Here is a 47,539-nt window from a genome sequence, read left to right as displayed (position 1 = left end):
AAATACAAAACGCCCGATGCGGTGCATCGGGCGTCTCTGTTGCAATAAAACCTGTCAACCTATTTTAGGACTGGACAATTTTGTGGGACTCACTTTCTCTCCTCGACGTTTTCTGACGTAATGTTCGGTCATGGTAATGCTTGTGTGGCCAAGCTGCTTTTGTGCCTGTCGAATATCTCCAGAGCTATGGTCGCCAGCTCGATCACGCCTTGGCGTTCCGTACTTGCCGGTGGGTTCGTAAAATTGGCATCGCCGAACGAAAGAGACGTGGCGGAAATCGTCGTAAATACGGTATCGGCGGCCAGCAGCATCATCGACTGCGTGGACTTTTGCAGGATAGGATCCGGCTGGCTATAGACGCCCAGCAGCACGCCATTACTGAGCCAATAGCCAATACCGCGCACGGTATAGGTGCCGCTACCATCGTCGCGGATAGTGACGTGCATGGTATCGGGCACCACCACCTCGCCGGAAATGGTCGACAGGCGTTTGAACTCGCCAGGCAGCGCGGTCATGTCTTCATTGGCCGTAAAGACCGCTGCAGTGATGCCAACCTCGGCGATCTTGAGCGGCGCCGTGCCGTTGTGTTCGGCGTTGACTAGGGCGGCACGGCCCGCCTTGGTGGTGATGATTTGGAGTCCAGGCATAGGTCAGCTAGGTAATGGTTCGGTCAAATTGAGACGGGCATAGATCACAGGGCGCACGGCGGTCACGACAGCAATGGCCGCTTGCGTCTCGATCCCCTGGGTAAACGTAAAGTGGCTACGCACAGGCTTTGTCCTGGTGACCTCGGCAATCACATCGTCCACAAACTCGGCAGTGGCGGACTGACCGCCGGCGCCGGTCAGGGTCATGACCAGGTCAAACGTATGCGGCTCAAGTCAGGACAGCCGATGTTTATGGCTGCGATTACCGATTTCCGCCCGGGCTGCGAACCCCAAGTAGGTTCAGGCTTCGTAATTGTCACTGCCGCAGCGGAGGGCGGCCTGGTCAACAAAAGCCTCTTGGCTGCTCATCTGCCCCTTGACATTGAAGTTAGCTTTAAACTTATAGTTGATCGTGCTGTGTTTAGCGGACATGGCGGGCCATCGTCACTCGGATTATCAGTCTGCCTGGCTGACGATGGCAGATGGCCAAGTACGCTCAACCATTTGAAGGGTGATCCCATGTCTATTTTCAAGAAGCTTCTCCTTGCTATCATGCCGATACTGTTTGTGAAGATTGTTTCTGCTGAACCGGCGTCACAAATGCAAGATCCGTTCATTAGCACTAAAAAAGTGCTGGTGGTCATGACCAATCATTCCCAATATCCGACAAGAAGCGACCATACAGGGCTCTGGCTCACGGAACTGACGCACGTGTATGACGTGTTAAAGGAAGCCGGGTATGGTGTTGACTTCGTAAGCCCAAGCGGTGGGATAGTACCGCTAGATGAACGAAGCCAAGGATGGCTGTATGTTGATGACGCAGCAAAAAGCCACCTGAAAGATCCAGCTTTCATGGCATCTCTACAATCGACAAAAGCCGCTGCCGACATTGATCCTGCTGCCTATCGAGCTATTTTCTACACGGGTGGACATGGAACGATGTGGGATTTCAAGGGCAACAAAGACCTCAAACGAATTGCTGAGAGTATCTACCGCGACGGCGGCATCGTTTCTTCAGTTTGTCATGGCGCCGCTGGCCTACTGGATCTCCAAGACGATAACGGCAAGCCACTGATAGAAGGACGTCATATGACGGGGTTTTCCAATATGGAGGAATCGCTTTCTGGCGTTAAGGATCAAGTTCCTTACCTTCTGCAAAGTGAGGTAGAGAGCAAAGGGGCGCTCTACGAAAAAGGTTTTATCCCGTTTAGCAGCTTCGTTATTACAGATGGCCGCATCGTCACTGGTCAGAATCCCGGATCAAGCAAAGAAGTGGCACAAGCTCTTCTCAAGGCTCTCCAGAATAACAAGCCACAATAAATTAGGGACGAAAAACATCGCTCCAGCAATTCGATTTGCCACTTCAAGCGCCGAACTAAATGCGCCGTAGAATGCTTCCGTTTGCCCCTCCTCGATTGCGGCGCGCAAGGCAACACGGACAGCATCGCCATATCGCTCCATCTGCATAGATGTAAGGTGATCGTCGCTGTACCTGGGCCACGCTTGTAATGGTCGTATCGCGCTCCGCACAAAATCAGGATTGCCAAATGCTGTAGACATAAAATGCCTATCTCCACCTAGGCCAGAATAATCACCCTCCCTATGCAATATAGAATCTGCATCCGACATTGCCTGACGAATCAGTTCTTGTATAAGCGCATGGGCGCCCGACTCATAGAGTCGATGTTTTTGAACCTCTTCAAGAATTCGGATAAGCAAAAAGGATCAGTCTGTATGCTCAATGTCATTGACTTTGGACTCCACTAAATTATTTGCTGATGGTATGCGTATGCTGTCCAGGTGATAGCGAAAATAAGCAGAAGTGAAGCAACAAGTGCAACGGTTTTTGGTTTGCTACCCACATTGCTTGTAGGCCGTCCAAATGCCCAGACTGCGAACGCTCCCCAAAATATCGGTATCGCCAGATATGCGATCATAGACGCACCTCTAAACCAAGCTGGACAGGCTTCGCGGCAGAGGTAGACATTAAGAGATAACTCGGTCACGCGGGGAATCATGTCGATCAAAAAACCAAACAAGAAACCGGCAACGAAAACTAAAATTTTCCGGATCACTTCATCTCCCAAAATAAAATTTTCTTTGCTTTTCTCAGATCTGAATAGACTGGTATCCATGGCGCCTGGATGCCAAGCCGCCAGCGCATCACGTTTTCCATTGTCCCCATCGCGCCATTGTTCGTTAGCCGTGAACCGTTCCAAAGATCGATATGCCCTCCAGAGGCAGATTCTGCCGCTTCGCCATCTCTCGTCCAGTAGCCGCCGAAAAATATGATGCCGGTTTTCCCTTTGATTTTGTTTTCAAAATCGGATCCGGTAATGTCTTGAGGCTTGTCGGGCAGGCCGGCAAACGGTTTCATGCTCAGCCATCGCGCCAGCTCGTCAGCTCGGGTAGCTGTGGCCTTGCCGTCAAGCAGAATGCGACCGATGCTTTTTTTCCCAGCGTCTGGTTTAACAACATTCTGAGAAAATGATTTCATATCGATGCCGGCCTTGTGCAAGGTGGCGCTCATGCGGATTGCGCATTGATTTTCGTATTCCCTGTTTGGATCGTCATAAGGATTCCCCCTGATATAGTTATCCCACAACTGGGCAAACGTGATCGGCTGCACTTGAAGCTTGAGGACAGATCCTAGTGTATCGTTGGTCGGAACTTTATGTCGACCTGCTGCTGGATGCGTCATTACAAACCTCTCTCCAAGGCATCATCGCCCCAAAAAATTTCGTAGCTGCCAATACCGTCGGTTGCCGTGCGAGGCAGCTCACCGTTCGCGTTCATTGTCCCGCTGATGCGTCGTCCATCTTCGGTCTCGATCAAGAACGGCAAACCGGCCAGATCGATGGCATGACCTTCTTGCGAAACATGAACTGCTTCGTCAAAGCTGCCTGCGTCGTGAATTTTCTGGATTACAGCTATGTGCTGGTCCGCGATAGCGGCGCTTGAGACATTTCCCAATGATTCGGCTTGATCGTCATAGGTCATGGTTTGATGCAGTGTCGCAACAAGCTTCGGCGGGACGGGGCATTTACAGAGAACGATATCGTTTTCTAGGGCAACCTCGCCAATGAAATTCATACGACGCGGGCCGCCGGCTTTAGCAATAATTCCCGTGCCCTTACAGGCGAGGCATGACGCCTGGTCGCCAATAAGTGCGGCCTTGTGTGCGGCGTCGCCAACGCTAAACGTACTGTTCGCGTTTGGGAGAACTACCCCTGCGGTCGTTGTCTTATCGCCCACAACGATAATTTTCGTAATGCCATGCATGCCCCTGACAGTTGCGTTTAATCAATTCTACAGAGTATGGGCAAAACGGCAAGAAAGGAAGAGTAACCCGACGCGCAATGGGTAGATTTTCGAGCCTGGGGACAGATATCGGAGGGGAAAAATTGGGTCGACCGCAACTAAATTCATGTGCTACGAATTTGCTACAGCAAATAGGAGGAGGTAGATCCGGCGCGGGGTTTCAGTCTCATTCCACGCCGTGAACTAAGTGCGCATCGGTTAGAAGCCTTTCCTCGCATCCCTCTCGGAGGAAGGTTTTTTTACCGAAACATGGTCTGCGTGATTTGGCGATGACGAAGAACCTTCAACACCGCTTAATTCTTGGATTTCTTTGAGAAGTTGCCGACACACGCGCATTTGCGGCGAGCCCGTAAGCTTATTGGCAGCATTCAGTGATCGCTCAATTTCTATCATGCGCAACAGATTCTTGTTGACGCGGTTAAGAGCGTCATACGATTCTCTTGCTAACTCTTCAAGTTCAGCAGGACCACCGCCGCCGGTCTTGGCGTACAAATCACGGATAGTCCGCAGTCGCTGCTGAATGGATTTGAATATTTCGGGAATGATCGTTGTCATGCCAACGTGCCCCAAATAAAACATAATTCGCTATCGCGTCAGCGCGCTTGCAGCGTGCCCACGCATATGAGACCAATCTTCTGTCACGGTTTCCCACCCTACCTACGAGTCCCGTTTTAATTCAGCTAATGCTTTTTATCGATTTCCCCAGAGTAGGGAAATCGACTCCGGCGCTGTGCACCGGAGCCGGACAGTTGGCCATCTACCAGAAGTTAGTCGACTTTCACCTCGATCCGGCGCGGTTTTGCCTGTTCGAGTTTGGGTACATGCAACGTGAGTACACCGTCCTTGATGGAAGCCGCGATCTGTGCCACATCAAGCTCGCGACTCAAAGTGAACGTGCGCTTATATTGATCTGCGCGTACTTCCGCATAGACTGCTTTCAAACTCTGTGGTTCGCCCAGAACGACAGTCCCTTCAATGGTCAGCATATCGGAGTCTACTCGAATCGCGAGGTTCTCCTTGGTGACGCCCGGCAAATCTGCCGTCAGCGTAATGCCGTTGTTATCCTCTATCACGTCGACAGGTGGGAATAGCGTTGCCATCTCATTACCGCTTGCCTCGCGCCGGACAATTTCTTGCTTCGTATCCATGTTAAAACCTCCTTTCTTTCCAAGTATGAAAACCCATCTTAGTTAACGTTTTGCACTTCGATACGACGTGGTTTTGACGATTCCCGCTTGGGGATAACAACTCGCAATACACCATTTCGATAGGTGGCGTTCACTTGCGCGGCATCCAGGTCCTCGGGCAAACTCACGACGCGCTTGAATGATCCGCTGAAGCGTTCACGCGCGTAAACACTGAGCTTGTCGTGTTCTTCCGGAACGTCGCTTTTACGTTCACCTGTAATGGTTAACAATCCTTTGTCGACCGATACATCGAGCTCGGCGGGATTGATCCCGGGAGCGAGGGCGTAGATTTCAACGGCTTCATCGGTGGTCCCCATGTTGATCGCTGGAAAAGCGCCACGGCGAACTGCTCGAATGCTTGAAGGCGATCCGAGCGCCCCGAACAGCTGTTCGAATTGACGTTGCAGATCGCCAAAATCGGCAAATAAATCGCCAGGAAATCTCATAGAGGATGAGTACATGATTAACAAACTCCTTTCAATTTTGTTAGCACATGGTGCGAAAGATTTGCGTTTAGTTTAAACATTGCTCCCTTTCGCCCTCCTATGGGGGACAATCCCGAAGCTTCGGCCTAGGATAATTTCTTCCCCACTGCCCCTAATATAGTAACTAGTGAAAACGGCTTCAAGACCCTCAATATGAAAGTTTTTCAGTTGAATGAGATAGCACTCACAATCTTTTTTTGCCGTCGATATTCAGTCTCATTCCACGGCGTGAACTAACGAATAGCCGGCGTGTTTGCTCCGCAAATCAAAAGGCCACCGCGCCGGTGTTGGCTCTCCGGGACTGTCTTTATTGCTGATTGCGGTGCATTTAATAGCGTAACCCGTTGATTAGTTTGAAATTTGGCGCGGACTTGTAATCAGGGGGTGGCGGGTTCAAGTCCTGCAGCCAGCACCAATATCTAAAAGGCCCACCGTCCGGTGGGCCTTTTTCTTTTGTTCCGCAAAAAGTCATTTTGTAGGTTTGACTAGCCTGCCCCTGCAGTGTCGAACTTAGTGTTTAGTCATTGTCGCGGTTGCGTGGCCTTGCTGGTCCTGTGCGGCAGAAATGCCATCAATTTCCTTCTTGTCGGTCCCTGCTTTCGCCCGCAAATCACGGAATTGGAATTCCTTTATTCCGTTTGCAAGTTCGGGGTAGGCTTTGATGGCGCTATCTCGTGCACGCGTAAATAAGCTGCGCAATGTGTTCGCGTTCATTGGATAAGCGATCAAAAAAAAGAACAATATCGAAGTGGATATCGCGGATAGGAGATCGGTTATCGGATTTATATATCCGATTCTCTAAAAACTCGCCAAGTGGCATTTCATGAGGCTTAGCGGCCAATGCCGGGCGAACAAATTTTGACCAAAAACTGAAAATGCTGACAAATTTTGGTAGCGCTAACACCAATTGCTATCTTTGAATGAGCTATTCGTCATTGGCACAGTATTTGCAAAAAATGGATCGCATGATGGAGTGTCGTGCCGAACAATATTTCGACGTCATTGAAATCAAAACCGAACGTCTGGTTTGGCGTACCCGCATAGCCGCCTGGATATGACAGAAAACGAGCCGAGAAACTTCAGCAGATTGCATATCGCGGCCAGATAGACATTCAATTTCCAATGTGATTTCCAAGATATATGAAAAGGTCAGAGCGTGAATAAGCCAGGGATCTATGGCAGCGGCAAATTTCCACTAACACTTCTTGATACAAGCGACACCATTAACGATGAGTGGCATGCCAATGCCATGACGCGTCGCAATTTCAGGTCCAGCCTTGGCGCCTTGTGCCTGGCCGGCTGTGGCAGTGGCGATATGGCGTCCGCGAGCACCGGTGTTGATTCGCCAGCTGCTGCTGTCACTCCGGCGCCAAAATCAACGCCAGCATCAAGACTGCCAGAAACCACGCCACCGGAAACGGCAACTCCTTCCGCAAACAACACATTTGTTCATCCTGGTTTGCTGCACGCGCAAGCTGATTTTGACCGCAGCGCAGGTCGCGGCTTTGGTGTGAGGTTCCGACTGTCGTCAGGTTTCTTGCCAATACCTGGCGGCGGTCAACTGCCTATTGGAATTTTTCCTGCAGAAAATGCTTGCAGGAAAACCGCGACGATTGTTAGGGAATATGTTTCAGATATCAAGAATTAAAAAGTTCGCCGCGTGTTTGTTCGGGCTTCTATTGTTTTCGCATACAACTGCGGTGCGTTGTGACGATCGGTTTTATGTTATCTGGCGAGATTTTGGATTGTCTGATGCAGCACGTCTAGTCAGTCAATATTCAGGCCGTTCGATTCGTTTAGCTCCAGAAGTGCGAGGAGTAATCAATCTTGCTTCAACCGATCCGCTTTCACCAGATGAGATTTTTTTCCAGTTCCAAAAATCACTTCGGGAGCGAGGACTGAAATTGATACACCTTGATGGCAATGAATATCAAATAGAGACGACAAATTCAAGTGCAGCAAGCGATCAGGCCGCGATTCGGCATACCCCGGAAATTGTCGCATCAGAATCGGCGGGGACACCAGCTACGTTTGCAAAATCCACTTGCAGCCTGGAAGAGCCGGTCGGCAGGCGCCGATATGTAGGTGCTGTATTTGCGTTCGAGCAACGCGCGCAGAGAGTTGCCTCGCGGCTCTGTGCGGCTGGAGCCGAAGCTATCGTCCTTGCGTCGAACGATCCAACGGATATGGGCTTTTCAGTTGTATTGCTGTACCGGGACAGTAGAGAAGGCTATCAAGCAATGATTTCTGCGGTAGAGCGGGCAGGATTAAATGATCTGATTTCCACGCCGACGTTATCTGCCGAATTTTCCATGCAGGCAGGTAGCGCGGGTGAGGTCAAAGACAAATGAAGCTGCTGCTGCTTTCCCGTTGTCCGTGACAAAGCGTCATCCTCAAAGATCGGCGGGGGAGCATGTACATTTTCTATAACTGTTCAGAACATGGAGGGCACTTTACGTCACTTTCCAGGCTAAGCGGGTTATCTCGCTTTGCCGTAAAAGCAGGCATGGTTCCTGCGGTGTGCGTGGACGCTGATGGCGATCATGCCAAGCAATACGGCGACACGTTCTTAGCCGCAAATGCCGGCGGCGAAGCCTTGGGTAAAGCTGTTTTATCGGCTGCGGCATCGCGATGCGTCTCATGTCGAAGCTTGATCGGGATCGCTGACAGATCTCCGGTATCAGCTTAAGCGGCGCGCGCGGCGATTGGTTTTCCTTCAATTTCACGGAGTTTCAGATGATTAGATTTTCCCTTCGACATGCTGCGGCACTGCTGCTCGTATTCCTCCTTTTCGGTTGCGGTGGCGGAACCGATAGCGCTCAAGGCGGCACGTCAGGAAGCACGGGCGGCGGCACGTCAGGAAGCACGGGCGGCGGCACGTCAGGAAGCACGTCAGGAAGCACGGGCGGCAGCACGGGCGGCAGCACGTCAGGAGGCACGGGCGGCAGCACGCCGGGCGGCACTTCAAATGCCGCAGCGACTACCACTTTAGTGGCCAGGCTCGGCAAACCTTCTAGGGTGCTGGTCGGGCTTGGGGCTGGCAATTCATTGGCGGACATGCAAAGCCAGAGCGTTCGCCCGGATATTGTTGATAACTATCTGGTGGGTGTCGGTGCGGGCGCGTGGCCCACTTGGAACAGTCCCGATGGAGCGTACATTACATATACTGCGCAGGCCGTCCAGGCCTATGGCGCGACCCCGATGTTCACGCTCTACCAGATGGCGCAGAACGGCGATGGCAACTTGAGCGGCATCGCCAATGCGACGTTCATGAACAGCTACTGGGGACAGGTCCGGTTAATGTATCAACGCATTGCCGCGCTCAATGCGCCTGTACTGATCAATCTGGAGCCGGATTTCTGGGGCTATGTATGGGCGCAGGCGCCGGGGCATGATCCGGCCCAGATACCAGCCGTCGTCAGCAGCCAGGCCGAATGTAGCGGATTGCCGAATACAGCCGCCGGCATCGGCCAGTGCCTGGTGCAGATGGGCAGGAAGATCGCACCTAATGCGTTGCTCGGATTCCCGCCCTCGTTCTGGTCTGGCTCCCCGGCTGAGATTGGCGCCGAAATGAAAGCGGTTGGAGCACATCAGGCGGATTTCATCGTTGCCCAGACGAGCGATCGAGACGCCGGCTGCATGGAAGTCGCATCGCCTCCAGCGGAATGCGCAGGACGAACCGGGTCGTTCTATTGGGACGAAAACAATATCGCTACACCGAATTTCCACCAATCGCAGAGCGCGATCTCGGACTATCGCACTGCGCTGAGCAATGGACTCCCGATCCTGTGGTGGCAGACGCCGATGGGCGTACCGTCCTCTACGCCAGGCGGCACCAATCAGCACTATCGCGACAACCGCGTCGACTACATGCTGCGCAACACGCAGGAATATGGCGACATCCACACCTTCGCCATCGTCTTCAGTTCAGGAGGCACCTTCCAGACCACGATCAACACTGACGGTGGACAATTTGCTCGCCTCCTGGGCCAGTATCTGGCGCAAGGTGGCGCCGCTCTGCGGTAGCGATCGGCAGTCGCCGGCAGCGCTGCAGCCAGGCACTCGCCGGTACTGAAAAGCAAAAAGCTCGCGTAACCAACGCGAGCTTTTAAACTTCCGATAGCATCCCTGCCAGGGAGCGTCTGTGGACACGCCGGCCTTCTTCGCAGTCAAAGCGCCTGGCGCCAAATGCGGCGAGGCCATCCGGCCAGGCGCTATCCGAGGTACTTCACCGCAAAAACGTAAGCGCAGTTGGTAATGAAGAGGAATGGCTTGAAGCGAGCGGGCAAGGACGCTGCAACTACTTGCCACACAGGGAGGTGCGCAGGATGTATGTCTTCCACGATCAGGTAACCGCCGCGTCTTAGTTTCGGCAGTCCGAAAATCATCGTGGCCAGGTTCGCGTTTGGCGAATGGAGGCCGTCATCGATGATCAAGTCGAACTCCATCTGCAATTCTTTGCCGAGCGCGCTGATTGTGTCCAGGTCAGTCTGGTCGATAAAGAAAGTCTCGATCCGTTCTTCGCGGAACAAGATGCGCTTATCGATATCGGCGCCGAAAATCCGCGCATTCGGCAGGAAATCGCGAAATGCACGCAGCGACGCACCCGGGCGTCCCGCACTCCCCATGTTCGACACCACGTCCTCGTTATTGGTACCCATGCCGACTTCAAGCACATTGGCGACTGCCGCGGGATTGCTCAATATCGCGCCATACAGGTGGTGATAGTTGTGCGGTTGCGCCTTGTCGCTGCCATATTGATCGAACAGGATTTTAAGCGCTGCCGCAGCTGCCTGGGCATCAGGGGTTGACGCGAACTCTTGCGCAGGTATCGCCCGCAGCTCCGTGTGCCCAAGGTCGCTGAGAAGGCGCGCCAAAAAGGGAACGGTCTGGTTTGCTGCTTGCAATACCAGTGCTGCGACTGTGTCGATCTCACCGGCTGAAGAAACTGTAAATATGGGAAGGGCATCAATAATTTGCCGGCTGTCAACTATCATTTATTATCCATTCTGGAAATTATGCTGGGGTTGATGCTCAATTTGAGGCGGGCGCTGATCTTCCACTGATGTTAGCATAAGAGAAAAGGACCCTTGAAGGCATAGCGATTAATGCGATGACACATAGATCGAAGCTGGATCGGCGTCAGGCAAGGCGAACGCCTGCTGCATTCTCGCTACTTCCTCAATCGGCGTGCTGCCGAACAGGCGTTTGAATTCGCGGCCGAATTGCGAGGCGCTTTCATAACCCACTTCGACGCAGGCGCTGGCAGCAGTCAGGCCATTTCGCGCCATCAAGAGCCGTGCCTGGTGCAGGCGTGTCGACTTCAGGTATTGCATCGGCGAAGTCGCCGTGATCTTCTTGAAATGCGAATGAAACGACGGCGCGCTCATGCCGGCTTCCTTGGCAAGTTGATCGACGTCGAGTTTCTCGTGATATGACGCGTGGATCTTTTTGATCGCTTTCGCGATTTTGCCGAATTGCCCCTCATTCGCGAGGGCTGCGCGCATTGACGCTCCCTGGTCCCCAGTCAATACGCGCAGATAGATTTCCTTCACCAGCGCCGGGCCGAGGATCTTGGCTTCCATGGGTTCGTCCATGGCTTCCAGGAAGCGCAGAACCGACGCCGACATTTTCTCGTCCATCGCAGTGGCGAACATGCCCTGAGGAATTGCATCGCCTGGCTCAGCAACTTCCATCTGCAATAACAGGCCGGCGAGCATCTTGAAATCCAGCCGGAAATAAATTGCCAGCAAGGGCTTCTTTTCACTTGCGTCCGTTTCCATCGTAAACGGCACCGGCACCGATACGGCCAGGTAGTGCTGCGCATCGTAGACGTAGGTTTGATCGCCTAGAAATCCCCTTTTCCTGCCCTGGCATACGACCACGATTCCCGGCTCATAGAGAACCGGTGTCACGCTCAGCGGGCGGTTGGAGCGAAGAAACCTCACGTCCTGCAGATACGAGAGGTTATATCCCTCGTTTGGCGCGAGTTTTGTCAGCAGGCTTACCATGCGCTGGTGCTGCTGTTTGCTGTTGGTCGTCAACACGGTCACCTGCTGTGGATTGATCAAAGACTTAAGGTTAAAACTCCAGGGCTAATAGGTTTAGGCAAGAACCGCATGTAAACCGGCATTTAGATATTTTGCGTTCGCTCATAAGATTACGTCAAGCCTGCCTGACTTGCCTGATCGATTGATTCGCGCTGTCAGAGTGTTCGCAAATAAACCGTAAAGGACTAAATCCGTGGGAAAGCCAACTGCAATGAAGTTTCTGATTACCGGCGTCAGTTCAGGGTTCGGCCGGGCATTTGCCTTGGCGGCGCTGGCCGCTGGGCACACCGTAATCGGAACGGTAAGAAGTGAATCGGCAAGGAAGGATTTTGAGGATTTGGATATCGGCCGTGCGATTGCGGTCGTGCTCGATGTGACCGATTTTTCGGCAATCGACGCCAAAGTCGCAGAAATAACTGGAAAAGTCGGGCCGATCGACGTCCTGGTCAACAATGCCGGTTACGGACATGAAGGAACGCTCGAAGAGTCGCCATTGGAAGAAATGCGCCGTCAGTTCGACGTCAATGTGTTTGGTGCGGTTGCCATGATCAAAGCCGTGCTGCCGTCCATGCGAGAGCGCCGGAGCGGCCACATCGTCAACATCACGTCGATGGGGGGCTTCATTACCATGCCGGGCATCGCCTACTATTGCGGCAGCAAGTTTGCGCTGGAAGGCATCTCGGAAACATTGGCAAAAGAAGTTGCTGGCTTCGGCGTGAAAGTAACCGCGGTCGCACCAGGCTCCTTCCGCACTGATTGGGCGGGCCGTTCAATGGTTCGCTCGCCGCGCCATATCCAGGATTACGATGCCTTGTTTGACCCTATCCGCGGCGCGCGGCAAGAAAAAAGCGGCAAGCAGCTTGGCGATCCGGCCAAGGCTGCGGAGATATTGCTGAAGATTGCCAACGCGCCTGACGCCCCTGTGCATTTATTGCTCGGCAGCGATGCGGTGGCATTGGTGCAAAATAAAATTGCAGCCATGTCAGACGAAATGAAGTCGTGGGAAAGCGTTTCGGCGTCGACGGATCACTAAGACCGGAATTTAAAAGGCCCTCAGAAATGAGGGCACTTTGATTTGCTCCGCGATTTGCCATTCAGCATCAGGATTTCCTCTGAACCTACATCGACCATTTCCTGCCCAGCTCCTCAAGCCCGGCTCTTTTCAAGTCCTCCGGCGTCATGATCACTTTTAGTTCCACATTGGCGTTAAAGGTCAGGAACCATGGTTCCGCAAGCATGGGGATTTTCGCCGGGTCGTCGATGTCGACGATCAAGAGGGCCGATCGCTGTCCACCCTGTTCGGTAAAGTAAGCCGCTTCCGGTTTTATTTCCTCCAGGATCTCGCCCATTTTATTGCCGACAGAGCCGTCCCTTATGGCCGCGTTGAACTCGGTGTTAGGAAGTTTGACATTCAAAAGCATCCGCATGATTGCCTCCTTAGAGATTTTAATTATTTGACTGCCGAAGTTTTTGATTGCCGTCCCTCGAAGGTCAATTTCCATTGTAGGTTTTCTCGTCGATTTAGCCAGCCGTCATTTCGAACGAATCCGGATGCTTCCAGAGACTGCCCGGTCTGGGGCGAGGCTAATGGCATGATTGCTTGTGCTCCGGAAAATACGCGGTGCCGCGGACGAGTGTTGAGATGCAGCAATAGTTGTCGCGATATGGAGAATGTAAAACAGTTTCGGACTGCTCCTCAACTCTCTGCTTCGCCAACCGCACGATCAAGATTGGCATTCACCCGCAGCAACAGCGCCATCAACTGATCCCGCTCCTCTTTGGTAAAACCCGCCAGGGCTTGCCGGCTGGCTGCTTCCATGACGGCTTTCCCCTTCGGCATCCGCTCAGAGGCGCCGGCAGTCAGCGAAACCAGCTGGCTGCGTTTGTCCTCAGGATTGGGAGCCCGCTGCACCAGCCCATCGCGCTCCATGCGATTCAGCAGTTGCGCCATGCTGGGCTGCTCCACCTGCGCCAGCCGCGCCAGCTCGGCCTGCGAAAGGGCGCCGCTTTTCTTGAGCGCCACCAGCACCGGCAGCTGCCCCATGGCGAACCCCAGCGCACGCAGCGGGCTGTCGACCAGCCGCATGGAAGTGCGATAGGCTTGGCCGATGAGCCTCATGGGGTTGTTCGACAGATCGGTTTTCATCGTGTTGACATTCAATAGGTGGCTATGTTTATATATAGGTACCTATCATAATTGATTTGACCCATCCTGTGAATACACAATTACGCATCGCCATAGTCGGCGCCGGCCCGGGCGGCCTGACCCTTGCCCGTATCCTCTATCTGCACGGCATCGCCGCGACGGTGTTCGAGCAGGAATCCCATCCGCTGGAACGCCCGCAGGGCGGCACCCTGGACCTGCATGAGGGGTCGGGCCTGCAGGCGCTCAGGCAGGCCGGCCTCATCGAAGAGTTCCAGGCCATCGCCCGCTATGAGGACCAGGGCTCGCGCCTGCTGGACAAGGCGGGTAACCTGCTGTTTGAAGACCAGGACGCGGCCAGCGGCAACCGTCCCGAAGTGGACCGTACCGAGCTGCGCGCCATGCTGCTGCAGGCATTGCCTGCCGCGTGCGTGCGCTGGAGCTGCGCCATGCGCGAGGTGCAGGCGCGGGACGACGGACGCTGGGACCTGGCTTTCGACCATGGCAGCGAAGGGCCGTTCGACCTGGTGGTCGGCGCCGATGGCGCGTGGTCGCGGATAAGGCCGCTGCTGTCGCCATACCGGCCGCAATACAGCGGCCTTACCTTCATCGAATGCGGCATCGACGACGTCGACCGCAGCCATCCTGCGCTATCGCAGCTGGTGGGGCGCGGCAAAATGGGCGTTGAAGCCGACGGCAAGGAAATCATCGCGCAGCGCAACGGCAATGCGCACATCCGCGCTTATGCCATCTTCCGCGTGCCGGCAGACTGGGCGGCGCGGCGGTTTGACCTTGCTGCGCCCGCGTCCATGCGTGCAGAGTTGATCAAGGAATTCGACGGCTTCGCTCCCGAGCTCCTCGACCTGTTCCGGGCCAGCAACGACAACTTCGCTATCCGTCCGATCTGCGCGCTGCCGGTGGGGCACTGCTGGCATAACCGGCGCGGCCTCACGCTGCTTGGCGACGCGGCGCATGTCATGTCGCCTTTCGGCGGCGACGGGGTAAACAACGCCATGTTCGATGCCGCCGAACTGGCGCGGTTGCTGATCGAGCGCGCCGGCTGGGCCGAGGCCGTGGCCGAATACGAGGCGCTGATGTTTGCGCGCGTTGTCGAGTCCGCCGAAGGCGCGGCGGAAGGGGCGGCAACCCAGCTGTCGCATGTCGGCCAGGCGCTGACGCTGGAAATGTACCGGAGCCACGCCGGCGGCTAGGATCAGAAATACGCCTTTGCGCCGGGCTTGAGGATCGGTTTCAACGCGCGTATCGGCATGACGAGCTGCGGCCCCAGGCACACGCCCATGGCGTGGCCGATGCCGGAAACGACAAAGGAAATCTTGTCCGGCTCGTCAAATTCGAAATCCAGGTTTTGCGGCAGCACGTCGGTGCAATCGACATCTGGCTCCACTTTGTCGCGGCTCTTCTTTGACTCCACCTTCTTGCTGATGAAGTCTGCAAGAACAGGAGCAATGTCGGACCCGTCCTTGTTCCTTATCCGGACTGGAAACAGGCGGTTGAAATCCAGGTAACCGCCGTGGATCAGGTCGAATGTAAACGGATCGTAATGGTTGTTCGGATGCGCTCCCCCGCAAAAGGTGCTTCCCGCTTCGACGATGCTCATCAGTTTTTCTGACAGGTAGCGAACTTTGATTGTCTCCGAGTCATAGTCTCCCAGGGTCCCGGAAGCAGGCCCGTCCATGGTGTAGAGCGTTGCCTTGCATTCCAGCGCCGCCAGGCTCATCTGCCAATGGCGCTGCTCAAGGATCTGGTTGATGCTCGCCAGTACCTGGGGATCGGGATGGCGGGTCAGCCGCGGATAGGCGAACTTGGTCCTCGGGTCCGTCACCATTCGGTAGCCGACGTTTTTGCGGATGATTTCAGGCCCGGGCTGCAGCGGGAATTGCATCTTCAGGTAATCGTAGGGTGCATTCTTGAGCGAGACCGCCGTGCCATATGCGATGTTGCTGCCGATGCCAGGCGTGATGGCAGCGGTAACGGCTTCCACGCCGGCCGGCCTGATGGCGTCGGGATCGTAGCGGCCGACCTGGTGCAATTCAAACGCCAGGGTTTTCTTTGTTTTGGCGTCGCTCCAGGTGCCCTGGTAAGTATCGCCATCGATTTTTCCGTGCCAGACGCTGCGCGGTTTTTTTGTGGCGGGGTCGATGAATATCGGCAGGCCGCGGTTATCGTCGCCTGCCAGCAGCTCGCCATGTTCATATCTGGGCAGTGCTTCATTGAGCGATGCGAGGGAGCCGTGCAGAGGAATGTCGACGCCATGGCGCAGATAGAAATAGCGGCCGTCATAGCCGTCGGCTTTCTTTTCAAGCTCTAGCACGACTTCGGCATTTTCCCCCAGCGCTCCTTTGAAAACGATGCGTTCGCCGGCCAGCGCGGTACCGGCGGCGGCGCAGGCCAATGTGGTGAGCATGATCAGATATTGAAAGAAGGTTTTCATTGTGGGGCCGGATAATTGGTAGAGTGGAAAAATTGCATCTCAGAATCATGTCGAAAATTCTATCTTTAAATGTTACTGTTTCCTCGTTATTGCAAAAATAATCTGTAGCCCAGACACATGAAAGGAAAACATTCATGATGGATCAAGGAAAATTCCTGAGGACATCCAATGTCCTTGGTTCTGCTTTGTTGGGGATGATGCTGCTGTCCGGCGGATGCGGCGGCGGTGGCGAGCTGCAGTTCGGCACCCCGGTCAGCTGCAGCCAGTTGAACGGCATGGCCATATCGGCGCAGGCCATCGGCTTGCCGACCAGCGGCGCGGTCGTGACCGATGCGCACACTGTGCCGCCCGCCGGCAGCGGCGTGGCGGCGACAGGCGAGTACTGCCAGGTGAAGGGCGAGATCAACCCAGTCGACCCGACCGCGCCGAAAATCAAATTCCAGCTCGATTTGCCGACCGCCTGGAACCGCAAGGCGCTGATGTTCGGCGGCGGCGGGTATAACGGCACTGTGCCCGACGTCAGCGGCAACGTCCCAGCCGGCCCGCAAGACAAGGCCAAGCCGCTGGCGCGCGGCTACGCCACCTTTGCCAGCGATTCCGGGCACCAGGCCAACCAGATGGGCAGCCGCGACGGCGCCTTCGGGCAGAACGACGAAGCCTTGCGCAATTTTGCCGGCGATGCGCTCAAGAAAACACGCGATGCGGCGCTCTACCTGATCAGGCAGTATTACGCCAGCGTGCCGCAAAAATCCTACTTCGCCGGCGGTTCGACCGGCGGCCGCGAAGCATTGGCAGTGGCGCAGCGCTGGCCGCAAGACTGGGATGGCGTGATTGCGCTGTATCCAGCCTGGGCGGCGGCCAGCCTGGACCTGCAGTTCGGCCGCATCACGCGCGCGTTTGCCATGCCGGGCGCTTATTTGAATCCGGCAAAACGCAAGACGCTGTACGACGCGGCGATGGCCAGCTGCGATGCGCTGGACGGCGTCAAGGATGGCTTGATCAGCAATATGCAGGCATGCAACAGCCTCTTCGATCCCGCCAGTGCGACGCTCAATGGCCTGCCGCTGCGCTGTGCCGGCGGTGCGGATAGCGGCGACAGCTGCCTGTCCGATGCGCAGATCGCTGCGCTGAAAACCTACAGCACGGCGATTGCGTTCAGCCAGCCTCTCGGCAGCGGAGAAACCCAGTATCCCGGCTTCAACGTGTGGGGCGCCGATCTCGGCCTGCCCGGCGATTCTGCGGCGCAGAAAACGGTAAGGCTGCTGGCCATGGGCGATAGCCAGCCGGCGCAGCCGATGCCGACCGATGCGCCGTACTGGGCGACGTTCTGGGATCAGTGGGTAAAGTATTTCGTCACGCGCAATCCGGCATTTGATTCGCTGTCGCTCGATCCCCAGAATGCGGGGCCATGGCAGGCGCGCATCGATCAGCTCACGCTCATGCAGGACATCAACAAGACCGATTTGTCGGCTTTCAATGCCAAGGGCGGAAAAATCCTGATGGCGCATGGCATGTCGGATGCGCTGGTCAGCACTCGTTCCAGCGAAGATTATTTCCGCCGCCTGCAATCGGCCATGGGCAGCGCCGCGGTGGACAGCTTTGTCCGCTATTACGAAATCCCCGGTTACGGCCATTCGTTGTCGACCGTCTTCAATGCTGCATGGGATTCGCTGACGGCGCTGGAAAATTGGGTGGAGCAGGGCAGCGCGCCGGTATCGCAGGTGGTCGCGGATACGGCCGGCATCCCGGGCCGCAGCAGGCCCTTGTGCGAGTTTCCCGCGTGGCCCAGGTACAAGGGGGCGGGCGATGTCAACCTGGCGGCGAGTTTCAGTTGCGCTACACAGTAGGGGCCCGGCTGGATGAGTCGCCAGGCGCATTGGCTTTGCCCGGGAAAGAGCCATTTTAGCCACACAAATATGGTGATTTCCAGCCGTGGCCTGCGTGGCGATGAAATTATGGAGACGACAACAAATCCGAGGATTACAATAAAGCCAAGGGGAGGATGCTGCCAGCATGGGATAAGGCCCCGTGTGGCTGCATTGGCTTATGATAACCATCAAGTACAAGAAAATGACCGGGATGGGCGGCATCGTCGCCCTCGGATGGCTGATTTTCACCACCGCGGTCGCTGTCAGCCAGCGCAAGCTGATTTTCAAGCCGGTGCGCGCCAAGGAAGTCGAGCACCCCCATAGCGTCGGACACCGCTCCCGCCTTATCGTATTGCGCAGCGCCGACGGCACCCGGCTCTCGGGATGGCTGTTGACGCCGCGCGTACCCGGCCCCCATCCAGCGGTAGTGTATTTCGGCGGCCGCTCGGAAGAAGTTTCCTGGGTGGCGCGCGACGCCTGGCGCATGTTCCCGAACATGACAGTGCTTGCCGTCAACTACCGCGGCTACGGCGATTCGGAGGGCATCCCGGGCGAGCCGAAAATGATAGAAGACGCGCAGATGCTGTTCGACTGGTTTGCCGAGCACCGCCATATCAACGCTGGACAAATCGCCGTGGTCGGGCGCAGCCTCGGTTCGGGCGTGGCGGTGCAGATCGCCGTCAGCCGGCCGGTTGCGGCGATCGTGCTGATTACTCCCTATGACTCGCTGCTGGCCCTGGCCAAGCGCCGTTTCCCGGCCGTGCCGGGGTTCGTCCTCAAGCATCGTTTCGATTCAATCAAGCATGCGCCTTTGCTGTCCGCGCCGACGCTCATCATCCGTGCCGCATCCGACGACGTGGTGCCGCCTTCCCATACCGACCTGCTGGTTGCCAAACTGGCCAAAGTGCCGCAGGACGAAACCATTCCCGGTTCCGACCACCACAACATCCCCTATCTTGATGCTACCCAGGAGCGGATTGCCAGCTTCCTTACCGCGAAATTCAGCCGGGCCGCGGCAAGCCAGGGGGCTGGCGAGCTGTAAGCGGCGCCTGTTTTCGCCTTTATTTCCGCCTTCATTTCCGCCGTCCTTGTCGATGGGCCGGAGCGCCGCCCGTACCTGACACTTTCACCAGTATTTTTTCTTTGCACATCGGACTAGCATGGGTTTCTCTGCGGCATGGCGGCAGCGATCTTGCCGAGCCTGGAGATGACCTGGTGCCGTCAATCCAGGCCTGCGTTGGAATTTTTGCAGCCTGTGACTGGGACGGTCGCAACAGTTACGGGTATCCGACCATGCGGCCATCGCAAGGGGAATATCATGACGACAGATCTGGCCGGTGGTTGGAGTCATTTTGACTATGAAATAACCGCCGCAGCACGCGCAGTATTCAAGGAAGCGCTGGAAGGCTTTACCGGCGTGGCCTACACGCCATCCGCGTTTGCCACGCAGGTGGTAGCCGGCACCAATTACTGCTTCCTGTGCACCGGCGCAGTTGTAGTCCCGGGCTCGCCGCAGTTCCCAGCCTTGTTGTATATCTTCAAGCCGCTTTCCGGCAAAGCCCACATCAGCGAAATTACAAGAATCAAGCCTTGATGGCGCATCGGCCTTAGAGATCGGGGAGGGACATGCAAAACCCCGGCAAGCGCGAGCTGCCGGGGTTTTGTTTTTGCATATCGCAGGGCGCGCTGATTGGCGGTCTTTCCCGGCGCACTTCCCTGAACCGGTAACGCTAACGGCCTTGCGTTGACTTTCCCGTTTATTCAGTCTTTTTGGTGCGCGCGATCGATCCGCTGCTTGCATCTTCCCGGTAGGCATAAGCCACCTTGCCATTGCGGATTTCGCCCATGACGATCATGTTGAGGGCGATCGCTTCATGGTCGGTCGCCGAGAACGGCTTGAAGTAGCGTGAAACGATGGTCGATGTGGTGTGCACCTGCAGGTTCTCGAGGGCGTCCTTGATCTTGGCGCCGTCTACCGTGTTGGCCTGGAATATCGCCAGCGTGATCAGGCGCAACGCATCATAGGTCTGGGCGGCGGCCACGGCGGACGGGATGCGGTTGGTCTTGTTGACGTTGCGATAGGTCAGCGAGAACTGGTTGCTGACCGAGCTCAATTCGTTTTCGATGAACGTCACCGAGCTGCGTACGCCTTCCGCGCTCTGGCCGGCCTTGTCGATGAAGGTTTGCTGCGACATGCCCCACGGCCCGACTATCGGCAGCCGCAGTTTCAGCTTGTCTGCGCTCTTGACCACCATCGCACCCTCTGGGGCGAGGCAGTACATCACGATGGCCTGGGCGCCATTGTCGCGTGCGTGCTGCAGCTGCGCTGTCATGTCCTGGTCGCCGACCTTGAATCCCTCCACCAGCACCGGCTTGATCTTGCGCCGGTCCAGCTCCGCCAGCATGCTTTGCTTGCCGAACTGGCCGTAGGGGCTTTCGTCGTGCAGCACGGCGATCTTGTCGATCTTGCGGCGGTCGATGACGTCGTTGAGGATCACGATAGGCTGCAGCGCGTCGCTGGCGGAAGTGCGGAAGATGTAGCTCACCGGGTAGGCCGGCGGCATGAAGGACTTGGTGATGGTGGCGCCGGTAGCGCCGGTGACGATCAGCGGGATCTTGGCTTCCTGGAACAGTTTCGCCGCCGGCAGGGCGACGCCGGTATTGCCGAAGCCGACCACGGCGACCACGCCATCCTTCTCGATCATTTCCTTGGCCATGGCCGAACCGACTTCCGGCTTGGCGCGGTCGTCGCGCTCGACCAGTTCGATCTTGCGGCCAAGCACGCCGCCGACCTGGTTGATGTCAGCCAGGAACACCCTGGCGCCGCCTATCATGCTCTGCCCCATGTCTTCCGAGGGGCCGGTGATCGGGCCGATGACGCCGATCTTGATGGGCGGTAGTTCGGCTTGTGCGCTTGCGCTCAATCCTGATGCTGCCAGACAAAAAATGAAACCGTACGTGCTGCGTTTTTGCATCGCTATCTCCTGGATTTAATTGCCGTTATTAGTTTCTTTTTGGAAATATACAGCAGAGCGATGAAAAACAAGGGGTTTTCAAACCTTCCAATCGAAATATAAGGTTGTCGTTTTTAACTGACCCGATCCTGTTCTCAACAAATGGCCAGCCGGATATCAGGCTGGTGACGTGTCGCGCCGGCGCGGCCGTATCGAGCTTGCCACGCCCGCTGGCGGCGTTGCACATGCTTCGCGTGTCCACTTGGATCGAGCAGGATGTTGTCAGTTTGAGATTAAATAAATTTCCAATGCATTTCTCCTTGGAAATTTCAAGAAATCAGCGCGACTCCTGGAAAAAGCCTGTCGGCAAGTGTGGCAAAATTCCCAAAAAGTTATATTTATTTCTGCATAGAAATAATTGTTATTCTGACTGGTGATACAATTGTTTGCAATCTTGCATGCTTATATGGCTGTAAGATTGCTGCACGGAATGCGTTCAACAGGTTTTCTCATGCCGCCGTTCGTAGCGCGAGGACGTCTCAGGGCCCGTCGCGCTGTGTCGTTTCTCTATCGACACACTTCCAGTTTCACGAACTTTCAGTTTCAATCCGCTTGCTTGCGGAACAACCAGCGTTATCCAAGTTTTACTTAATTCATAAGGGGTATCACCATGGCAATAGACGTTTATCTGCAAATCGACGGCATCAAAGGCGAGTCCACGGACAGCGCGCACAAAGACTGGATCGAGTGCAAATCGGTACAGTGGGAAGTGCTGCAGCCGAAGTCGGCAACTGCATCGACCGGCGGCGGCCACACAGCCGAGCGCTGCGAGCACAAGGATATCGTGCTGACCAAGATCGCCGACCTGGCTACACCGCTGCTGCTGCAAAACTGCTCTTCGGGCAAGACCATTCCGAAGGCCAAGTTCGAATTCCTGCGCGCCGACGGCAAGGGCGACCGCATCAAGTACTTCGAAATCGAACTGGTCAACCTGCTGATTTCGGATGTCACGCCATCGGTCCAGGAAGGCGACGTGCTGAGCGAGACTGTCAGCCTGAAGTACTCCCAGGTCAAATGGAAGTACACACAGCAAAAGATCGGCGGCGGTTCGGGCGGCAACACTTCCGGCGGCTGGGATCTGTCGACCAACAAGGTCGTCTGATTTTCATGCACCGATAAAAAAACCGCAGCATGCTGCGGTTTTTTTTCGTTTACGCCGGCAGGTCATGCATGCCGCCAGGCCGCGATGATGAACAGTGCGGCGGCAGCCAGGCAGCATATGGTCCGGACATGGTTCCAGCTGGTCCAGGCGCTGAGATAGTTTTGCCAGACCTGGGACGATTCCGGCCTGGAAGGATCTATGGCGGCCAAGGTGTTATTGAGCGGCACGTTGAATCCCATCGTGACCAGGAATCCGCCGATCAGGTAGAACAGGCTGCCCGCCAGGAACCAGCCGGCATACGGCTGCTGCCAGCGCAGAACGGCAAACACGATCAGAACCGCGCAAAGCAGGGCAGTGCCAAGGAACAGGAGCAGGAACAGCGGGTTGAGCACAGTGATATTGACGGACTGCATTGCCGCAATTCCACTGGCAGGCGAGATGCGCGACAGGGCGTTCATCACAAAGTTGGAAAACGCGAAGAACAGCCCGCCCAGCAGTCCGCAAGCGAGCGCTGCATATAGCGAGATGGGGAACAACAGGTTTTCAATGAAAGTCATGTGAAGTGCTCCGTTGATATAACACCGTTGACAGTCACCCGCGCACGTGCGGGCGCCAGGCCGCACTTCATCACCCTGGATGCGATATGTCAATAAATGCAGGGCGGTTCTCGAGTACTGGCTGCTGCCGCGCCGGCATTGGCGCCAGGTCTCTTTTTGTTGATCAGGGGCCGTTTTCTCATGTACCATGCTGGTCCGTTTGCGCTTCGGCGCAAGCTTGCCATCAGAGGCGAGGCCCTGCCGCCGGCACCAGGTTTCCTAAAGCCTTCAGCAATGAGGGCTTTTTTATTTTTCCAGCAGAACGTTGATATTTTCGCAAAATCTGTTCACTGCGTTAATGCCAATTCCTCTTCGCGACGCCAGTGCGGGTCGACGGTTTTTGTATTTTTTGTATTTTTGTATGTCTAACGGCCGGATACGTAAATGAAAAAAATTAAAGCAACGACTTGGATCATGGTCGGCATGGTCCTCGGGATCGTGGTCGGCTATATTTGCCACAACCTGGCGCCGGACGAAGCGGCGGCAAAGGAAATCGCCGGCTACTTCTCCATCATCACCGATGTGTTCCTGCGCTTGATCAAGATGATTATCGCGCCGCTGGTGTTCGGCACCCTGGTGTCTGGCATTGCCGGCATGAAGGACAGCAGCTCGGTGGGCCGCATCGGCGTGCGCGCCTTGGGCTGGTTCGTGATCGCTTCCTTGCTGTCGCTGGCGCTGGGCATGCTGTTTGTCAACGTGCTGCAGGTCGGCCATGCGCTCAACCTGCCGCTGCCCGCGGTAGGAGCCGACACCAAGCTCAATACCAGCGGCTTTAACCTGAAGGATTTTGTTTCGCATGTGTTCCCGAGCAGCTTCGTCGACGCCATGGCGAAGAATGAAATCCTGCAGATCCTGGTGTTCTCGCTGTTTTTCGGATTCGGCCTGGCTTCGGTCAAGGGCGAGGCCGGCAAGGCCGTGACCAACGCCGTCGACGGCCTGGTGCACGTCATGCTGAAAGTGACCGATTACGTAATGCGCTTTGCGCCGCTCGGCGTGTTCGCCGCCATCGCTGCCGTCATCACGGTGCAGGGTTTCGGCGTGCTGACTACCTACGCCAAGTTCCTCGGCGGTTTCTATGCCGGGCTGGCGACCTTGTGGGCATTGCTGATCGCGATCGGCTACATCTTCCTGCGCGGTTCGATCTTCACCTTGCTGCGTTTGCTGAAAGAGCCGATCATGCTGGCGTTTTCCACTGCCAGCAGCGAGGCGGCCTATCCGAAGACCATGGAGCAGCTGGAAAATTTCGGCGTGAACAACAAGATCACCGGTTTCGTGCTGCCGCTCGGTTATTCCTTCAACCTTGACGGCTCGATGATGTACCAGGCGTTCGCCGCCCTGTTCGTGGCGCAGGCCTACAACATTGAAATGTCGTTCGCCCAGCAGCTCACCATGCTGCTGGTGCTGATGGTGAGCAGCAAGGGCATGGCCGGCGTGCCGCGCGGCTCGCTGGTAGTGGTGGCCGCCATCCTGCCGATGTTCCACCTGCCGGAAGCCGGCATCCTGCTGATCATCGGCATCGACCAGTTCCTCGACATGGGCCGCACCGCCACCAACGTGGTCGGCAACGGCATTGCCACCTCGGTCATTGCGAAGTGGGAAGGTGAGCTGGACGAAGACGCCGGCCGCCGCGCCCTGGAAAATAGCAGGGCCTGACCGCCAAGATGTGAAACGCAGGATTTGAGACACAGCGCCCGCGAGGCGCTGTATTTCATTCCGGAGTATGCTAATTTAGCGGCTGTTGATTGATCATTTCATCCCGGCACATCATGTATATCCCCAAGCAATTCGACGAACCGCGTATCGCGGTCTTGCATCGACGGCCTGCATGCGCAGGGCAGCGATGAGTCGCAGGCGATGGCGCTACTGGTCGAGGCGGGAACAATTGCGCGCTGGTCCTCGGCCCGGGCGCAGCAAAGCGTTGGCGAGGTTGTGGTTTGGCTGGATGCTGTTGGGTGCCGCAGTCGTGCCGATGGCCGCGCATGCCGACGATGTCGAGGAAGAATCCTGGGGCATCAAAGGCCAGGCTACTTATATCTGGCAAAAAAAACCATCTTTCGACGCCGCCTATTCAGGCGCCAACAGCCTGGGTACGCAGCCAGAAAAGGGGTATTCCTTTTCTGGCACGCTGTTCTTCGGCATGCGGCCTTGGCGCGGCGGCGAACTGTATTTCGATCCGGAAGTGGTGCAAGCGGTGCCCATGTCCGGCCTGACCGGGCTGGGCGGGATGATGGATTCGGAGCAGCAAAAGGGCAGTAGCCCGAATCCCACCTTTTATCGCGCCAGGCTGTTCCTGCGCCAGACCTGGGGGGTTGGCGGCGACCGGCAGCCGCTGGAATCCGCGCCTAACCAGCTGGCCGGGATGGTGGACAAGCGGCGTCTGGTGCTCACGGTGGGCAACCTCAGCATCATCGATATCTTCGACAGCAATGCCTATGCCCACGATGGCCGCACCCAGTTCCTGAACTGGGCATTGTCGACCTACGGCGCCTACGACTATGCCGGCGACACGCGTGGATACAGCTGGGGCGCCGCCGCCGAATATTATTACGACGACTGGGTGCTGCGCGCGGGCAGGTTCATGGTGCCGCTGGAATCCAACGGCCAGCGCCTCGATACGCGCCTCGCCAAATACCATAGCGACCAGGTCGAGCTGGAACATGGCCACGTGATCGGTACGCAGCCGGGGAAAGTGCGCTTGCTGTTGTTCCGCAACAAGGAAGTCATGGGCAGTTTTTCCGATGCGCTGGCTTACGCTGCGCTCAACGGCGGCCCGCCGGACGTGGCGCAGGTGCGCAAAGGGCAGGCCAAGTATGGCTATGGAGTCAACCTGGAGCAAAATCTGAGCGACGATCTCGGCGTTTTTGCCCGCGCCAGCCGTAACGACGGCAAGACGGAAACCTATTCGTTTTCTGAAATCGAGCGTTCCGTGAGCGCGGGCCTGGCGCTCAAGGGGCGCGGCTGGCATCGCGATAACGATACGGTCGGCCTGGCCCTGATACAAAACGGATTGAGCAAGGCGCACCAGGATTACCTGGCTGCCGGCGGCCTCGGGGTATTCATCGGCGACGGCCGCCTGAACTATAGGCCGGAGCGCATTCTGGAAGCGTATTACAGCTTCGGCTTGTCCAAGGCGATTTCGTTGACGGCCGACCTGCAGCATTTCTGGAACCCTGCCTATAACGCCGACCGTGGGCCGGTGACAGTGGGATCGCTGCGGTTGCACGCGGAATTCTGACTGTCTCGCCGGCGTGACTGGATCGCGCGCTGCGGCCTGCGTTCAGCCGGCCGCAGCGTCCTTGGTTTATTTCAAGGTCATGGCGAACACATGCATCAAGGCGCCGTTGTCGGTCTGGTACGGCAAGGTGATGCTCTTGACCGCGCGCTTCTTGTCGAGCTGCGCATCCCAGTAGAAGACATAGGCTTTGGTGGTGTCGGCATTGCCGTTCTGGTCGATCCGGTGGGCGCTGGTCAGGGCGATCTTGTTGTAGCTGCCGACCTTGCCGGAACCTCCGCCGAGGGTCCAGTCGTCAAAACGCAAATCGAAGCTGGCCTGGGTGTTGTCGGTATAGGTAACGACCAGCTTGCCGGTAGGCGCGGCCGAGGCATTGGTCGCACTGCCGAGCAGGGCCAGCGTATCTGCCGCCTGCGGTTTGGCGAACGTGATCACCTGGCCCTGGGTGACCATGTTATCCAAGCCCGACTTGCCCTCCGGCCAGGTGAACGTGACGCCGTTGAAACTGAAGCTGGCGCCAGGCGTTGCGCCTGCCGTCGCCAGCGCTTGCGAGGAATAGCTCCAGCCGCCCATGTCGTAGGTATAGCCCTCCAGGCCGCGCACGGTTGGCTGGCCGTCGCTGCCTATGCCGCGGTTGTTGAGCGCATCGGCCAGGGTGCTGAAGCCGTCGAGCCCGAACGATGGCATCTTGGCCGACGAATCCTTGCCCCATTGCGATTGGCTCGCTGCCAGAGAGAAGTCCAGCGTTGCGCTGTCCTTCAGGTCTTTCAGCCACAGCCACGGCATGTCGAGCGCCTGGCCGTTCAGCGCCAGGCTCTGGATGTACGGCGAGTTGGCGGCGGCGCCGCTGGCGTTGATCACCAGCTTCTTGGCGCCGTCGGCCCAGCGGATCACCACCTTGTCGAACATCGGGCTGCCGATGGCCAGGCCGCTTACCGCCTGGATTTCCGGATACAGGCCGAGCGCCGCCCACACATACCAGGACGAGACCGCGCCCAGGTCGTCGTTGCCGGGCAAGCCGCCCGGATCGTCGGAGAACACGGTGTTGGCGACATCGCGCACCACCTTCTGGGTGCGCCACGGAGCGCCGGTCCAGTTGTACAGCCAGGGCGTGGCGAAGCTCGGTTCATTGCCCATGTAGAAATTGGGTTTGTTCATGCCGGCGTTGAGATCCTGGAAGAAGGCGTCCAGCCGCTTGATGGCGGCGTCGTTGCCGCCGACCAGGCCGAACAGCCCGCGCGCATCGTAGGCTGACATCCAGGTGTATTGCTCGGCGTTGCCTTCCACCATGTCGGCATTGGGCTGCGGATTGAGCATCCAGGTGCCGTTGCGGTAACGCGGCAGCAATTGCTTCTGGACCGGGTTGAACTGGTTCTTCCAGTTGGCGGAGCGGCTCAGGAACAGCTGGTAATTCATGTTGTCGCCGAGGGCCTTGGCCAGCTGCGAAGTGGCGAAATCGGCGGTGCCGAATTCGAACGTCAGCGAACCCGCCCACCAGCCGTTGTCCATTCCGGCGTAGCCGTGCACCAGGTAGTCGTTCATCCTGTCGGTGCTGTCCCTGACATGGTCGCCGGTACATTGCACGTCGGCCTTGTTGCCGGCCAGGGTCATGTAGTCCAGCGCTTTCCTGGCGTCGAAGCTGGTGGCGCCGAAGGCATAACCGCCCATGATGGTCGGCACCCCCGAATCGCCCGGCATGATGCCGGCGTCGACATTGATCGGCGCCCAGCGCGGGATGGCGCCGCACTGGTCGGCGTCGTTCACCAGCGATTGCATCATGTCGCTGGTTTCCTTGGGAAACAGCATGCTGGTCAAGGGAATCAGGCTGCGGTACACATCCCAGTTGGAATAGTTGACGTATTGGGTGCGGCCGGCCGCGACCTGGTGCACCTTCTGGTCGAAGCCGATGTAGTCGCCGGTGACGTCGCTGTTGGTGTTGGGCGACAGCAGCGAGTGGTAAAGCGCGGTATAGAACTTGCGCTTCTCGGTATCGCTGCCGCCGGTCACCTGGATCGTATTGAGGCGGGTGTTCCAGGCGTCGGCGGCGGCATCGCGCACGGCGTTGAAATTCCAGTTCGGGTTTTCCTGTTCCAGGTTCTTGCGCGCATTGTCGCTGCTGACATACGACAAGCCGATCTTCATCAGTACCGCCGGATTGCTGCTGGCGTCGAAGCTGACGTTAGCCTTGCCGTTGCTGATGGCGGCGCTGATGTTGCGGTCGAACTTGGCGTAGAAATACAGCGTGTAAGTGCGAGCGCCGCAAAACTTGCCGCCGACGGTGGAGCCGGACAGCGCGTCCTTGCCTTCCGCCTTGATCACGCCGGTGGTGGAGGCGATGGTGTTGGTGCGGGTGGCGTCGAACACCAGGTAGGGCGTCTTGCTGGCGCTGGAGATCGCCGATTTTGCCGGGAAGGTAAAGCGGCCGAAGCCGGTCCTGGTAGTGGCGGTCAGTTCAGTGTTGATGCCGTCGTTGAGGGTCACCTGGTAATAGCCGGGACGCGCAGTTTCATTTTTGTGGTCGAAGTTTTCCTTGGCGTTGACGCCGACCGCGCTGGTATCGAAAGTCGGCATGATGGGCAGTTCGCCTTCATTGCCGTCGCAGCCGGAGCCGCTCATTTGCGTCAGCGGGAAACCGGTGATGGTTTTTTCCTTGTAGATGTAGCCGACCGGATGGTCCTGGCCGCCGTTGCTGGGTGTCATCGGCGTCCATTGCACCATGCCGAACGGCGTCGTGGCGCCGGGGAAGGTGCCGCCTCGGGCGCCGGCCGGCACCGGGTCGGTGGCGGGTTTCGATGAGTCGGCGGTGCCGACGAACGGATTCACATACCGGGTCAGGTTTTTTTTGCCGGCGGCGTCGCTGCTTGGCTGCGGCGCGCCCGCAAGGGCAGCCGCAGCTTGCTTGCCGCTGGCGTCTACCGGCGATGAATCGGAGCCGCCGCCGCAGCCGAACAGCAGGCCGGCGGCAAGACCGATGGTAACGTTTTTCTTCAAGTGCAGATTCATTGTTCCTCCAATGGTTTTTTTGAAAGTCCAAGTTTCTGGATGGTGCTGGCGTGCTTGAACAAAGGCGCGTGCGCCCGCGCCAGCAGCGGGCGCACGCCGGCGGGCCGCCTGGGAGCGGTCCGCGCGCTGTTCAATATGGATCAGGGAGTCTGCGAGAAATTGCCGCCGGCGCCGGACGGCGGCGTGCCGGCCTGGCCCCATGTGGTGGGAGTGTCGGCGGTGCTGAAGTCCAGCGTGCCGCCGGCCTGCACCTGGTTCAACGGCAGCCAGGTGCTGTTCCAGTCCTTGCCGTTTACCTTCAGGCTTTTGACAAAAGCGGCATTCTTGTCGCGCTTGATGAGCAGCCGTTTGCCGTCGGCCAGCTGGATGGCGACGCTGCCGAACTGCGGCGTCGCCATGGTCAGCCCGGGCACGCCGGGAATCATCGGATATAGCCCCAGCGAAGCCCACACATACCAGCCCGAGGTGGCGCCGACATCGTCGTTGCCGGGCAAGCCTTGCGGTTTGCTGGAGAAGGTGGCGGCCATGATCTGCGGCAGCACGAACTGCGTGCGCGATGGCGTGCCGCTCCAGTTATAGGCCCACGGCGCGGCGAAGCCGGGTTCATTACCCATGTAGAAGTCGTTCGAGTTTTCGCCGCCGTTCAGCCGGCTGGGATCGAGCGCCAGCCCGGCCGGCGATTTTTTTGCCGCCGCTGATGTGGTGCTGACGGAAAACAGGGTGTCGAGCCGCGCCACGGCAGCGGCGTTGCCACCGAGGGCGGTGACGATCTTGCCCAGGTCGTGCGGGATGGCCCACAGGTATTGGGCTGCCGTGCCCTCATGGTAGCCGTCGTCCTGCGAAGGCGAGGCCCAGTTGCCGGCAAGGTCCTTGACCGCCATCACCTTGGTATCCGGCTTGAACAGGTTTTTCCAGTTCTCGCCGCGCAGCAGCAGCGTGCCGGCGACCTTCTTGTCGTCAGCGCTGACGGTGGCCGGATCGAGGTTGCTGATGAAGCGGCCGATGGCGAAATCGCGGCTGGCGCCTTCGATGGTGATGGAGCCGGTATGGATGCCGCTGGCGTCGCTGCCTTCAGCGACGTAACCCAGTTTCAGGTAATCCGGCATGTTGCCTTGCGCGCTGCCCGCCACGTTCCGGCCGAAGGCAGGGTTGCCGTTGCAGGCCGGCCATTGCGGCGAGTCGGCGGTGGGGGCGAAGGCCGAGCGTTTCAGGTAGCCCAGGGCGGCGGCGCTGTCGAAGCGGGTAGCGCCGAAAGCCTGCAGGCTGGCCAGCAGCATCGGCGCATGGTCGCCTTCCATCGGCACATCGTCGACATTGGCGTCGGCCCAGTGCGGGAATGCGCCGCATTGCGCTGCGTCGTTCACCAGCGATTGCGCCATGTCCGCCGCCTGGTCGCGGAACAGCCAGGCGTGCATCGCACCCAGCGAACGGTAGGTATCCCAGATCGAGAAGGTGGTGTAGTGGTTGCGGCGCACCAGCTTGCCGTCCTTGTCCTTGTAAGTGTCGGTCTGGTGGCGCTGCTTGTCCATGCCGATGTAGCTGCCGTCGACATCGCTGAACAGGGTGGGGCCGGACATGACGTGATAAAACGCCGTATAGAATTGCTGGAGGGCGTCGGTGCTGGCGCCGCCGGCATCGACCTGGATCGTATTGAGCCGGGTGTTCCATTCGGCGCCGGCTTTTTTCGCGGTGGCGTCGAAATCAAAGCCGGGGTTTTCCTTTTTCAGGTTGAGGCGCGCATTGGCCGGACTGACGTACGACAGTCCGATCTTGACCACGGTGCTGCTGGCGGCCGATTGCGACAGGTCGAAATTCAGGATCAGCGTGCCGTTGTTGTTGATGAAGCGCGGCGCCCGGGCGTAGGCCGATCCGGCCTGCAGGTAGAAATAGGCATCGTAGCCGCCGCCGCAGTTGAACTTGTTGCTGGTCTTGCCGTAGAAACCGTTGGGGTCGGCCGGGTCCTGCCAGATCTGGGCGTTGATGCCGGTCATGGAGTTGGTCTGGGTGGCGTCGACCACCAGGATCGCCTTGCTCTTGTCGGGGTAGGTGAAGCGCGCCATGCCGCTGCGGGCGGTGGCGGTCAGCTCGGTCACGATGCCGTCGTCGGCCTGCACTTTGTAATAACCGGGCGCGGCCTGTTCGTTCTTGTGGTCGAAGGTGCTGCTGCTTTGGCGCATGACCAGGTTGCTGTTGCTGGTGAGCTGGTTAGTCAGCATGGTCGGCATGATCGGCAGGGTGCCGCCGCTGCGGCAGCCGGGGCCGCTGATGCGCGTCATGCTGAAATAATTGATCATCGTGCTGTCGTAGTTGTAGCCCGACCCGCTGGAATAGTATTGATGATCGATATCGGTATCCGGTCCGAACGACACCATGCCGAACGGCAAGGTGGCCGCGGGACTGGTGTTGCCGGGATGGGTGCCGCCCGGCTGCTGCCGGGTGCCGAGGAAAGGCTTGACGTATTGCGTCAGCGCCAGCTCGGGCAGCGGCCTGATCTGGTTGGCGTCGACCGTTACGGGCGTGGTTGCCGCCGGGCCGGCCAGGCCGCTCGCGCCTGTTGCACCGGGCTGGCCGGGAGCGCCTGCCGCACCGGTTGCGCCGGCCACGCCGGCAGTTCCTGCCGCGCCGCCGCTGCCCGGCAAGCCGCTTGATCCGTCGCTGCAGCCGAACAGCATTGCGGCGGCCATGCCAATTGCAAGATTCCTGCATGATTGCTTGTTCATTGTTCCTCCTTATAATCGCCGCCCGGTTCGGACCGGGCAATCGGGTACACCTGCCTGCTACAAATGCGGTTGCCGGTAAAGCCGGCATTGCCAGAATCCGGGCGTGAGCCGGCCCGGCGCGGCGCCTGGATAGCGCCGCGTATCAAGAGATGTTCAAGAGAAAAATGCTGTCGACAGGATCGACGGATTCAAGGTCGGCGGTAGTTCGGTTTCCTCCGGGGACGCGGCGTTTGCGCCGCGTGTGCTGCTACAGATTCATGGTTCGGACAAGGCGCCCAGCACTTCATAACAAGCGCCCATGGTGTGATAGTCGGTCTTGCCGGCTGGGCTTTTTTCGTCGCCATACTTGCGGTTGTCGCGCGTCAGGATGCGGTACCAGGCGCCATGCTGGTGATCGACGAAGTGTTGCCAGCTGTACTGCCAGATATGTTCGTACCAGTCCCAGAAACGGTTCTTGCCGGTGCGTTTGGCGAGCAGGGCGGCAGCGGCGAAGCTTTCTGCCTGGACCCAGAAATACTTGTCCTGGTCGCAGATCACGCCGTCCGGCGCGAAGCCGTAGTAGATGCCGCCGCAATCGATGTCCCAGGCGGCGTCGAGACCGGCGTCGAACAGTTCGATAGCGCGCGGCAGCAGCCAGTCTTGCGGCCGGTGCCGTTCCAGGATCAGCAGCAGCTTGGCCCACTCGGTGTGATGGCCGGGCTGGAAGCCCCACGGGCGGAAAATGTTGCTGCTGTCTTCCTTGTTGTAGTTCCAGTCCGGGGTCCAGTCCTGGTGGTAGTGTTCCCAGACCAGGTCGTTGCTGAGCGCAGCCTGGCGCAAGGTGATATTGCGCGCCACGGTTTCCGCGCGATCCAGGAATTTCGCATCGCCGCTGGCTTCATAGGCTGCCAGCAGCGCCTCGGTCATGTGCATGTTGGCGTTCTGGCCGCGATAGCTTTGCAGCTGCCAGTCGGCGCTGGCCTCGTCGGCATACAGGCCTGCGCTTGCTTCCCAAAAATGCTGTTCGAGCAAATCGTAGGTCTGGTGCAGGTCTTTCCTTGCGCTTGCGACGCCGGCCATCAAGGCATGTGCGTAAGCCAGCATGACGAACGCCAGGCCGTAGCAGTGGCGGGTCGGATCCAGCACCTGCTTGCGGCCGTCTTTCCATGACAGGGTCCAGTCGTAGCCCTTGTGCAGCGGATCCCAGTGCACATCGCGCAGGAACGCCAACCCGTGCTTCAGCGCATCCAGGTAAGCGGCGTCGCCGAACTGGCGGTAGGCCATGGCGTAGTTGAAGATGAAGCGGGTGCTGCTGACCAGGTGCCGGGTTTCGCTGTCGTAGATGCTGCCGTCGTCCTTGAAGAAGTGATAGAAGCCGCCGGAAGGATCGAGCGCAGCCGGGTGATAGAAACGCATGGTGTCGCGGATGTGCTGCAACAGGAAAGCGGGATTGCGGAATTCGGCTTTAGGCATTGCGGTCGGTTCAAGCATGTTCATGGCGGTAGCGGATCAGTTGCCCAGCGTGCTGGCGCGCTGGATCAGCTCCACCGGCAGCATCACTTCGGGTTGTACGAGCGTGTCTTCCAGCAGCAGCTTGATGCCCAGTTTGCCCAAGGCTTCCTTGTCCACGGCCAGCGTGGTCAGCGGCGGGGTGGCGCTGGTGGCGGCGTCGATATTGTCGAAGCCGACAATCGCGATATCTTCGGGAATCCGCAAGCCGCGCGCCTGGCATACGCTCATGACGGCCAGCGCGGTGGCGTCGTTGTAGCAGAACACGGCGTCAGGCGGAGAATCGGATTGCAGCAGGCTTTGCATTGCGGCGGCGGCATGCAGGTGGAGTTCCGGGCCGGGCAGCAAGGTGACTTCCAGCCGCGGATCGAACAGGCGGCCGGCCTCGAACAGCGCCTGGCGGTAACCCAGCGCGCGCTGCGCGATACTGTAGTGCGACAGCGGTCCGCTGATGAAGGCCAGCCGTTTGCGGCCAAGCGCGATCAAGTGGCGGGTAGCGGCCAGGGCGCCGCCCAGGTTGTCTGAATTGATGGAGCGGAAACCGGGCGCCCACAAATCGATCAGCACCACCGGCTTGCCGGTCTGGGTCAGCAGTTCCAGCACTTCCGGCTCCATGAAGCCGGCCACCGCCAGCGCGTCGGGTTCGTGCAGGCGGATCTGTTCCATCACATTGTCAGCCGGGCCGATCGACAATACGGTGGGTACGATGCTGCGTTCGCGGCAGGCGGTTTCCACGCCGTGCAGCACATGCGAAAAAAACGGGCTGGCGACAAAATTGTTGTGCTGGCGATGCAGCAGGAAAGTCAGGCGCCGGATTTTCCCCTGGCGCAGGTTGGATTCGTTGTAGCCCAGCTGGCTGGCGATCTTTTGTACATGGATGCGCGTCTGTTCGGTCAGGCCGGGCTGTTTTTTCAAGGCGCGCGATACGGTGCCTATGGATACGTTCGCTGCGGATGCGATATCCCGAATCGTTGGTCTCATGATCTCTTCCTGCAAGCCGTGGCAAGCATTGTCCTGGGCAGACGCCGCGGTCTGCGGCGGCGGTTGTTGCCGCCCAGGATTGTTTTAGTTGAGTGGTAATGTATAGTAAAAAACTTAAATTTACAATTATTTCGAAAATAAATTCACATAACACATTGTTATATAAGGATTTATTGATTGCAAAATGGATTTATTTGTTTATTAAACATACTAAAAATTTGTTTCTTAGACAGCCCGTCATGCGGATTTGTCGAGAAACAGTATCGAAAGCCGGGCAGAAGGATATTTTTTCCGTGCGCAGGATTTGCCAGGCCTCATTCGCCGGCGCCGGAAATAAAAATGGCGGACCACCGTTTCCGGCCGTCCGCCATGCTCCGGCAACCGGCTTTTATTGCGGCGTCAAATGCTTGGACAGGAATCCTTCCATCGCCGTATAAAAATCGAAGCGGTTTTCTTCATTGTGGAAGCCGTGGCCCTCGTTGTCCTTCACCATGTATTCGACCGGCACGCCGCGCTTGCGCAGGTTTTCGACGATCTGGTCCGACTCGGCCTTGTTGACGCGCGGATCGTTGGCGCCCTGCGCCACGAACAGCGGCGTCTTGATGCGGTCGGTATGCAGGGCCGGCGAGACCGCCGTCAGCAGCTCCTTGTCCTTGACCGGATCGCCGACCATCTCGTACATCTGGTCGAGGAAGGGTTTCCAGTACGGCGGGATGGTCTTCATGAAGGTGAACATGTTGGAGACGCCGACGTAGTCGACTGCCGCCGCGTACAGGTCAGGCGTGAAGGCGACCCCGGCCAGCGTCGCATAACCGCCGTAGGAGCCGCCGTAGATCGCCACCCGCTTCGGATCGGCAATGCCTTGCTTGACCAGCCATTGCACGCTGTCGGTGATGTCGTCCTGCATGGTCTTGCCCCATTGCTTGAACGACGCTTCCCAGAACTGGCGGCCATAGCCAGTCGAGCCGCGGTAGTTCATCTGCAGCACGGCGTAGCCGCGGTTGGCCAGCAGCTGCACTTCCGGATTGTAGCCCCAGACATCGCGCACCCACGGGCCGCCGTGCGGATTGACGATCACCGGCAGGTTCTTCGGGTCTTTGCCCAGCGGCAGGGTCAGGTAGCCGTTGATCAGCAGGCCGTCGCGCGCCTTGTATTGCACCGGCTTCATTTCCGCCATGTCCTGCTCGGCGATGGCGGGATTGATCTCGGCCAGCTTGGTCAGCGTGCCGCTCTTGCTGTCGAACAGGTAGCGGCTGCCTTGGGTGCGGTCATTGTAGGCAGCCACGATCCAGGTCGACTCGTCCTTGGTGTGGGACTGCGTGATGACTTCGTAGCCGGGCAGTTTTTCCTGCAGGGTTTTATGCAGGGCTTCGCTTTGCGCATCGAGGAATTTGTACTGGGTTTTCCAGGTGGTGTAGCTGATCTCGGTGAGCACCTTGCGTTTCCTGGAGTAAGCAAGGCCTTCGACGTCGACCTCGGGGTTTTCATACAGCAGCTCTTCTTCCTTGGCGGTTTCGGGATCTAGGATCACGATCGCTTTTTTATCGCGGCCGAGGTTGGACGATACATACAGTTTCTTGTTGTCGAAGGTGAAGAACAGCGGGTCGACCGAATCCTTGAACGAGGTCGTCAGCACGGTCTTGAACGGCGCGCTTTCGGTGGCGCGATACAGCAGGCTGGTGTTGACGCCGTCGGACGTGGTGGCGGCCCTGACCTTGCCGTCGTGGTCGGTGATCCAGCCCTGGATGTTGCCGGGATTCTTGGCCACCAGCTTTTCGGCGCCGCTCTTGACGTTGACGCGGTAGACATCGAACACTTCGGGATCGCGCTTGTTGTGGCTGACCAGGATTTCATCCTTGTTGTCTTCCAGGTCGTCGACGATCTGGGCCCTGGCCTTGGGGTAGGGCGTCAGGTCTTTCAGGCCCTTGCCGTCGCGGCCCACCGACACCACGTGGAAATTCTCATCGCCGCCGAAGTCCTTGGCGAACAGGATGTGGTCGTCGCCTTTCCAGAAGTAGCCGCTGATGTCGCGCGCTTCCTCGGAGGTGATGCGCAGCGGCGCGGCGTCTGAACCGACGGTCCTGACAAAGATGTTCATGCGGCCCTTCCAGGGTTGCATGAAGCTGATGTATTTGCCGTTGGGAGAAATCTGGAAACCGCTTTGCTCCGGATTGCGGAAGAAGTCGCGCACCGAATATTGTTTGAGCGGGCTTGCCGCCAAGGCGTCGCCGCCCAGCATCGACAAGCTGAAACATGTTGCGGTGACCACATGATAGATAGCGCGCATCAAAAAACCTCCAAAAATACTTCAAGTTGTCGTCGCGTCGCGCCGGGATCGTCCGGCTGACAACTCATTATATGGATAAAATGGAAATGAATCTCAATCAGGCTTTACTTGAGACATATCGACATGCGAAATCGTTCGTTAGCGCTTGCCGGGGCTTGTGTGAATATCGTGTTTTATCGCCAGCATCCTGGCCAACATATTCGTCCCGGAGAAAAAATGCATCGCCTCATCCTCAAGACCTTGCCGGTGTTACTGCTGGCAGCCAGCATCGCCACCGCCCATGCACAGGACAAAACCAGGATCAAGGTCGGCGTCTCGGTCGGCAATGCCGAGCAGACTTTTGAAGTGGTGAAGAAAGTGGCGGCGCAAGAGGGCCTGGATATCCAGGTGATTACTTTCAGCGATTACCTGCAGCCGAATGAGGCGCTGGCCGCCGGCGACCTGGACGCCAATGCATTCCAGCACAAGCCTTTCCTCGACAGCCAGATCAAGGCCAGGAGTTACAAGATCGTGCCGGTGGCCCTGACCATCACGGCGCCGCTGGGGATCTATTCAAAGAAATACAAGAATGTCGACCAGCTGCCGCAGGGCGCCAGCATAGGCATCCAGAACGATCCATCGAACGGCAACCGGGCCTTGCTGCTGTTGCAGAAGGCGGGTTTGATCAAGCTGAAAGCGGGTGTCGGCGAAAATGGCGTCAACGCGACGCCGCTGGACGTGGTCTCGAACCCCAAGAAGTTGAAGCTGGTGGAACTGGACGCCGCGCAATTGCCGCGTTCGCTGGACGACCTGGCGGCGGCATCGGTCAACAACGATTACGCGGTGAAGGCAGGTTTGTCATTGCAGCGCGATGCGATCGCGGTGGAGGATGCCAAAGGGCCTTACGCCAACCTGATCGCCACGCGGGCGGAGGATAAAGATAAACCGTGGGTGAAGAAACTGGTCAAAGCCTATCAGTCGGCACAGGTGCGCAATTTTATCGAAACGGAATTCAAGGGTTCACTGATTCCGGCATTTTGACCTTGCCGCCTGGCGTCTGCGCCAGGCGCCGGGCTTCAGTTATCGAACAGGCGGCCTAGCTCGACGCCAGGCTGCGGCGCGCGCATGAACGCCTCTCCCACCAGGAAAGCATTGACGCCGGCGTCGCGCATGCGTTTGACGTCGTCGCGGGTGTGGATGCCGGATTCGGTGACCACCAGCTTGTCTGCCGGTATCTGCGGCAGCAGGTCCAGGGTGTTTTGCAGCGAGGTGTCGAAGGTGCGCAGGTTGCGGTTGTTGATGCCGAGCAGGCCGGTTTTCAGTTTCAACGCCGCCTGCAGTTCGTCCGCATTGTGCACTTCCACCAGCACGCTCATGCCCAGCTCGTGGGCGACAGCTTCCATTTCCGCCATCAATCCATGGTCCAGCGCCGCCACGATCAGCAGGATCGCATCGGCGCCCCAGGAACGCGCCTGGTATACCTGATACGCATCGATCATGAAATCCTTGCGCAGGGCTGGCAGCTCGCATGCGGCGCGCGCCTGTTTCAGGTAGTCGGGCGAGCCCTGGAAAAACTGGATATCGGTGAGTACCGACAGGCACGCTGCGCCATGGGCCGCGTAGTCGACGGCGATGTCGGCCGGCCGGAAGTCTGCCCGGATCACGCCTTTGGACGGCGAAGCTTTCTTGACTTCGGCAATCACGCCGGCGCGGCCAGCGGCGATTTTTGCGCGCAGGGCGGCTTCGTAGCCACGCAAGGCGGCGCGCGCCTCTGCGTCCGACTCTACTTCGCGGCGCAGGCTGGCGAAGTCTTGCTGTTTTTTTGCCGCGGCGATTTCATCGGCTTTGACCGCCAGGATTTTATTCAAGATGTCAGACATGGTGCGTTTCCTTTACTGCGCTTGCCCTCAACCGGCGGCAGCGATGGCTTGCGTGGCTTGCACGAATTGATCGAGTTTGGCTTTGGCCGCGCCGGAAGCGATGACGGCGCGCGCTGTCTCCAGCCCGTCCGCAATCGAACTGGCGACGCCGGCGGCATATAAGGCAGTGCCGGCATTGATGGCGACGATGTCGCGTGCCGGGCCCGGCTGGTCTTCCAGCGCTTCCAGCACTTTCTGCTTCGATTCCGTCGAATTCGACACTTTCAGGTTGCGGCTGGCGATCATCTGCATGCCGAAATCTTCCGGATGGATTTCGTATTCGCGGATTTCGCCGTTCACCAGTTCACCCACCATGGTGCCGGCGCCCAGCGAGACTTCATCCATATTGTCGCGGCCCCACACCACGATGGCATGCTGCGCGCCCAGCCGCTGCAGCACGCGCACCTGGATCCCGACCAGGTCGGCGTGGAATACGCCCATCAGGATATTCGGCGCGCCGGCCGGGTTGGTCAGGGGGCCAAGGATATTAAAGATGGTGCGCACGCCGAGTTCCTTGCGTACCGGCGCTGCATGCTTCATCGCTGCGTGGTGGTTCGGCGCGAACATGAAACCGATGCCGGTCTGTTCTATCGACTCGGCTACCTGCGCAGGCGTCAGGTTGATAATGGCGCCAAGCGATTCCAGCACATCGGCGCTGCCGGACGATGACGATACGCTGCGGCCGCCATGCTTGGCGACCCGCGCGCCGGCGGCGGCGGCGACAAACATGGAGGCGGTCGAGATATTGAAGGTTTGCGCACCGTCGCCGCCGGTGCCGACGATATCCACCAGGTTGGCGGTGTCGCGGCAGGGAACGGGCGTGGCGAACTCGCGCATGACCTGCGCCGCTGCGGCGATTTCGCCTATGGTTTCTTTTTTGACGCGCAGGCCCATGGTCAGCGCCGCAATCATGAGCGGCGACATTTCACCCTTCATGATGCGGCGGAACAGCGACAGCATTTCATCGTGAAAGATTTCGCGGTGCTCGATGCAGCGCAACAGGGCTTCTTGTTCGGTGATTGGCATGATTTCCTTGCTAGCGATTAGGAGGACGGTGCCTTGTTTGCGATTGATGCGCCGGCGCTAAGCGTTCAAACGGCTCTTTGAACAAAATTACGCAGCAAGGCGTGGCCATGCTCCGACAAGATCGATTCCGGATGGAATTGCACGCCTTCGATATCGTAGTCCTTGTGCCGGACCCCCATGATTTCTCCGTCGTCGGTCCATGCCGTGATTTCCAGGCAGTCCGGTATCGAGTTGCGTTCGATGGCCAGCGAATGATAGCGAATCACCGTAAACGGGTTGGGCAGATCCTTGAATACGCCGACCCCGGTGTGGTTGATTGGCGAGGTCTTGCCATGCATGACTTGCTGGGCGCGGATTACTTTGCCGCCGAACGCTTCGCCGATCGCTTGATGGCCAAGGCAAACACCGAGTATCGGCAGCTTGCCGGCGAACTGCTGCAGCAAGTCGACGCAGATGCCGGCTTCTTTCGGGCTGCAGGGACCTGGCGACAGGCAGATACGGTCAGGTTTCAGTGCATTGATTTCTTCGAGCGTGATTTCGTCATTGCGGAAGGTACGGACATCTTCACCAAGTTCACCGAAATATTGCACCAGGTTATAGGTGAAGGAGTCGTAGTTGTCGATCATTAGCAGCATAGTAGTTCCAGCCCATTGATTTTATTTGGGAATTCTGCCCGCGATATGGTTGCTTGCCAAGTTGTCCTGTTGCTGCAACACAATCACAAAGATCTTGCGGGCGACACAAACTCAGCCCTGGATTACAGGGCGCGGTGTGGTTTTGGCTTTCCACCAACCTTGGTCTAGGGACGCCATCGCAGCTGCGGAATCGCACGCTGGATAAAGTTGGCAGTGAGGCGGGGTATATTCATCTATGGAGATAGGTAAGCTTAGTGCAAGCACATGTCGTTGATGCAAAGTATAGCGTCGTGGCGGCAAAGCGTGGCAATAATCATGATCATAAACGGAAATATCGGAACCGGTTTGATTTTATCCAAATAGCGCGCCTGGACACAGCGGGCCGCCGTGGTTGTCGATTGCCAATATTGGCAAGGGGCAAACCAAATGCCAGTGCTGCGTTGACAAACGCCTGCTTGATTCCTAAGATTTATTGTCAAGCGAGCTCGCAGCAGGCCGTTTGTGTGCATCGGATTTGCGCAACCACATTGCTGCAATGAAGGAGTTCACCATGGCACGCAAATACATCGACTGCCGCGAATTCAAGAGCGACACCAACTGTTCAGTGGCGATCGCCGCAGATAACGACGACGAATTGCTGGCGGCGGCAGTCCAGCACGCAGTAAGCGTTCACGGCCACACCGACACGCCAGAATTGCATACCCAGCTCAAGCAGCTGTTCAAGGAAGGCACGCCGCCGCTGAAAATCTGACGACAGCAGCCATTCTCCAGGGGATGGGGTAGCAGTCCGGCCATGGCCGGATCAGATTTCTCCATCCAGACCGTCTTGCACCTGCTCCGCTGCACGCAGGACTGCGCGCGCCTTGTTTTCAGTTTCTTGCCATTCCATTTCAGGCACCGAATCGGCGACGATGCCGGCAGCAGCTTGTACGTACAGCATGCCATCCTTGATGACGCCGGTACGGATTGCGATGGCGACATCCATTTCGCCGCCGAATGACAGGTAGCCGCAGGCGCCGCCGTAGATGCCACGCTTGGTCAGTTCCAGTTCGTCGATGATTTCCATCGCCCGCACTTTCGGCGCGCCGGACAGGGTGCCGGCCGGGAAGGTGGCTTTCAGCACGTCCAGGTTGGACAGGCCGGACTTGAGTTCGCCTTCGACATTGGAAACGATGTGCTGCACATGCGAATACTTTTCGATCACCATCTGGTCGGTGACCTTGACGCTGCCGGTTTCGGCGATGCGGCCGATGTCGTTGCGCGCCAGGTCGATCAGCATCACGTGTTCGGCGATTTCTTTCGGGTCTGCCAGCAATTCGGTGGCCAGCTGCGCATCCTGCTCCGGGGTGGCGCCGCGCGGACGGGTGCCTGCCAGGGGACGGATGGTGACTTTGCGCTTGGCTTCGCCGTCGGCTTTCGGCGCCGAGGTCTGTTCGTTGCGCACCAGGATTTCCGGCGAAGCGCCGACAATCTGCATGTCGCCGAAATTGTAGAAATACATGTACGGCGACGGATTCAGCGAGCGCAAGGCGCGATACAGCATCAGCGGCGAATCGACGTACGGTTTCTTGATGCGCTGGCCGATCTGGACCTGCATCAGGTCGCCGGCCATGACGTATTCCTGGGCCTTGGCCACGGCTTTCAGGTAATCGTCTTTCTTGAATTCGCGGATGGTTTCGGTGCGCACCGAAGCCGACGTGACCGGCGCGTCGGCCGGGCGGCGCAGCATGTTGCGCAAGTCTTTCAGGCGCTGGCGGCCTTTGGAGAATGCTTCCGGCTGGGTCGGGTCGGCATACACGATCAGGTACAGCTTGCCGGACAGGTTGTCGATCACCGCCAGCTCTTCCGTCAGCAGCAGCTGGATGTCAGGCAGGCCGAGATCGTCCTTGGGCGTCGAATTGGCCAGGCGCTTTTCGATATGGCGCACCGTGTCGTAGCCGAAGTAGCCGGCCAGGCCGCCGCAAAAGCGCGGCAGGCCGGGGCGCAGCGCCACTTTATAGCGCGACTGGAATTCAGCGATGAAATCGAGCGGATTGCCCTCACGGCTTTCGATGACCTTGTCGTTCTTGAGTACTTCGATGCGTGTGCCGTAGCTGCGCAGCAGCGTGCTGGCCGGCAAGCCGATGAAGGAGTAGCGGCCGAAACGTTCGCCGCCGACTACCGATTCCAGCAGGAAGGTGTTTTTGCCGGTCTGCTGGGTTTGCGCCAGCTTCAGGTACAGCGTCAGCGGCGTTTCAAGATCGGCAAAAGCTTCTGCGATCAATGGGATGCGGTTGTAGCCTTGCGTGGCCAGCGATTTGAATTCGAGTTCGGTCATTGTTTCTCTCCAGGCCGCTATTGTAAGACAGCGGTGGTGCACTACAAAAAACGTTGCCTGCGTTTTAATGCCGCAGGAGCAGCAGGCAGCGGCGATCTACGGACTTAGTTAGCCCAGGATTGCCAGCGTCGCCATAGCCAGGCCTCAGGAGCGGCCAGGTAGACGGAGTGTTTTTTGTCGAGAAACATGAGTGGTTTGATAAAGCAGTCAGTGACTTATGTGTTGTGCTGCAACGAGCAGTGAGGCGACTATACCATCGGAATCGACATTTTGTATAGACTCGCCGTGATTGTATCCGTAGGGCACGTTAAATACCGGACAGCCGGCGGCGCGGGCAGCCTGGGCGTCGTTGCTGGAATCGCCGATAGCGACTACCTGCGCCGGTTGCAGCTGGAAATCGGCGCATACCGCCAGCAGCGGCATCGGGTCGGGTTTTTTCAGCGGGAAGGAATCGCCGCCGTAGACCACCTCGAAATAACCGCGCAAGCCGGTTTTCTCCAGCAAGGCTTCGGCAAACGCCAGCGGCTTGTTGGTGACGCAGGCCAGCCGCAGGCCTTTGTCGCGCATGGCTTGCAAGCCGTCCACCACGCCTGGGTAAAGCGTGGCGTAACTGCCGTTGACGACCGCATAGTGGCTTTGGTACGAGTCCAGCGCCGCGCTGAAACGCTGCTCTACTTCGGGCGCCGGATAATCGACGCCGAGCACGCGCCGGATCAGGTTTTCGCTGCCCTTGCCGACAAAATCGACGATTGTCTGCTGCGTCAGCGGCGCTAGGTCCAGCTCGGCGCGCATGCGGTTGACGGCGACCTGGAAATCCGGCGCCGTGTCCAGCATGGTGCCGTCGAGGTCGATGATGGCGGCAGCGATGCCTTTCAGTGCAACGATTGCTGGCGCTGCCGCGTTCATGCGCTTGCCAGCTGGGTGCGCATGTTGTCGATCACGGCCTTGTAGTCAGGCTTGCCGAAGATGGCCGAGCCGGCGACAAAGGTGTCGGCGCCGGCCTTGGCGGCAGCGGCGATATTGTCGACCTTGATGCCGCCGTCCACCTCCAGCATGATCTCGCGGCCCGAAGCGTCGATCCGCTGGCGCGCTTCGGCGATTTTCTTGAGCGCTTCCGGGATGAACGACTGGCCGCCGAAACCCGGGTTGACCGACATGATCAGGATGATGTCGATCTTGTCCATGACGTAATCGAGGTAATGCAGCGGCGTGGCCGGATTGAACACCAGGCCGGCCTTGCAGCCGTTGTCGCGTATCAGCTGCAGCGAACGGTCGACGTGGTCCGATGCTTCCGGGTGGAAAGTAATGATGTTGGCGCCGGCCTTGGCGAAGTCGGGAATGATACGGTCTACCGGCCTGACCATCAGGTGGACATCGATCGGCACCTGCACATGCGGCCTGATTGCTTCCAGCACCAGCGGGCCGATGGTCAGGTTGGGAACGTAATGGTTGTCCATCACGTCGAAATGGATCATGTCGGCGCCGTCGCGCACGACATTGCGTACTTCTTCGCCCAGGCGGGCAAAATCGGCGGAAAGGATACTGGGGGCGATACGATAGGTTGGCATGGCGGGCAATCCAGGGAAGGGCGCTAAAAAGAGCGCTATTTTACCCTTTCGCCTTGCTCCTGGCTTCCTTGCAGCTTGCGTCGCGGGGGAAATTCGTGTGCAATGACCTGCTAGTTATATATGGTGTCTGCAGTATTAATCGAGGAAATCAGCATGGCCGCCTATGAATTTACCGTTTCCGTCAAAACCCAGTACCTGGAAGAGCAGTCCCAGCCTGACAGTTCGCACTATGTGTTTGCCTATGCGATCACGATCAAGAACACCGGGCAAGTCGCTGCCCAGCTGATTTCGCGCCACTGGGTGATCACCGACGCCAACAACCATGTCGAAGAAGTGCGCGGCCTGGGCGTGGTCGGCCACCAGCCTTTGCTGCAGCCGGGCGAGCAGTTCGAGTACACCAGCGGCACTTCGATGGCGACGCCGCAAGGCTCGATGACGGGAGAGTATTTCTGCGTGGCTGAAGACGGCGAACAGTTCGAGGCGCGGATTCCGGAGTTCATCCTGTCCTTGCCGCGCACCCTGCATTGACGCATGGCGTATTGAACTATTGGTCCTTGCCGTCGTCTTTTGGTGGTAACGGTTTGGCGGGCGGCTTCTGGTCCGGCTTGCGGCCGGAAAACATGGTCCACCAGACAATGAATGCAAATAACAAGAAAGCGAAACACGCTTCGAGAGCCACTAACCACATAAAGAATCCTAAATGCCATTTAAACGTATCAGTCTACCCGCTTCTGCTGCCTTAATCATCGCACTCAGCCTAGCTGCCTGTACTACCACCCCAGTCACCGCTCCCGCGCCGGAAGCACCGCGCCAGCCGGGCACGCCGACTGCGCCTTCCGCCGCGCCCGGCGCCAATTTACGCGCTGTAACCTTTGCCGCCCTGCCGGGCTGGGGCAGCGACGACCTGCGCCAGGCATTGCCTGCTTTCCTGACCTCATGTTCGACCCAGGCGCGTAAAAGCGACTGGAAAGAACCTTGTGCAGTGGCGGCCAGCCTGGATGGCGGCAATGAAAATGCGATACGGACGTTTTTCGAGTCCTTTTTCACGCCTTATCAGGTTATCAATCCCGACGGCAGCGACAATGGCTTGGTCACCGGGTATTACGAACCCTTGTTGAAAGGATCGCGCAAGCGCGGCGGCCCTTACCAGACGCCGATTTACCGGGCGCCGGAGGATTTGCTGACGGTCGAGCTGGCGAGCATTTATCCCGAACTGAAGGGCCTGCGCTTGCGCGGCCGCCTGGTCGGCAATAAGGTGCTGCCTTATCCGAACCGGGCCGAACTGGACAAGTCCGGGGCCCTGGCCGGCAAGGAAATCCTGTGGGTGGACGATCCTGTCGATGCGTTTTTCCTGCAGGTGCAGGGTTCCGGCCGGGTCCAGCTGAATGACGGCAGCAGTGTCGTGCGGGTTGCTTATGCCGATCAGAACGGCTATCCCTACAAATCGATCGGCCGCTACCTGGTCGACAAAGGCGAGCTGACCCTGGCCCAGGCCTCGGCGCAGGGAATCAAAGCCTGGCTGGCGGCCAACCCGGGCCGGCAGCAGGAGCTGCTGAATGCCAATCCCAGCTATGTGTTCTTCAAAGAAGAAAAAGTGGTCGATCCGAGCAAGGGGCCGAAAGGCGCGCAAGGCGTGCCGCTGACGCCGCTGCGCTCGATCGCGGTGGATCCGCAGTTCGTGCCGCTGGGCACGCCGGTATTCCTGGCGACGACGCAGCCGAATAACAATGTGCCGCTGCAGCAGCTGGTGATGGCGCAGGATACCGGCGGCGCCATCAAAGGCGCGGTAAGGGCCGACTTCTTCTGGGGTTTCGGCAACGAGGCCGGCGACAAGGCCGGCAAGATGAAGCAGCGCGGCATGATGTGGCTGTTGCTGCCAAAGCTGGCGGCCGCGCGCTAAGGAAACCAGGTTCGGCGCCGGCTGGCGCCGAGGGCGATTTAGCGCAGGACCAGTACTGGAATCGTGGAATGGGCCAGCACCCGCTGGGTTTTGCTGCCCAGGAACAGCCGGCTCAGGCCGCTGCGCCCGTGCGACGCCATGAAAATCGCATCGCAATGGTATTTCTCGGCGGCGTTGATGATTTCCTCGTCGGGATTGAAGGCTTGCGCCGTCAGCATTTCGCAGGGAACGCCGGCATTCTTGGCGGCGTCGGCGACTTTTTGTACATTGAGCTTGGCTAGCGCCAGCATGTTTTCTTCATAGGTGCCAGGGTCGGTGGCCATGGTGCTTTCAGCCATCGGCGAGAACGGATAAGGTTCTGCAACCGAGAGGGCAATGATCTTGCCGCTGCTGAATTTGGCAAATTCAATCGCTGTATTGATGGCCTTGTCCGACAAATGAGAGCCGTCGGTAGGTACAAGAATGGTTTTGAACATGGCTTGCCTCCTTCTGGTTGAAAAAGGGGTGTCGGTCAAAATCGAGCGATCTTGTCGGTAATCGTGTCGGTAATATATAGGCCTGGTGCCGAGATGCTTGGTACTTGGCCATGATTCAGCCTTGCTTAAATGTATAGACAGTTTGCGAGCAGGAAGATTCCTTGGCTGTTTGTAAAGTATCCGGGCTATAACCATCCTATCTCTTATATAGCGGCGCTACAATTAAGTTTATTCGACTCAAGTAAATAAATGGGATCTGCAATGACATACGAAAACATTCTGGTTGAAACACAGGGAAAAGTCGGCATCATCCACCTGAATCGTCCCAAGGCTCTGAATGCCCTGAACGATCAGCTGATGAGCGAGCTGGGCGAAGCTTTGCTGAAATTCGACGCTGATCCCGAGATCGGCTGCATCGTCCTGACCGGCAGCGAGAAAGCATTTGCCGCCGGCGCCGACATTGGCGGCATGGCCGGGCTGAGTTACATGGATGTGTTCAAGGGCGACTACATCACCCGCAACTGGGAGACGATCCGCAGCGTGCGCAAGCCGGTGATTGCCGCCGTGGCGGGTTTCGCCCTGGGCGGCGGCTGTGAACTGGCCATGATGTGCGACTTCATCATTGCTGCCGACAATGCCAAGTTCGGCCAGCCGGAAATCAAGCTGGGCATCATCCCCGGCGCCGGCGGCACCCAGCGCTTGCCGCGCGCAGTATCGAAATCGAAGGCAATGGACATGTGCCTGACCGCACGCATGATGGACGCCACCGAGGCTGAGCGCGTGGGCCTGGTGTCGCGCGTGGTTCCGCTGGACAGGCTGTTGCAGGAAGCGCTGGAAGCGGCGATCGTGATTTCCTCCATGTCGTTGCCGGCAGTCATGATGATCAAGGAATCGGTCAATCGCGCCTACGAAACCACCCTGGCGGAAGGCGTCCAGTATGAGCGCCGCCTGTTCCACAGCACCTTCGCCACAGAGGATCAAAAAGAAGGCATGCAGGCCTTCCTTGGAAAGCGTTTACCTGTTTTTAAAAATCTTTAACAAATCGCTTGCCATAGGGGGAAATGGTTTGCTATAGTTCGCCTCCCGTTGAGAACGACGCGAAATGAGCGAAGCAGCTGAAGTAGAAAAGAGGCTGATTTGTGA

At 58.0% G+C, this 47,539-nt stretch carries 44 protein-coding genes; 17 read left to right on the top strand and 27 right to left on the bottom strand.

Annotated features, from left to right (window positions below; translation table 11 throughout):
* Nucleotides 1–128: 128 nt before the first annotated feature.
* Nucleotides 129–647: a hypothetical protein gene (locus tag AC07RZ_RS22840; RefSeq protein WP_494669699.1), complete on the bottom strand. Its 519-nt coding sequence runs from the start codon at nucleotides 645–647 to the stop codon at nucleotides 129–131.
* A gap of 81 nt (nucleotides 648–728) precedes the next feature.
* On the opposite strand from AC07RZ_RS22840, the gene AC07RZ_RS22835 reads away from it, so the two are divergent.
* Entirely contained in the window at nucleotides 729–1,967 is a 1,239-nt protein-coding gene (locus tag AC07RZ_RS22835) for a type 1 glutamine amidotransferase domain-containing protein (protein WP_494669698.1), read from the top strand.
* A gap of 751 nt (nucleotides 1,968–2,718) precedes the next feature.
* Here AC07RZ_RS22835 and AC07RZ_RS22830 read toward each other — a convergent pair.
* From AC07RZ_RS22830 to AC07RZ_RS22805, 6 genes are all read right to left on the bottom strand, one after another.
* A complete protein-coding gene (locus AC07RZ_RS22830) occupies nucleotides 2,719–3,348 on the bottom strand; it encodes a type VI secretion system amidase effector protein Tae4 (protein WP_494669697.1) in 630 nt (209 codons plus the stop codon).
* Nucleotides 3,348–3,929: a PAAR domain-containing protein gene (locus tag AC07RZ_RS22825; RefSeq protein WP_494669696.1), complete on the bottom strand. Its 582-nt coding sequence runs from the start codon at nucleotides 3,927–3,929 to the stop codon at nucleotides 3,348–3,350. Before AC07RZ_RS22825 ends, AC07RZ_RS22830 begins: the two co-directional genes overlap by 1 nt.
* 237 nt (nucleotides 3,930–4,166) lie before the next feature.
* Nucleotides 4,167–4,523, bottom strand: a complete 357-nt coding sequence (locus AC07RZ_RS22820; RefSeq protein ID WP_494669695.1) for a hypothetical protein — start codon at nucleotides 4,521–4,523, stop codon at nucleotides 4,167–4,169.
* A 212-nt stretch (nucleotides 4,524–4,735) separates the two neighbouring features.
* Nucleotides 4,736–5,116 (bottom strand): Hsp20/alpha crystallin family protein, encoded by a 381-nt coding sequence (locus AC07RZ_RS22815; RefSeq protein ID WP_494669694.1) that lies wholly within the window; start codon nucleotides 5,114–5,116, stop codon nucleotides 4,736–4,738.
* A gap of 38 nt (nucleotides 5,117–5,154) precedes the next feature.
* On the bottom strand, nucleotides 5,155–5,616 hold the full coding sequence (locus AC07RZ_RS22810; protein ID WP_494669693.1) for an Hsp20/alpha crystallin family protein: 462 nt from the start codon (nucleotides 5,614–5,616) through the stop codon (nucleotides 5,155–5,157).
* Between the two features lie 534 nt (nucleotides 5,617–6,150).
* Nucleotides 6,151–6,354 (bottom strand): site-specific integrase, encoded by a 204-nt coding sequence (locus AC07RZ_RS22805; RefSeq protein ID WP_494669692.1) that lies wholly within the window; start codon nucleotides 6,352–6,354, stop codon nucleotides 6,151–6,153.
* 442 nt (nucleotides 6,355–6,796) lie between these two features.
* On the opposite strand from AC07RZ_RS22805, the gene AC07RZ_RS22800 reads away from it, so the two are divergent.
* A complete protein-coding gene (locus AC07RZ_RS22800) occupies nucleotides 6,797–7,288 on the top strand; it encodes a hypothetical protein (protein ID WP_494669691.1) in 492 nt (163 codons plus the stop codon).
* On the top strand, nucleotides 7,230–7,991 hold the full coding sequence (locus tag AC07RZ_RS22795; protein WP_494669690.1) for a hypothetical protein: 762 nt from the start codon (nucleotides 7,230–7,232) through the stop codon (nucleotides 7,989–7,991). The genes AC07RZ_RS22800 and AC07RZ_RS22795 overlap by 59 nt, the downstream gene beginning before the upstream one ends.
* 468 nt (nucleotides 7,992–8,459) lie before the next feature.
* Here the strand turns inward: AC07RZ_RS22795 and AC07RZ_RS22790 are convergent, their stop codons facing one another.
* Nucleotides 8,460–8,699: a hypothetical protein gene (locus AC07RZ_RS22790; protein WP_494669689.1), complete on the bottom strand. Its 240-nt coding sequence runs from the start codon at nucleotides 8,697–8,699 to the stop codon at nucleotides 8,460–8,462.
* On the opposite strand from AC07RZ_RS22790, the gene AC07RZ_RS22785 reads away from it, so the two are divergent.
* On the top strand, nucleotides 8,698–9,666 hold the full coding sequence (locus AC07RZ_RS22785; RefSeq protein ID WP_494669688.1) for a hypothetical protein: 969 nt from the start codon (nucleotides 8,698–8,700) through the stop codon (nucleotides 9,664–9,666). The two genes, AC07RZ_RS22790 and AC07RZ_RS22785, sit on opposite strands and share 2 nt — an antisense overlap.
* A gap of 188 nt (nucleotides 9,667–9,854) precedes the next feature.
* Here the strand turns inward: AC07RZ_RS22785 and AC07RZ_RS22780 are convergent, their stop codons facing one another.
* Complete coding sequence (locus AC07RZ_RS22780; protein WP_144741936.1) at nucleotides 9,855–10,637, bottom strand: class I SAM-dependent methyltransferase; 783 nt, start codon at nucleotides 10,635–10,637, stop codon at nucleotides 9,855–9,857.
* Nucleotides 10,638–10,745: 108 nt separating this feature from the next.
* Nucleotides 10,746–11,651 carry an AraC family transcriptional regulator gene (locus tag AC07RZ_RS22775; RefSeq protein ID WP_494669701.1) on the bottom strand — a complete coding sequence of 302 codons (906 nt, stop codon included), beginning with the start codon at nucleotides 11,649–11,651 and terminating at the stop codon, nucleotides 10,746–10,748.
* A 250-nt stretch (nucleotides 11,652–11,901) separates the two neighbouring features.
* Between AC07RZ_RS22775 and AC07RZ_RS22770 the strand changes: the two genes are divergently transcribed.
* Nucleotides 11,902–12,723 (top strand): oxidoreductase, encoded by an 822-nt coding sequence (locus tag AC07RZ_RS22770; protein ID WP_494669687.1) that lies wholly within the window; start codon nucleotides 11,902–11,904, stop codon nucleotides 12,721–12,723.
* Between the two features lie 85 nt (nucleotides 12,724–12,808).
* Here the strand turns inward: AC07RZ_RS22770 and AC07RZ_RS22765 are convergent, their stop codons facing one another.
* Together AC07RZ_RS22765 and AC07RZ_RS22760 are read right to left on the bottom strand one after the other, a co-directional pair.
* Nucleotides 12,809–13,117, bottom strand: a complete 309-nt coding sequence (locus tag AC07RZ_RS22765) for a panthothenate synthetase (RefSeq protein ID WP_144742026.1) — start codon at nucleotides 13,115–13,117, stop codon at nucleotides 12,809–12,811.
* A 269-nt stretch (nucleotides 13,118–13,386) separates the two neighbouring features.
* Entirely contained in the window at nucleotides 13,387–13,809 is a 423-nt protein-coding gene (locus tag AC07RZ_RS22760) for a MarR family winged helix-turn-helix transcriptional regulator (RefSeq protein ID WP_494669686.1), read from the bottom strand.
* A 95-nt stretch (nucleotides 13,810–13,904) separates the two neighbouring features.
* Here AC07RZ_RS22760 and AC07RZ_RS22755 point away from each other — a divergent pair, with 95 nt between their 5' ends.
* Complete coding sequence (locus AC07RZ_RS22755) at nucleotides 13,905–15,044, top strand: FAD-dependent oxidoreductase (RefSeq protein WP_494669685.1); 1,140 nt, start codon at nucleotides 13,905–13,907, stop codon at nucleotides 15,042–15,044.
* Nucleotides 15,045–15,046: 2 nt separating this feature from the next.
* Here the strand turns inward: AC07RZ_RS22755 and AC07RZ_RS22750 are convergent, their stop codons facing one another.
* Entirely contained in the window at nucleotides 15,047–16,285 is a 1,239-nt protein-coding gene (locus AC07RZ_RS22750; RefSeq protein ID WP_494669684.1) for a hypothetical protein, read from the bottom strand.
* A gap of 134 nt (nucleotides 16,286–16,419) precedes the next feature.
* Here AC07RZ_RS22750 and AC07RZ_RS22745 point away from each other — a divergent pair, with 134 nt between their 5' ends.
* The 3 genes from AC07RZ_RS22745 to AC07RZ_RS22735 all read left to right on the top strand — a co-directional run bounded on the left by AC07RZ_RS22745 (nucleotide 16,420) and on the right by AC07RZ_RS22735 (nucleotide 19,747).
* Nucleotides 16,420–18,132 carry a tannase/feruloyl esterase family alpha/beta hydrolase gene (locus tag AC07RZ_RS22745; RefSeq protein ID WP_494669683.1) on the top strand — a complete coding sequence of 571 codons (1,713 nt, stop codon included), beginning with the start codon at nucleotides 16,420–16,422 and terminating at the stop codon, nucleotides 18,130–18,132.
* 199 nt (nucleotides 18,133–18,331) lie between these two features.
* Nucleotides 18,332–19,195, top strand: a complete 864-nt coding sequence (locus AC07RZ_RS22740; RefSeq protein ID WP_494669682.1) for an alpha/beta hydrolase — start codon at nucleotides 18,332–18,334, stop codon at nucleotides 19,193–19,195.
* Nucleotides 19,196–19,471: 276 nt separating this feature from the next.
* Entirely contained in the window at nucleotides 19,472–19,747 is a 276-nt protein-coding gene (locus AC07RZ_RS22735; RefSeq protein WP_144741924.1) for a hypothetical protein, read from the top strand.
* A gap of 163 nt (nucleotides 19,748–19,910) precedes the next feature.
* Here AC07RZ_RS22735 and AC07RZ_RS22730 read toward each other — a convergent pair whose 3' ends face one another.
* On the bottom strand, nucleotides 19,911–21,077 hold the full coding sequence (locus AC07RZ_RS22730; protein WP_494669681.1) for an ABC transporter substrate-binding protein: 1,167 nt from the start codon (nucleotides 21,075–21,077) through the stop codon (nucleotides 19,911–19,913).
* A gap of 700 nt (nucleotides 21,078–21,777) precedes the next feature.
* Here AC07RZ_RS22730 and AC07RZ_RS22725 point away from each other — a divergent pair.
* On the top strand, nucleotides 21,778–22,269 hold the full coding sequence (locus tag AC07RZ_RS22725) for an Hcp family type VI secretion system effector (protein ID WP_014004678.1): 492 nt from the start codon (nucleotides 21,778–21,780) through the stop codon (nucleotides 22,267–22,269).
* 62 nt (nucleotides 22,270–22,331) lie between these two features.
* Here AC07RZ_RS22725 and AC07RZ_RS22720 read toward each other — a convergent pair whose 3' ends face one another.
* Nucleotides 22,332–22,826 carry an anthrone oxygenase family protein gene (locus tag AC07RZ_RS22720; protein ID WP_494669680.1) on the bottom strand — a complete coding sequence of 165 codons (495 nt, stop codon included), beginning with the start codon at nucleotides 22,824–22,826 and terminating at the stop codon, nucleotides 22,332–22,334.
* A 423-nt stretch (nucleotides 22,827–23,249) separates the two neighbouring features.
* Here AC07RZ_RS22720 and AC07RZ_RS22715 point away from each other — a divergent pair, with 423 nt between their 5' ends.
* Both AC07RZ_RS22715 and AC07RZ_RS22710 read left to right on the top strand, forming a co-directional pair.
* Nucleotides 23,250–24,518, top strand: coding sequence for a dicarboxylate/amino acid:cation symporter (locus AC07RZ_RS22715; RefSeq protein WP_041741188.1), 1,269 nt, complete (start codon nucleotides 23,250–23,252; stop codon nucleotides 24,516–24,518).
* Between the two features lie 289 nt (nucleotides 24,519–24,807).
* Nucleotides 24,808–26,100 carry a carbohydrate porin gene (locus AC07RZ_RS22710; protein ID WP_494669679.1) on the top strand — a complete coding sequence of 431 codons (1,293 nt, stop codon included), beginning with the start codon at nucleotides 24,808–24,810 and terminating at the stop codon, nucleotides 26,098–26,100.
* A 66-nt stretch (nucleotides 26,101–26,166) separates the two neighbouring features.
* Here the strand turns inward: AC07RZ_RS22710 and AC07RZ_RS22705 are convergent, their stop codons facing one another.
* The 5 genes from AC07RZ_RS22705 to AC07RZ_RS22685 form a co-directional block, all read right to left on the bottom strand.
* Nucleotides 26,167–29,100: a GH92 family glycosyl hydrolase gene (locus AC07RZ_RS22705; protein WP_494669678.1), complete on the bottom strand. Its 2,934-nt coding sequence runs from the start codon at nucleotides 29,098–29,100 to the stop codon at nucleotides 26,167–26,169.
* Nucleotides 29,101–29,240: 140 nt separating this feature from the next.
* The gene (locus tag AC07RZ_RS22700; protein ID WP_494669677.1) at nucleotides 29,241–31,784 is read right to left on the bottom strand and encodes a GH92 family glycosyl hydrolase; all 2,544 of its coding nucleotides are present in this window, start codon (nucleotides 31,782–31,784) and stop codon (nucleotides 29,241–29,243) included.
* A gap of 291 nt (nucleotides 31,785–32,075) precedes the next feature.
* Nucleotides 32,076–33,296, bottom strand: a complete 1,221-nt coding sequence (locus AC07RZ_RS22695; protein ID WP_494669676.1) for an AGE family epimerase/isomerase — start codon at nucleotides 33,294–33,296, stop codon at nucleotides 32,076–32,078.
* A 12-nt stretch (nucleotides 33,297–33,308) separates the two neighbouring features.
* Nucleotides 33,309–34,289: a LacI family DNA-binding transcriptional regulator gene (locus AC07RZ_RS22690; RefSeq protein ID WP_092395020.1), complete on the bottom strand. Its 981-nt coding sequence runs from the start codon at nucleotides 34,287–34,289 to the stop codon at nucleotides 33,309–33,311.
* A gap of 388 nt (nucleotides 34,290–34,677) precedes the next feature.
* Nucleotides 34,678–36,567: a S9 family peptidase gene (locus AC07RZ_RS22685; RefSeq protein ID WP_494669700.1), complete on the bottom strand. Its 1,890-nt coding sequence runs from the start codon at nucleotides 36,565–36,567 to the stop codon at nucleotides 34,678–34,680.
* Between the two features lie 225 nt (nucleotides 36,568–36,792).
* Between AC07RZ_RS22685 and AC07RZ_RS22680 the strand changes: the two genes are divergently transcribed.
* The gene (locus tag AC07RZ_RS22680) at nucleotides 36,793–37,596 is read left to right on the top strand and encodes a MetQ/NlpA family ABC transporter substrate-binding protein (protein ID WP_494669675.1); all 804 of its coding nucleotides are present in this window, start codon (nucleotides 36,793–36,795) and stop codon (nucleotides 37,594–37,596) included.
* Nucleotides 37,597–37,631: 35 nt separating this feature from the next.
* On the opposite strand, the gene trpC is transcribed toward AC07RZ_RS22680, so the two are convergent.
* From trpC to AC07RZ_RS22665, 3 genes are all read right to left on the bottom strand, one after another.
* Nucleotides 37,632–38,435 (bottom strand): indole-3-glycerol phosphate synthase TrpC, encoded by an 804-nt coding sequence (gene trpC, locus AC07RZ_RS22675; protein WP_494669674.1) that lies wholly within the window; start codon nucleotides 38,433–38,435, stop codon nucleotides 37,632–37,634.
* Between the two features lie 27 nt (nucleotides 38,436–38,462).
* Complete coding sequence (gene trpD, locus AC07RZ_RS22670) at nucleotides 38,463–39,500, bottom strand: anthranilate phosphoribosyltransferase (protein ID WP_144741899.1); 1,038 nt, start codon at nucleotides 39,498–39,500, stop codon at nucleotides 38,463–38,465.
* A 65-nt stretch (nucleotides 39,501–39,565) separates the two neighbouring features.
* Nucleotides 39,566–40,135, bottom strand: a complete 570-nt coding sequence (locus AC07RZ_RS22665) for an aminodeoxychorismate/anthranilate synthase component II (protein WP_092395032.1) — start codon at nucleotides 40,133–40,135, stop codon at nucleotides 39,566–39,568.
* Between the two features lie 550 nt (nucleotides 40,136–40,685).
* On the opposite strand from AC07RZ_RS22665, the gene AC07RZ_RS22660 reads away from it, so the two are divergent.
* Nucleotides 40,686–40,886 carry a DUF1059 domain-containing protein gene (locus AC07RZ_RS22660; protein WP_494669673.1) on the top strand — a complete coding sequence of 67 codons (201 nt, stop codon included), beginning with the start codon at nucleotides 40,686–40,688 and terminating at the stop codon, nucleotides 40,884–40,886.
* A 51-nt stretch (nucleotides 40,887–40,937) separates the two neighbouring features.
* Here the strand turns inward: AC07RZ_RS22660 and trpE are convergent, their stop codons facing one another.
* The 3 genes from trpE to rpe form a co-directional block, all read right to left on the bottom strand.
* Complete coding sequence (trpE, locus tag AC07RZ_RS22655) at nucleotides 40,938–42,452, bottom strand: anthranilate synthase component I (protein WP_494669672.1); 1,515 nt, start codon at nucleotides 42,450–42,452, stop codon at nucleotides 40,938–40,940.
* A gap of 207 nt (nucleotides 42,453–42,659) precedes the next feature.
* A complete protein-coding gene (locus tag AC07RZ_RS22650; RefSeq protein ID WP_144741802.1) occupies nucleotides 42,660–43,358 on the bottom strand; it encodes a phosphoglycolate phosphatase in 699 nt (232 codons plus the stop codon).
* Nucleotides 43,355–44,020 (bottom strand): ribulose-phosphate 3-epimerase, encoded by a 666-nt coding sequence (rpe, locus tag AC07RZ_RS22645; protein WP_092395041.1) that lies wholly within the window; start codon nucleotides 44,018–44,020, stop codon nucleotides 43,355–43,357. The genes AC07RZ_RS22650 and rpe overlap by 4 nt, the downstream gene beginning before the upstream one ends.
* 153 nt (nucleotides 44,021–44,173) lie before the next feature.
* Here rpe and apaG point away from each other — a divergent pair, with 153 nt between their 5' ends.
* Nucleotides 44,174–44,548: a Co2+/Mg2+ efflux facilitator ApaG/CorD gene (gene apaG / locus AC07RZ_RS22640; RefSeq protein ID WP_014004694.1), complete on the top strand. Its 375-nt coding sequence runs from the start codon at nucleotides 44,174–44,176 to the stop codon at nucleotides 44,546–44,548.
* A 172-nt stretch (nucleotides 44,549–44,720) separates the two neighbouring features.
* The gene (gene mltA / locus AC07RZ_RS22635) at nucleotides 44,721–45,920 is read left to right on the top strand and encodes a murein transglycosylase A (protein WP_494669671.1); all 1,200 of its coding nucleotides are present in this window, start codon (nucleotides 44,721–44,723) and stop codon (nucleotides 45,918–45,920) included.
* A 38-nt stretch (nucleotides 45,921–45,958) separates the two neighbouring features.
* Here the strand turns inward: mltA and AC07RZ_RS22630 are convergent, their stop codons facing one another.
* The gene (locus AC07RZ_RS22630) at nucleotides 45,959–46,396 is read right to left on the bottom strand and encodes a universal stress protein (protein ID WP_092395047.1); all 438 of its coding nucleotides are present in this window, start codon (nucleotides 46,394–46,396) and stop codon (nucleotides 45,959–45,961) included.
* Between the two features lie 261 nt (nucleotides 46,397–46,657).
* Between AC07RZ_RS22630 and AC07RZ_RS22625 the strand changes: the two genes are divergently transcribed.
* The gene (locus tag AC07RZ_RS22625; RefSeq protein ID WP_144741796.1) at nucleotides 46,658–47,434 is read left to right on the top strand and encodes an enoyl-CoA hydratase; all 777 of its coding nucleotides are present in this window, start codon (nucleotides 46,658–46,660) and stop codon (nucleotides 47,432–47,434) included.
* Nucleotides 47,435–47,539 lie beyond the last annotated feature (105 nt).

It is taken from the genome of Collimonas sp. GW821-FHT07E08 (assembly GCF_059418905.1).
Note: the sequence above shows the minus strand (reverse complement) of the source record. Positions and strands in the feature narration are given on the sequence as shown.

Coding starts and splice junctions, on each gene's coding strand:
- AC07RZ_RS22840 (WP_494669699.1), bottom strand. CDS start 647: ATGCCTGGACTCCAAATCATCACCACCAAGGCGGGCCGTGCCGCCCTA.
- AC07RZ_RS22830 (WP_494669697.1), bottom strand. CDS start 3,348: ATGACGCATCCAGCAGCAGGTCGACATAAAGTTCCGACCAACGATACA.
- AC07RZ_RS22825 (WP_494669696.1), bottom strand. CDS start 3,929: ATGCATGGCATTACGAAAATTATCGTTGTGGGCGATAAGACAACGACC.
- AC07RZ_RS22820 (WP_494669695.1), bottom strand. CDS start 4,523: ATGACAACGATCATTCCCGAAATATTCAAATCCATTCAGCAGCGACTG.
- AC07RZ_RS22815 (WP_494669694.1), bottom strand. CDS start 5,116: ATGGATACGAAGCAAGAAATTGTCCGGCGCGAGGCAAGCGGTAATGAG.
- AC07RZ_RS22810 (WP_494669693.1), bottom strand. CDS start 5,616: ATGTACTCATCCTCTATGAGATTTCCTGGCGATTTATTTGCCGATTTT.
- AC07RZ_RS22805 (WP_494669692.1), bottom strand. CDS start 6,354: ATGAACGCGAACACATTGCGCAGCTTATTTACGCGTGCACGAGATAGC.
- AC07RZ_RS22795 (WP_494669690.1), top strand. CDS start 7,230: ATGCTTGCAGGAAAACCGCGACGATTGTTAGGGAATATGTTTCAGATA.
- AC07RZ_RS22785 (WP_494669688.1), top strand. CDS start 8,698: ATGCAAAGCCAGAGCGTTCGCCCGGATATTGTTGATAACTATCTGGTG.
- AC07RZ_RS22790 (WP_494669689.1), bottom strand. CDS start 8,699: ATGTCCGCCAATGAATTGCCAGCCCCAAGCCCGACCAGCACCCTAGAA.
- AC07RZ_RS22780 (WP_144741936.1), bottom strand. CDS start 10,637: ATGATAGTTGACAGCCGGCAAATTATTGATGCCCTTCCCATATTTACA.
- AC07RZ_RS22775 (WP_494669701.1), bottom strand. CDS start 11,651: ATGGTAAGCCTGCTGACAAAACTCGCGCCAAACGAGGGATATAACCTC.
- AC07RZ_RS22770 (WP_494669687.1), top strand. CDS start 11,902: ATGAAGTTTCTGATTACCGGCGTCAGTTCAGGGTTCGGCCGGGCATTT.
- AC07RZ_RS22765 (WP_144742026.1), bottom strand. CDS start 13,117: ATGCGGATGCTTTTGAATGTCAAACTTCCTAACACCGAGTTCAACGCG.
- AC07RZ_RS22760 (WP_494669686.1), bottom strand. CDS start 13,809: ATGAGGCTCATCGGCCAAGCCTATCGCACTTCCATGCGGCTGGTCGAC.
- AC07RZ_RS22750 (WP_494669684.1), bottom strand. CDS start 16,285: ATGAAAACCTTCTTTCAATATCTGATCATGCTCACCACATTGGCCTGC.
- AC07RZ_RS22745 (WP_494669683.1), top strand. CDS start 16,420: ATGATGGATCAAGGAAAATTCCTGAGGACATCCAATGTCCTTGGTTCT.
- AC07RZ_RS22740 (WP_494669682.1), top strand. CDS start 18,332: ATGATAACCATCAAGTACAAGAAAATGACCGGGATGGGCGGCATCGTC.
- AC07RZ_RS22735 (WP_144741924.1), top strand. CDS start 19,472: ATGACGACAGATCTGGCCGGTGGTTGGAGTCATTTTGACTATGAAATA.
- AC07RZ_RS22725 (WP_014004678.1), top strand. CDS start 21,778: ATGGCAATAGACGTTTATCTGCAAATCGACGGCATCAAAGGCGAGTCC.
- AC07RZ_RS22720 (WP_494669680.1), bottom strand. CDS start 22,826: ATGACTTTCATTGAAAACCTGTTGTTCCCCATCTCGCTATATGCAGCG.
- AC07RZ_RS22715 (WP_041741188.1), top strand. CDS start 23,250: ATGAAAAAAATTAAAGCAACGACTTGGATCATGGTCGGCATGGTCCTC.
- AC07RZ_RS22710 (WP_494669679.1), top strand. CDS start 24,808: ATGCTGTTGGGTGCCGCAGTCGTGCCGATGGCCGCGCATGCCGACGAT.
- AC07RZ_RS22705 (WP_494669678.1), bottom strand. CDS start 29,100: ATGAATCTGCACTTGAAGAAAAACGTTACCATCGGTCTTGCCGCCGGC.
- AC07RZ_RS22700 (WP_494669677.1), bottom strand. CDS start 31,784: ATGGCCGCCGCAATGCTGTTCGGCTGCAGCGACGGATCAAGCGGCTTG.
- AC07RZ_RS22695 (WP_494669676.1), bottom strand. CDS start 33,296: ATGAACATGCTTGAACCGACCGCAATGCCTAAAGCCGAATTCCGCAAT.
- AC07RZ_RS22690 (WP_092395020.1), bottom strand. CDS start 34,289: ATGAGACCAACGATTCGGGATATCGCATCCGCAGCGAACGTATCCATA.
- AC07RZ_RS22680 (WP_494669675.1), top strand. CDS start 36,793: ATGCATCGCCTCATCCTCAAGACCTTGCCGGTGTTACTGCTGGCAGCC.
- trpC (WP_494669674.1), bottom strand. CDS start 38,435: ATGTCTGACATCTTGAATAAAATCCTGGCGGTCAAAGCCGATGAAATC.
- trpD (WP_144741899.1), bottom strand. CDS start 39,500: ATGCCAATCACCGAACAAGAAGCCCTGTTGCGCTGCATCGAGCACCGC.
- AC07RZ_RS22665 (WP_092395032.1), bottom strand. CDS start 40,135: ATGCTGCTAATGATCGACAACTACGACTCCTTCACCTATAACCTGGTG.
- AC07RZ_RS22660 (WP_494669673.1), top strand. CDS start 40,686: ATGGCACGCAAATACATCGACTGCCGCGAATTCAAGAGCGACACCAAC.
- trpE (WP_494669672.1), bottom strand. CDS start 42,452: ATGACCGAACTCGAATTCAAATCGCTGGCCACGCAAGGCTACAACCGC.
- AC07RZ_RS22650 (WP_144741802.1), bottom strand. CDS start 43,358: ATGAACGCGGCAGCGCCAGCAATCGTTGCACTGAAAGGCATCGCTGCC.
- rpe (WP_092395041.1), bottom strand. CDS start 44,020: ATGCCAACCTATCGTATCGCCCCCAGTATCCTTTCCGCCGATTTTGCC.
- apaG (WP_014004694.1), top strand. CDS start 44,174: ATGGCCGCCTATGAATTTACCGTTTCCGTCAAAACCCAGTACCTGGAA.
- mltA (WP_494669671.1), top strand. CDS start 44,721: ATGCCATTTAAACGTATCAGTCTACCCGCTTCTGCTGCCTTAATCATC.
- AC07RZ_RS22630 (WP_092395047.1), bottom strand. CDS start 46,396: ATGTTCAAAACCATTCTTGTACCTACCGACGGCTCTCATTTGTCGGAC.
- AC07RZ_RS22625 (WP_144741796.1), top strand. CDS start 46,658: ATGACATACGAAAACATTCTGGTTGAAACACAGGGAAAAGTCGGCATC.